Annotated in this window: 49 protein-coding genes (1 of these 49 only partly in view); 20 read left to right on the top strand and 29 right to left on the bottom strand. The window is 74.1% G+C overall.

What is annotated here, in order from left to right; genetic code table 11:
• The first annotated feature begins 285 nt into the window (after positions 1-285).
• Positions 286-1,080: a glutamate racemase gene (locus ACFYZS_RS34430; protein ID WP_389021522.1), complete on the top strand. Its 795-nt coding sequence runs from the start codon at positions 286-288 to the stop codon at positions 1,078-1,080.
• Between the two features lie 82 nt (positions 1,081-1,162).
• A complete protein-coding gene (locus ACFYZS_RS34435) occupies positions 1,163-1,360 on the top strand; it encodes a hypothetical protein (RefSeq protein WP_389021524.1) in 198 nt (65 codons plus the stop codon).
• Here ACFYZS_RS34435 and ACFYZS_RS34440 read toward each other — a convergent pair.
• The gene (locus ACFYZS_RS34440) at positions 1,357-2,274 is read right to left on the bottom strand and encodes an ADP-ribosylglycohydrolase family protein (RefSeq protein ID WP_389021848.1); all 918 of its coding nucleotides are present in this window, start codon (positions 2,272-2,274) and stop codon (positions 1,357-1,359) included. The two genes, ACFYZS_RS34435 and ACFYZS_RS34440, sit on opposite strands and share 4 nt — an antisense overlap.
• A gap of 104 nt (positions 2,275-2,378) precedes the next feature.
• On the bottom strand, positions 2,379-2,846 hold the full coding sequence (locus ACFYZS_RS34445) for a VOC family protein (protein ID WP_389021526.1): 468 nt from the start codon (positions 2,844-2,846) through the stop codon (positions 2,379-2,381).
• 123 nt (positions 2,847-2,969) lie between these two features.
• Here ACFYZS_RS34445 and ACFYZS_RS34450 point away from each other — a divergent pair, with 123 nt between their 5' ends.
• From ACFYZS_RS34450 to ACFYZS_RS34460, 3 genes are read left to right on the top strand one after another with little or no spacing between them, the layout of a single operon-like run.
• Positions 2,970-3,485: a hypothetical protein gene (locus ACFYZS_RS34450; protein WP_389021529.1), complete on the top strand. Its 516-nt coding sequence runs from the start codon at positions 2,970-2,972 to the stop codon at positions 3,483-3,485.
• Between the two features lie 42 nt (positions 3,486-3,527).
• A complete protein-coding gene (gene lnt / locus ACFYZS_RS34455; protein ID WP_389021531.1) occupies positions 3,528-5,123 on the top strand; it encodes an apolipoprotein N-acyltransferase in 1,596 nt (531 codons plus the stop codon).
• Positions 5,124-5,182: 59 nt separating this feature from the next.
• Positions 5,183-5,734, top strand: a complete 552-nt coding sequence (locus tag ACFYZS_RS34460; protein WP_389021534.1) for an NUDIX domain-containing protein — start codon at positions 5,183-5,185, stop codon at positions 5,732-5,734.
• On the opposite strand, the gene ACFYZS_RS34465 is transcribed toward ACFYZS_RS34460, so the two are convergent.
• Positions 5,704-6,468 (bottom strand): trypsin-like serine peptidase, encoded by a 765-nt coding sequence (locus ACFYZS_RS34465; RefSeq protein WP_389021537.1) that lies wholly within the window; start codon positions 6,466-6,468, stop codon positions 5,704-5,706. The two genes, ACFYZS_RS34460 and ACFYZS_RS34465, sit on opposite strands and share 31 nt — an antisense overlap.
• A 152-nt stretch (positions 6,469-6,620) precedes the next feature.
• Here ACFYZS_RS34465 and ACFYZS_RS34470 point away from each other — a divergent pair, with 152 nt between their 5' ends.
• Positions 6,621-7,439: an alpha/beta hydrolase gene (locus ACFYZS_RS34470; protein ID WP_389021540.1), complete on the top strand. Its 819-nt coding sequence runs from the start codon at positions 6,621-6,623 to the stop codon at positions 7,437-7,439.
• A gap of 34 nt (positions 7,440-7,473) precedes the next feature.
• Here ACFYZS_RS34470 and ACFYZS_RS34475 read toward each other — a convergent pair whose 3' ends face one another.
• Entirely contained in the window at positions 7,474-8,931 is a 1,458-nt protein-coding gene (locus ACFYZS_RS34475) for a hypothetical protein (RefSeq protein ID WP_389021543.1), read from the bottom strand.
• Between the two features lie 160 nt (positions 8,932-9,091).
• On the opposite strand from ACFYZS_RS34475, the gene ACFYZS_RS34480 reads away from it, so the two are divergent.
• Positions 9,092-10,381: an ATP-binding protein gene (locus tag ACFYZS_RS34480; protein ID WP_389021546.1), complete on the top strand. Its 1,290-nt coding sequence runs from the start codon at positions 9,092-9,094 to the stop codon at positions 10,379-10,381.
• A 312-nt stretch (positions 10,382-10,693) separates the two neighbouring features.
• Here ACFYZS_RS34480 and ACFYZS_RS34485 read toward each other — a convergent pair whose 3' ends face one another.
• The 5 genes from ACFYZS_RS34485 to ACFYZS_RS34505 form a co-directional block, all read right to left on the bottom strand.
• Positions 10,694-11,311: a hypothetical protein gene (locus ACFYZS_RS34485; RefSeq protein ID WP_389021549.1), complete on the bottom strand. Its 618-nt coding sequence runs from the start codon at positions 11,309-11,311 to the stop codon at positions 10,694-10,696.
• A complete protein-coding gene (locus ACFYZS_RS34490; RefSeq protein ID WP_389021552.1) occupies positions 11,308-12,924 on the bottom strand; it encodes a serine/threonine-protein kinase in 1,617 nt (538 codons plus the stop codon). Before ACFYZS_RS34490 ends, ACFYZS_RS34485 begins: the two co-directional genes overlap by 4 nt.
• 191 nt (positions 12,925-13,115) lie before the next feature.
• On the bottom strand, positions 13,116-14,372 hold the full coding sequence (locus tag ACFYZS_RS34495) for a Tm-1-like ATP-binding domain-containing protein (RefSeq protein ID WP_389021555.1): 1,257 nt from the start codon (positions 14,370-14,372) through the stop codon (positions 13,116-13,118).
• A 48-nt stretch (positions 14,373-14,420) separates the two neighbouring features.
• On the bottom strand, positions 14,421-14,909 hold the full coding sequence (locus tag ACFYZS_RS34500; protein WP_389021558.1) for an NUDIX domain-containing protein: 489 nt from the start codon (positions 14,907-14,909) through the stop codon (positions 14,421-14,423).
• 30 nt (positions 14,910-14,939) lie between these two features.
• Positions 14,940-15,983, bottom strand: a complete 1,044-nt coding sequence (locus ACFYZS_RS34505; protein ID WP_389021561.1) for a cation diffusion facilitator family transporter — start codon at positions 15,981-15,983, stop codon at positions 14,940-14,942.
• Positions 15,984-16,144: 161 nt separating this feature from the next.
• Between ACFYZS_RS34505 and ACFYZS_RS34510 the strand changes: the two genes are divergently transcribed.
• From ACFYZS_RS34510 to ACFYZS_RS34520, 3 genes are read left to right on the top strand one after another with little or no spacing between them, the layout of a single operon-like run.
• A complete protein-coding gene (locus ACFYZS_RS34510) occupies positions 16,145-18,529 on the top strand; it encodes an FHA domain-containing protein (protein WP_389021564.1) in 2,385 nt (794 codons plus the stop codon).
• Positions 18,530-18,535: 6 nt separating this feature from the next.
• The gene (locus ACFYZS_RS34515) at positions 18,536-19,225 is read left to right on the top strand and encodes a hypothetical protein (RefSeq protein ID WP_389021566.1); all 690 of its coding nucleotides are present in this window, start codon (positions 18,536-18,538) and stop codon (positions 19,223-19,225) included.
• Entirely contained in the window at positions 19,225-20,166 is a 942-nt protein-coding gene (locus ACFYZS_RS34520) for a serine/threonine-protein kinase (RefSeq protein WP_389021569.1), read from the top strand. Before ACFYZS_RS34515 ends, ACFYZS_RS34520 begins: the two co-directional genes overlap by 1 nt.
• Positions 20,167-20,250: 84 nt before the next feature.
• On the opposite strand, the gene ACFYZS_RS34525 is transcribed toward ACFYZS_RS34520, so the two are convergent.
• Positions 20,251-21,561 (bottom strand): streptophobe family protein, encoded by a 1,311-nt coding sequence (locus tag ACFYZS_RS34525; protein WP_389021571.1) that lies wholly within the window; start codon positions 21,559-21,561, stop codon positions 20,251-20,253.
• A gap of 98 nt (positions 21,562-21,659) precedes the next feature.
• On the opposite strand from ACFYZS_RS34525, the gene ACFYZS_RS34530 reads away from it, so the two are divergent.
• Both ACFYZS_RS34530 and ACFYZS_RS34535 read left to right on the top strand, forming a co-directional pair.
• Positions 21,660-22,904: a DUF6777 domain-containing protein gene (locus ACFYZS_RS34530; protein ID WP_389021574.1), complete on the top strand. Its 1,245-nt coding sequence runs from the start codon at positions 21,660-21,662 to the stop codon at positions 22,902-22,904.
• Between the two features lie 53 nt (positions 22,905-22,957).
• Complete coding sequence (locus ACFYZS_RS34535; RefSeq protein ID WP_389021577.1) at positions 22,958-25,027, top strand: SpoIIE family protein phosphatase; 2,070 nt, start codon at positions 22,958-22,960, stop codon at positions 25,025-25,027.
• Positions 25,028-25,054: 27 nt separating this feature from the next.
• Here ACFYZS_RS34535 and ACFYZS_RS34540 read toward each other — a convergent pair whose 3' ends face one another.
• A complete protein-coding gene (locus ACFYZS_RS34540) occupies positions 25,055-25,993 on the bottom strand; it encodes a DUF4328 domain-containing protein (RefSeq protein WP_389021580.1) in 939 nt (312 codons plus the stop codon).
• Positions 25,994-26,192: 199 nt separating this feature from the next.
• Between ACFYZS_RS34540 and ACFYZS_RS34545 the strand changes: the two genes are divergently transcribed.
• Positions 26,193-28,907: a phosphodiester glycosidase family protein gene (locus ACFYZS_RS34545; RefSeq protein ID WP_389021583.1), complete on the top strand. Its 2,715-nt coding sequence runs from the start codon at positions 26,193-26,195 to the stop codon at positions 28,905-28,907.
• 77 nt (positions 28,908-28,984) lie between these two features.
• On the opposite strand, the gene ACFYZS_RS34550 is transcribed toward ACFYZS_RS34545, so the two are convergent.
• The 3 genes from ACFYZS_RS34550 to ACFYZS_RS34560 form a co-directional block, all read right to left on the bottom strand.
• Positions 28,985-30,940, bottom strand: coding sequence for an ABC transporter permease (locus tag ACFYZS_RS34550; RefSeq protein ID WP_389021585.1), 1,956 nt, complete (start codon positions 30,938-30,940; stop codon positions 28,985-28,987).
• A gap of 148 nt (positions 30,941-31,088) precedes the next feature.
• Positions 31,089-31,910 (bottom strand): molybdate ABC transporter substrate-binding protein, encoded by an 822-nt coding sequence (gene modA, locus ACFYZS_RS34555; protein ID WP_389021588.1) that lies wholly within the window; start codon positions 31,908-31,910, stop codon positions 31,089-31,091.
• A 112-nt stretch (positions 31,911-32,022) separates the two neighbouring features.
• Positions 32,023-32,418 carry a molybdopterin-binding protein gene (locus ACFYZS_RS34560; protein WP_030157692.1) on the bottom strand — a complete coding sequence of 132 codons (396 nt, stop codon included), beginning with the start codon at positions 32,416-32,418 and terminating at the stop codon, positions 32,023-32,025.
• A 134-nt stretch (positions 32,419-32,552) separates the two neighbouring features.
• On the opposite strand from ACFYZS_RS34560, the gene ACFYZS_RS34565 reads away from it, so the two are divergent.
• Positions 32,553-32,981, top strand: coding sequence for an RNA-binding S4 domain-containing protein (locus ACFYZS_RS34565; protein WP_389021592.1), 429 nt, complete (start codon positions 32,553-32,555; stop codon positions 32,979-32,981).
• A gap of 96 nt (positions 32,982-33,077) precedes the next feature.
• Here the strand turns inward: ACFYZS_RS34565 and ACFYZS_RS34570 are convergent, their stop codons facing one another.
• The 6 genes from ACFYZS_RS34570 to ACFYZS_RS34595 form a co-directional block, all read right to left on the bottom strand.
• Positions 33,078-33,482, bottom strand: a complete 405-nt coding sequence (locus ACFYZS_RS34570; RefSeq protein ID WP_389021594.1) for a PTS fructose transporter subunit IIA — start codon at positions 33,480-33,482, stop codon at positions 33,078-33,080.
• Positions 33,479-34,120, bottom strand: coding sequence for a dihydroxyacetone kinase subunit DhaL (gene dhaL / locus ACFYZS_RS34575; protein ID WP_389021596.1), 642 nt, complete (start codon positions 34,118-34,120; stop codon positions 33,479-33,481). The genes ACFYZS_RS34570 and dhaL overlap by 4 nt, the downstream gene beginning before the upstream one ends.
• Before the next feature lie 31 nt (positions 34,121-34,151).
• Positions 34,152-35,156 (bottom strand): dihydroxyacetone kinase subunit DhaK, encoded by a 1,005-nt coding sequence (gene dhaK, locus ACFYZS_RS34580; protein WP_389021599.1) that lies wholly within the window; start codon positions 35,154-35,156, stop codon positions 34,152-34,154.
• Positions 35,157-35,270: 114 nt separating this feature from the next.
• Positions 35,271-37,088, bottom strand: a complete 1,818-nt coding sequence (locus tag ACFYZS_RS34585) for a glycoside hydrolase family 15 protein (protein WP_389021602.1) — start codon at positions 37,086-37,088, stop codon at positions 35,271-35,273.
• Between the two features lie 47 nt (positions 37,089-37,135).
• A complete protein-coding gene (locus ACFYZS_RS34590; RefSeq protein ID WP_389021605.1) occupies positions 37,136-38,713 on the bottom strand; it encodes a GMC oxidoreductase in 1,578 nt (525 codons plus the stop codon).
• 128 nt (positions 38,714-38,841) lie between these two features.
• Entirely contained in the window at positions 38,842-39,774 is a 933-nt protein-coding gene (locus tag ACFYZS_RS34595) for a cyclase family protein (RefSeq protein ID WP_389021608.1), read from the bottom strand.
• Between the two features lie 155 nt (positions 39,775-39,929).
• Between ACFYZS_RS34595 and ACFYZS_RS34600 the strand changes: the two genes are divergently transcribed.
• Both ACFYZS_RS34600 and ACFYZS_RS34605 read left to right on the top strand, forming a co-directional pair.
• Positions 39,930-40,883: a DUF389 domain-containing protein gene (locus tag ACFYZS_RS34600; protein WP_389021610.1), complete on the top strand. Its 954-nt coding sequence runs from the start codon at positions 39,930-39,932 to the stop codon at positions 40,881-40,883.
• A 14-nt stretch (positions 40,884-40,897) separates the two neighbouring features.
• Entirely contained in the window at positions 40,898-42,643 is a 1,746-nt protein-coding gene (locus ACFYZS_RS34605) for a cation:proton antiporter (RefSeq protein WP_389021851.1), read from the top strand.
• 4 nt (positions 42,644-42,647) lie between these two features.
• Here the strand turns inward: ACFYZS_RS34605 and ACFYZS_RS34610 are convergent, their stop codons facing one another.
• From ACFYZS_RS34610 to ACFYZS_RS34625, 4 genes are read right to left on the bottom strand one after another with little or no spacing between them, the layout of a single operon-like run.
• Positions 42,648-43,187, bottom strand: coding sequence for a gluconokinase (locus ACFYZS_RS34610; RefSeq protein ID WP_389021613.1), 540 nt, complete (start codon positions 43,185-43,187; stop codon positions 42,648-42,650).
• 55 nt (positions 43,188-43,242) lie between these two features.
• Positions 43,243-44,301 carry a cytochrome d ubiquinol oxidase subunit II gene (locus tag ACFYZS_RS34615; protein WP_389021616.1) on the bottom strand — a complete coding sequence of 353 codons (1,059 nt, stop codon included), beginning with the start codon at positions 44,299-44,301 and terminating at the stop codon, positions 43,243-43,245.
• Positions 44,298-45,770 (bottom strand): cytochrome ubiquinol oxidase subunit I, encoded by a 1,473-nt coding sequence (locus ACFYZS_RS34620; protein WP_389021619.1) that lies wholly within the window; start codon positions 45,768-45,770, stop codon positions 44,298-44,300. The genes ACFYZS_RS34615 and ACFYZS_RS34620 overlap by 4 nt, the downstream gene beginning before the upstream one ends.
• Positions 45,771-45,815: 45 nt before the next feature.
• Positions 45,816-46,655 (bottom strand): SDR family oxidoreductase, encoded by an 840-nt coding sequence (locus tag ACFYZS_RS34625; RefSeq protein ID WP_389021621.1) that lies wholly within the window; start codon positions 46,653-46,655, stop codon positions 45,816-45,818.
• A gap of 277 nt (positions 46,656-46,932) precedes the next feature.
• Between ACFYZS_RS34625 and ACFYZS_RS34630 the strand changes: the two genes are divergently transcribed.
• The gene (locus ACFYZS_RS34630; RefSeq protein ID WP_389021624.1) at positions 46,933-47,847 is read left to right on the top strand and encodes an aldose 1-epimerase family protein; all 915 of its coding nucleotides are present in this window, start codon (positions 46,933-46,935) and stop codon (positions 47,845-47,847) included.
• Positions 47,848-48,066: 219 nt separating this feature from the next.
• On the opposite strand, the gene ACFYZS_RS34635 is transcribed toward ACFYZS_RS34630, so the two are convergent.
• Positions 48,067-48,585, bottom strand: a complete 519-nt coding sequence (locus ACFYZS_RS34635; RefSeq protein WP_389021627.1) for a universal stress protein — start codon at positions 48,583-48,585, stop codon at positions 48,067-48,069.
• A 189-nt stretch (positions 48,586-48,774) separates the two neighbouring features.
• A complete protein-coding gene (locus ACFYZS_RS34640; protein WP_389021630.1) occupies positions 48,775-50,742 on the bottom strand; it encodes an amino acid transporter in 1,968 nt (655 codons plus the stop codon).
• Between the two features lie 359 nt (positions 50,743-51,101).
• On the opposite strand from ACFYZS_RS34640, the gene ACFYZS_RS34645 reads away from it, so the two are divergent.
• Positions 51,102-51,737, top strand: coding sequence for an alpha-ketoglutarate-dependent dioxygenase AlkB (locus ACFYZS_RS34645; RefSeq protein WP_389021633.1), 636 nt, complete (start codon positions 51,102-51,104; stop codon positions 51,735-51,737).
• 29 nt (positions 51,738-51,766) lie between these two features.
• Here ACFYZS_RS34645 and ACFYZS_RS34650 read toward each other — a convergent pair whose 3' ends face one another.
• The 3 genes from ACFYZS_RS34650 to ACFYZS_RS34660 all read right to left on the bottom strand — a co-directional run bounded on the left by ACFYZS_RS34650 (position 51,767) and on the right by ACFYZS_RS34660 (position 53,961).
• Entirely contained in the window at positions 51,767-53,050 is a 1,284-nt protein-coding gene (locus ACFYZS_RS34650) for an SUKH-4 family immunity protein (protein ID WP_389021636.1), read from the bottom strand.
• A gap of 69 nt (positions 53,051-53,119) precedes the next feature.
• Positions 53,120-53,443, bottom strand: coding sequence for a YkvA family protein (locus tag ACFYZS_RS34655; RefSeq protein ID WP_389021638.1), 324 nt, complete (start codon positions 53,441-53,443; stop codon positions 53,120-53,122).
• 53 nt (positions 53,444-53,496) lie between these two features.
• A complete protein-coding gene (locus ACFYZS_RS34660; RefSeq protein WP_389021641.1) occupies positions 53,497-53,961 on the bottom strand; it encodes a MarR family winged helix-turn-helix transcriptional regulator in 465 nt (154 codons plus the stop codon).
• Positions 53,962-54,093: 132 nt separating this feature from the next.
• Here ACFYZS_RS34660 and ACFYZS_RS34665 point away from each other — a divergent pair, with 132 nt between their 5' ends.
• Together ACFYZS_RS34665 and ACFYZS_RS34670 are read left to right on the top strand one after the other, a co-directional pair.
• Positions 54,094-54,651 (top strand): DoxX family membrane protein, encoded by a 558-nt coding sequence (locus ACFYZS_RS34665; protein WP_389021644.1) that lies wholly within the window; start codon positions 54,094-54,096, stop codon positions 54,649-54,651.
• An 81-nt stretch (positions 54,652-54,732) separates the two neighbouring features.
• On the top strand, positions 54,733-56,493 hold the 5' portion of the coding sequence (locus tag ACFYZS_RS34670; protein WP_389021647.1) for a glycoside hydrolase family 15 protein. Its footprint extends 42 nt past the window's final position; only the first 1,761 of its 1,803 coding nucleotides appear in the window; its start codon is at positions 54,733-54,735; its stop codon lies beyond the right edge, outside the window.

The following is a 56,493-nucleotide window of genomic DNA, read 5'->3' on the forward strand; positions in this document are numbered from 1 at the left end:
AGCGCCCTTGACGGACCGACCCGACACGGAAGGACAGTGGACTGACGGGACGCCCCCGGACACCCTCCCGACCCCGAGTCGACAGACCCCGCCCCTCCCCCCGAAGCCCCCACCCAGCCCCCCGGCCCCCTCCGCCCCGCCCCCGCCGCCCCCGGCCCGCTCCTGGATCCGCCCCCGCCCCGCTACCGGATCCGCCCCCCGACCCGCCCCCCGACCCGCCCCCCCGACCCGCCCCCGCACCCCTCCCGAGGCTCCCCGAGGCGTCGCTTCCATTAAGGTGACCAGGTGAAGATCGCCCTCATGGACTCCGGGATCGGCCTCCTCGCAGCGGCTGCCGCGATGCGGCGGCTGCGGCCCGACGTCGATCTGGTCCTCTCCTCCGACCCCGTCGGCATGCCCTGGGGGCCCCGTACGCCCGCCGATCTGACCGGGCGCGCCCTCGGTGTGGCCCGGGCCGCCGCCGGGCACCGGCCGGACGCGTTGATCGTGGCCTGCAACACCGCCACCGTGCACGCCCTGCCCGCCCTCCGGGCCGAGCTCGAGCCCGGTATCCCGGTGATCGGGACCGTGCCGGCGATCAAGCCCGCCGCCGCCCCCGGCGGGCGCGTGGCCATCTGGGCCACTCCCGCCACCACCGGCAGTCCCTACCAGCGCGGGCTGATCCGAGACTTTGCCGCCGGGGCCCGCGTCACCGAGGTGCCCTGCCCGGGACTGGCCGACGCCGTCGAGACGGGGGACGACGCCGCCGTCGCGGCGGCCGTCGCCGCGGCCGCCGCGCTGACCCCGGCCGACGTCACCGACGTCGTCCTCGGCTGCACGCACTACGAGCTCGTCGAGGCGCCCATCCGGGCCGCGCTGGCCGAGCGCACCGGCGGCGCCGAGCTGCGCTACCACGGCTCCGCCGAGGCCGTCGCCGTACAGGCGCTGCGTCGCCTCGGCGCCCACCCCGAGCCCGGCCTGCCCCGTAGCGGAACCCTGACCGTCCTGCTCAGCGGGCATGAGGGCGCGCTCCCCGCCGCCGCGCTCGGGTACGCCGAGGGGCGGCTGCTCGCGGGCGAGGGCGCGGCCGTCGGGCGATGATCCCGCCGGCCTCCGGGACCTGGCCCTCGTCGCGGCCGGCACCGATCCGGCGCGGACCCGCTGCCACTGCGGGGACCACACCGTGGCGGCGGCCCGGGCCCGGGACGGCCGGACCGCACAAGGCCTGAACGTGTACCGCTTCACCGGGGTCCCCGCGTTCACCGGGGTCCCCGCGTTCGCCGGTGCCCCCGAGCCGAGGCTCGTCGTCCTCGGTGCGGCCGTCGCCCAGGGCGTCGGCGAGCTCGCCGCGCCCGTCGCGGATCTGCCTCCCGAGCGCTAAGTCCGCTCCGCCAGCGACTGGGCGAGCTCGCGCAGGCCGTCCGCGTCCAGCACCCGGTCCCCGAAGCCGGGCAGCGGCACGTGCAGCGGAGCCGTCCACTCCGGCGGGATCGCCGCCTGGCCGTAGTGGGCACCCGCCAGGGTGCCGGTGACCGCCGCCACCGTGTCGGTGTCCCCGCCCAGGTCCACGGCGGCCCGTACGGCCCCGGCGAACCCGGTGGTCGTCCGCAGCGCCCACACCGCCGAGCCCAGGCAGGGCCACACCGCCCCGTTGAACTCGGTGGCCAGCCCCGGATGCCAGTCGGGGGCGAGGACGACCCCGTACCGCTCGCGGTGGGCGGGGTGCACCTCGGCGAGCACCGCGGGGAGCGCGGCCAGGGGATCGCCCCCGTCGAGCATCACCCGTACGAGCTCGTGCAGTACGGCCGTACCCTCCCAGGCCGCCCGGTCGCCGTGCGTCAGGGCCGCGATCCGGCGGGCGGCGTCCATCGTCGCCTCCCGTCCGTCCGCGGCGAAGTAGACCGCCGAGGTGGAGGCGCGCATCAGGGAACCGTTGCCCGCGGCCCGGGCGTTGATCTGGAAGTGCAGGGCGGCGGCGAGGTCCCAGGCCTCACCGCTGGTCAGCACGTCCTCCGTCTGGAGCCCGATGTCCTTGGGCTCGGCTGCGGCCCAGCGCTGGAACCGTCCGAAGACGTCGGGGAGTTCGAGTCCGCCGTGCTCCAGGAGGGACTCGCCGAGCAGGACGGCCATCTGCGTGTCGTCGGTCGCCTCGCCCGGATCCCAGCCACCGCCCCCGCGCATCTCCTGACCGCGCGCGGTCAGTTCCCCTGCGGGCCCGAACTCGTAGGGCGCGCCGAGGGCGTCGCCGACGGCCGAGCCGAGGACGGCGCCCACGGCGCGGTCGAGTCGAGTGATCACGGTTCCTCCTGGGGCGGTTCGGGGCGTGCGCTGCCCAGTACACCGCGCCGCCGTCGTGTCCGTGCCTTCCGCGTCCGCGTCCGTGCCTTCCGCCTCCGCGCCTATGCCTCCCGCAGGCGGGTCCGAAGCGCCTCCGGCGGGACGTCCTCGATGTGGGTCAGGAAGATCCACAGGTGGCCGAACGGGTCGCGCAGGACGGCGGTGCGGTCGCCGTGGAACCGGTCCGCCGGGGGCTGGAGCAGTTCCGCGCCCTCCGCCACCGCCGTGCGGACGAGCGCGTCCACGTCCGGTACGTACACGTGCAGGGCCGTCGAGGTGCCGCCCGCCGCCGACGGGGGGACGAAGGGGCCTTCGGAGACGTCGCCGAGCATCAGCACCGCCCCCGCGACGCGGATCTCGGCGTGCAGCACGCCGCCGTCGGGGTGGGCGAGCCGGAACTCCTCGACGGCGCCGAACGCCCGGCCGTAGAAGGAGAGGGCCGCGGGCGCGTCGGAGACCATGACGTGCGGTACCACCGCCGTGCGGTAGCGCTCCGGGACGGTCTCGTGAGTGGTGCTTCGCGTGGTCATGCGGGCGACCGTAGGACCTCAAGTTTGCTTGAGGTCAAGCACGGGCAGACGACCTGCGACGCGCCGGCAGCCGGCGGGCAAGAGGCGGTGCCGCACATGCGGAACGTGAGTACGCTGCTACACATGACGGTTCACCCCCCGGGTCCGCTGTGGACGGGACGGGCCTCCAACCGCGCGCAATGGCTGCTCGCCGCGGCCGGTGCGGCCTGTCTCGCGCTCGGCGTCGAGCTCGCCGTCGACTCGAACTGGACCTCCGGAATCGTCCCACTGCTGATGTCCGTGATCGGCTGCCTCGCCGTCGGACTGCTGATCCTCTACGGCACGCTCGCCTTCGTGCACGTCGCCGTCACCGTCGACGCCGAGGCGATGGAGGTCCGCTGCGGCCACATCGGGCTGCCCCGCCGCAAGATCCGGCTCGCGGAGGTGGCCTCCGCGGAGTTCGTCCCCCGGATCACCCCCCAGCAGTGGGGCGGCTGGGGCTACCGCTGGCGGCCCGAAAGGGGAACCGCCGTCATCGTCCGCCGCGGCGAGGGCGTGGAGCTGCGGCTCGGCGACGGCAAGGTGTTCACCGTCACCGTGGACGACGCCGAGAACGCGGTCCGGGTCATCCGCACCCACCTGCGCGCCCTTGCCCGCTGAGGGTCCTCCCGCCGCCCCGGGCGGGCACGTACACTCCGGCAGATGAGCAGCAGCATCACCGCAGAGCACGGATCCGGCACCGCCGGCGAAGTGGAACCCGCCACCCGGGCCGTACCCGCCTGGAAGGGGTGGCCGCTGCGCGCCGCCCTCGCCGTCGGCTCCGGCGTGCTGCTCTACCTGAGCTTCCCGCCCCGCCCCCTGTGGTGGCTGGCCCCGTTCGCCCTCGCCCTGCTCGGCGCCTGCCTCCGCGGCCGCCGCGCCCGCGCCGGCTTCGGCCTCGGCTTCCTGCACGGCCTGGGCTTCCTGCTGCCGCTGCTCATCTGGACCAGCGAGGGCGTCGGCCCGGTCCCGTGGCTGGCCCTCGCCACCGTCGAAGCCCTCCTGATCGGTCTCACCGGCCTCGGGATCGCCCTCGTCAGCAGGCTCCCCGCCTGGCCCCTGTGGGGCGCGGCCGTGTGGATCGCCGGCGAGGCGCTGCGCGCCCGGGCCCCGTTCGGCGGTTTCCCCTGGGGCAAGCTCGCCTTCGGTCAGGCCGACGGCGTCTTCCTCCCGCTCGCCGCCCTCGGCGGCACCCCGCTGCTCTCCTTCGCCGTGGCCCTGTGCGGATTCGGGCTGTACGAGGCCCTGCGCGTCGGCGCCGACACGCGCCGGGCCACCGCCGCGCTGCTCGCGGCGACCGCCGTGGCCGCCCCGCTCGCCGGAGCCCTCGCCTCCCGTCCGCTGGTCTCGGACGCCGCCGAGGAGGGCACCGCGGTGGCGGCCGTCGTCCAGGGCAACGTCCCGCGCGCCGGGTTCGACTTCAACGCCCAGCGCCGCGCTGTCCTGGACAACCACGCCAACCGCACGCTCCAGCTCGCCGCGGACGTCAAGTCCGGCCGCGTCCCGAAGCCCGACTTCGTCGTCTGGCCGGAGAACTCCTCCGACATCGACCCGTACACCCAGCCCGACGCGTACGAGGTCATCGACAACGCGGTCAAGGCGATCGGCGTCCCGGTCGCCATCGGCTCGGTACTGGCCCCGGAGACCGGCCCGCTGCGCAACACGATGATCTTGTGGGATCCGGTCAAGGGGCCCGTCGACACGTACGACAAGCGCAAGATCCAGCCCTTCGGCGAGCGCATCCCGATGCGGTCGTTCGTCCGGCTCTTCAGCTCGGACGTGGACCGGGTGCAGCGCGACTTCGGACCCGGCAAGGAGCCGGGCGTCTTCGCCATGGAGGGCAGCCGGGTCGGCATGGTGACCTGCTTCGAGGCGGCCTTCGACGACGCCGTGCGCTCCACCGTCCAGGACGGCGCGCAGGTGATCGCCGTACCGAGCAACAACGCCACGTTCGGCCGCTCGCAGATGACGTACCAGCAGCTCGCGATGGACCGGGTCCGGGCGGTCGAGCACAGCCGGACCGTGCTCGTGCCCGTCACCAGCGGTGTCAGCGCCGTGATCCGCCCCGACGGGGAGATCGTCCGGGAGACGAAGATGTTCACGGCCGACGCGCTGGTCGCGAAGATCCCGCTGCGCTCCACCCAGACGCCGGCCACCCGCTTCGGTCCGCTGCCGGAGTACGCGCTGCTCCTGGTCGCCGCGGGCGGCCTCGGCTGGACCCTCGCCCGCCGGATCCGGTCCCGCCGGACGGCCGCCTGACCGGGGTTCCGGCGGGCCGCCTCGCCGCGGTCGCCGCCGGGGCCTCGTAGGCTCGGGGGATGACCACACCCGAGTTCATCCGCCAGATCCGTGCCTCCGCAGGGAACCAGCTGCTCCTGCTGCCCGGGGTGACCGCCATCGTCTTCGACGACGAGGGGCGGGTGCTGCTCGGCCGCCGCTCCGACACCGGCCGCTGGGCCGTGGTCGGCGGGATCGCGGAGCCGGGGGAGCAGCCCGCCGAGACGGCGGTGCGCGAGGTGTACGAGGAGACGGCGGTGCACTGCGTCCCGGAGCGGGTGGTGCTGGTCGAGATGCTCGAACCGATGACGTACCCGAACGGCGACGCCTGCCAGTTCCAGGACGTCACCTTCCGCTGCCGCGCCACCGGCGGCGAGGCCCGTGTCAACGACAGCGAGTCGCTGGAGGTGGCCTGGTTCGAGGTGGACGCCCTGCCCGAGCTGGAGCCCTTCGCGGTGGACCGCATCCGGCGCGCACAGCACGACGCCCCCACCTGGTTCGCGCCCGTGCCCGCCGGGCTCCGGGTGGAGCAGCGCCGGGCGCCCGAAGGCCACGCGGAGGGTCAGCCTGCGGACACGGCCGCCTCGCGGTAGAGCTCCAGGGCCTGGTCGTCCATGACCGCGCTGTACGAGACCTCCGGGACGGCGCCCCCGCCCTCGTAGCCGCCGAGGACGCCGGCCAGGGCGCCGTCCGCCAGCCAGGGGCTGCCGCTCGTGCCGCCGCTGAGGTCGGGGCAGTCGATCCGGCGCTGGGTCTCGGAGAACAGGCTCGTGGTGTTCGCGCAGCGCAGCGGGGCCTCTTCGCCGCTGGGATAGCCGAGGATGGTCACCGTCACGTCCTCCGGCTGCTCGGTGGCCACCGGGAAGGCGCCCACCGCGTCCTCGATGCGCGCCGTGCCGCCGTCCGCCGGGGCGACCGTCGCGAAGGCGACGTCCTCGTCCGGGTCCTTGCCGTCCGTCCAGCCGGGGGCGACGGACACGCCCGTCAGCTTCCACGTCCCGTACGGGGCCTTGCCGTCGCGGTAGCCCGGCGCGAACACGGTGGTGTCCGGGTTGTCCAGGCAGTGCGCGGCGGTCGCGATGACGTTGCGGTCGTCGCTGTGCACCACGGCCGCCGTGCAGAAGTGCCCGCCGTCGAGGGAGCCCGCGAACAGCGCACCGACCCGGTTCGACGTCGGGTCGGACCCGGCCTCGGCGGTGACCCCCAGCGGCGGCACGGCGGCCGCGTCGGGCAGGTCCACGCTGAGCAGCGCGGCCATCGCGGCCAGCGCCAGCAGGATCCGGGACGCCCGCCGGGTGCGGGCGCCGTGGGCCTGTCGAGGAAGCATGCGCGGGATCATGCCCTGAGCCTCCCCGCCGAAGCTATGCCCGGAGCCCGGTATTCCATATGAATGTCCTGTGAATCCGGCTCCGCAGGCGGCCGTCCGCCGCGCGGGCGAGACTGGCAGAGGCGGCAGGGGGGTCCAGGAGGTGTCCCGCCATGACCGCACAGCACCGCACGCCCGTGGTGTTCATCCACGGCCTCTGGCTGCATTCCACCAGCTGGGAGGGATGGGCCGACGCCTTCCGGGAAGCCGGGTACGAGCCCGTCCTGCCGGAGTGGCCCGGAGTCCCCGACACCGTCGCCGAGGCCCGCCGCCGCCCCGACGACCAGGCCGGGGTGGGACTCGTCGAGATCTCCGACGCACACGCCAAGGTGATCCGGGACCTGCCCGTGCGGCCCGTCCTCGTCGGGCACTCGGTCGGCGGGTTCATCGCCCAGCACCTCCTCGGCCAGGGCCTCGCCGAGGCCGCCGTCGCCATCTGCCCCGGACAGATCAAGGGCGTCAAGGCGATCGCCCCGGCCCAGGCCAGGTCGACGTTCGCCGTCCTGCACAACCCGGGCAACACCCGCCGGTCCGTCTCGCTCAACCGCGAGCAGTTCCGCTACGGCTTCGCCAACGCCGTCTCCGAGGAGGAGTCCGAGGAGCTCTACGACGAGTGGACCATCCCGAGCACCGCCCGGCCGCTGTTCCAGCTTGCCCTCGGCAACTTCACCCCGCACTCCCCGGCCGAGGTGGACACCGGGAACGAGACCCGCGGCCCGCTGCTCCTGCTGTCCGGCCGGCTCGACCACACCGTCCCGGACCTGCTGACCCGCTCGACCTACAAGCAGTACCGCCACTCGCACGCGACCACCGAATACCAGTGCTTCGAGGACCGCGGCCACTCCCTGATCGTCGACCACGGCTGGCCGGACCTGGCCCGCGCCTCGCTGTCCTGGTTGGACTCCCACACCGGGGCGGCCGCGGCCGCGTGACACCGCGGGCCGGGCCCGATCCGCAGGACACGCCCTAACGGCGCTCGTACACCGTCACCCGGCGGCCCCGGACCTGCCGGTCCTCCACCACCGTGAACCGCTCCTTCAGCACTGCCGCCTTCGCCGCGTCCCGGGCGGCCCCCGAGGGCTTCGCCACCTTGGCCGCGTCCGTCACCAGCAGCACCCGCGAGCGCCCGAGCAGCGCCTCCCGGATCCGCGCCGGGTCCGCCTCCTCGCCCTTGAGGGTGGCCGAAGCCACGGGGCTGCGCTCCAGGGCCACGTCCGCCAGCCCCGCGAACGCCTGCGGGGAGACCAGCGCGGTGTCCCGCCGGGCGGCCGGTACGAACAGCACCGCGTCCCCGGGCCGCCCCAGCCGGGCCACCTCCCCGGCCACCGCCAGTACGTCGTCGACCCGGCTGGCCGGAGCCCGTTTGCCCAGCTCCACGGGGAGCAGCGCCAGCACCGAGACCCCGATCGCGCCCGGCACGAGCAGGCCGGCTCGCCTCGGGGACAGGGGCCGGGCGGCCCGTACGGCCGCCCCCAGCCCCGCCCCGATCAGCAGGGCCAGACCGAGCATGCTGAACAGCACGTACCGGTCCAGGAACAGCGGCTGGACCAGGGAGATCCCGATCAGGCCGAGCTGCGGGACCGCCAGCAGCGGAAGCCCCACGGCCGTCGCCGACAGCCGGCCCGCGCGCGGCCGGTCCGCGAGGGCGCAGATGCCGCCGAGCGCCAGCAGGATCGCCGGGCCGATCATCATGTGCCAGGTCAGCGGCGGTATCCAGGACACCTGGTCGGACTGGCTCCGGCTGAACAGCACCAGCGGCAGCGCCCCCGCGACTGCGCAGGCCCCGTACGCAGCCCAGCGCAGCCACACCCGCCGCCCGGCCCGCGCCCACCACAGCGTCACCGCGTGGGCGGGCAGGACCAGCAGCGACAGCCAGTTCAGCAGCGCGCAGACCAGCACCGCGGCCGTGTACGCCGTCCAGCGCGGCCAGACCCGCCGCCTCGGCCCGGGCGCCTCGGACAGCAGCGAGACCAGCACCAGCGTGGAGAGTCCGGCACCGGCCGCGACCAGCGCGTACGGGCGGCCCTCCTGGAGGTGGAACTGCACGGCCGGCAGCAGCCCGAGCGCCAGTCCGCCGCCCAGCCCCGCCCAGAACCCGGCCAGCCGCCGCCCGATCACGGCCACGCAGGCCGCGGCGGCGGCCACCGCCAGGACCGACGGCAGTCGCAGGGTCGTCGTACTCGCCCCGAAGAGCTCGAAGAGCCCGTGCATCAGCAGGTAGTACAGCCCGTGCACGGCGTCGACATGGCCGAGCATGTCCAGGATCTCGCCGGCCGAGCGCCCGGCCACCTGCCAGGTCGCCGCCTCGTCCCGCCACACGCTGTCCTGCCGGGAGAGCCCCCACAGACCCAGTGCCAGGGTCCACAGGGAGGGGATGAGCCAGACGAGGGGCCCGCGACGGGCCGCGGGTATGTGGCAAAGCATGAAGGCGCTGGAATCCTCGGTCTGGCGTTCGGGTGGAAGACACCAGTCTATGGACGACACGGACGGTTTCCGGACCGGCTGTTGTGCACCGCGGAACGTGATCGCCGGGCCCGCCCGCCCCTAGCCTCACCGCAGGAGCACGAACGAGGGGCGGTACCCGGTGAACTGGCTCATCCACGACTACCGCGAGAGCGATCTCGCCGCGGTGGTCCACCTGATCGACACCACGGCCGAACTCGGCCAGGAGTCCGTCTTCTCGCTCGCCGAGTGCATCAGCGCCCTCACCGACCGGCAGCCCTGCGTGGTCGCCGTCCACCAAGGCGTCCCGATCGGCGCGGCCCTCGCCTGCGTCACCGGCGAGCGCGCCTGGGTGATGCGGATCGCGATCGCGGCGGGCTGGCGCGGCCGCGGCCTGGCCAGCGCCCTGCTCGTCGAACTGGAGCGGCGGCTGATCGCCGCCCGCGTGGGACGCATCGCGTACGTCCTGCCCGAGGAGGACCTGCTCGGCGAGGGCCTGCTCAACGCCGGGTACACGCGCCAGCCCGCCGTCGCCTACTTCGAGAAGACCGAACCGCTGCACGGACCGGCGGCCGGCCTCCTCGACGACCTCGGCGGCCGCTTCCTCCCGAACGACCTGTGGGCCAAGGTCGCCGGCATGGAGCACGAGAAGGACCTCATCGAGCGGCGCGTCGTGCTCCCGCTCGCCGAGCCCGAGCGGGCCGCCGCACACGGGGTGCGGCCGCCGCGCGCCATCACCCTCTTCGGCCCGCCCGGCACCGGCAAGACCACCTTCGCCCGGGCCATCGCCTCCCGGCTCGGCTGGCCCTTCGTGGAACTGCTGCCCTCCCGCCTCGCCGACGAGGGGAACCTGGCCGCCGCGCTGCGCGACGCGTTCGCCCGGATCGCCGAGCTGGAGCGGGTCCTCGTCTTCATCGACGAGGTCGAGGAGATCGCGCCCGTACGCACCGAGCCCGCGCAGCCCGGCGGGATCCACGGGGTGACCAACGAGCTGCTGAAGCTGATCCCCGGATTCCGGGAGGGCGACGAGCGGCTGCTGGTGTGCGCCACGAACTCCATCCGCTCGCTGGACCCGGCCTTCCTGCGGCCCGGGCGCTTCGACTACCTGATCCCGATCGGCACCCCGGACGCCGGGGCGCGCGCCGCGATCTGGTCCCGCTACACGGCGGGCCGCACCGATGTGGACGTGGCGGCGCTGGTGGAGGCGAGCGAGCTGTTCACCCCGGCCGACATCGAGCACGCGGCGCGGATCGCGGCGCAGGTGTCCTTCGAGCGGGACCTGGAGGCGGTGGGGGCGCGCGGAGCGGCGGCGGCCCAGCTCGGCGCCTCCACACGGGACTACCTGGCGGCGGTCGCGCAGTGCCGGCCGACGGTGACCCCCGCGATGACGGGTGAGTTCGAGGCGGACATCACCGCCCACGCCAGGTTCTGACCCCGAGGGGGAAGGAACGGCCTGCCACGGACAGGTCGGCAGGATGGCCCGCAGCCACTCCCCAAAGCGGCTGCGGGCCTCCCGCGCGGACTGGCATCCGTGCGGGACGGCCACGCTCCGGTTGGGGTGTTCGCCGGCTGGAACGTGACGCGCAGGGGTGCCGGAGGGCGTCCCTGAGCCCTCGTCAACGCCTACGAGTCAACCAGCGGGCGGGGCGCGGGCGCTTCGGCCGGACGGCCACCGCCGCGGCGGCCGCCTCGGCCGGAAGGACGACGCCGAGGGCCGCGCCGCGCCGGGCCCTCGGCCCCGCCGTCAGCCCGCGCAGCGGTAGGTGAACCGCGTCGCCGCGGTGCGCTGCCCGGGCGAGACCAGCTCGAGCCTCGCCTCGGCCCCGTAGGTGCCCCGGCCCTGGAAGGTCCACAGCAGGTGCAGCCGGGCCTCCGTGCGTCCGCGCGGCACGCGTTCGGTGAGCTGTTCCGACCGCGTGCCGTCGGAGCGGATCCACCGGTAGGTGAGGGTCCCCGGCCGCCCGTTGGTCCGTACGACGGCCACCACGTCGGCGGTCGAGTCGCAGCCGGGGCCCTGGGGGTCGGCGGTCGCGACCGCCACGTCCCGTACCTCGATGGCGGGTCCGTACCGCTGCCAGGCCAGGTACGCGAGCACCGCGAGCAGGACCACGGCGGCCAGGCTGTAGCGCCGCCACTCCCCGAGCCGACGGCGCGGCACCGGCTCCGCGACCACGACGGGGAACGGCGCCGGCATGGCGGCCGTCACCCCGGGCCCGAAGCGCAGCACCGAGCCCTCGACCCGGTCGGGCACGGCCTCCTGCGGCTGGACCCGGGTCTGCTGCGACGTCTGCTGCGGCCCGCTGAACCAGTGGCTGCCGAGAACGGTGGCGCTGTAGTCGTCGTCGCTGTCGCTGTCGCTCATGAGGTCGTGCACCGCCTGATGAAGACCTGGCTGGTCGAGGAACCGTTGCCGGCGGCGGGCTTCGTGGTGGCGCGCACGCCCCAGTAGCAGCCCGCGCCCGAGAAGGTGTGGGTCTTGACGAGCGGTGCGGCGGCGCCCGGCTGGTACGTGAGGGTGTCCGGGGCGCCGTCCGCCTTGCCCAACCGCCCCTCCACGTCACCCGTGAACCATTCGAGCACCACCGTCACCGGCGCGGTGCCCTTCGCCTCGACGCTCACGGTCGCCTGGCCGAGGGAGGTTCCCGTCTGGCGGATGGTGACGGACACCGCGCCGACGACCACCGTCGGCTTCGGCGAAGGCGGCGTGGTGGTGGGCGCAGCGGTGGTCGGCGCCGTGACCGTGGGCGTCACCACCGGCGAGTGGCTCGGGCTCGCACCGGTCGAAGGCGACGCGGACGCGGACGCGGAAGGGGAGAGGGAGGGGGAGGGGGAAGCGGACGGGGAGGGGCTCGCCGAGGCGCTCGGGCCCGGCGCGGGCGAGGGGCCCGTGGCGCCGGGGCTCGCACTCGACGTCGCGAACGCGTTCAGCGCGGCGGCCCCGCCGGCCTCCCCGCCGGCCGCGCTGTAGGTGAGCGCCGTCAGCACGCCGAGGACCAGCGCCGCGCCGCCCGCGATCAGCCCGCGCCGGCCCGGGGCCCAGCGCGAGGGCTGCGCGATCGTGGTCGTCGCCACCGCCGTGGTGCCCGCGGCCGGGGCGCCCGCGGAGGGGAACAGCAGCGGCAGCAGCGCGGCCAGCGCCGCCAGCTTGCGCTGCCCGCGCTCCTCCCAGTCGGGCCCGTACGCGGCGAGCGCCACGCCCTCCAGCTCGGAGACGAACTCCTCGGCGTTCTCCGGCCGCTCCTCCGGGGCCTTGGCCAGACCCCGGCGGATCAGCGGGCGGACCGGCTCGGGGGCCTCGGTCTCCGGGACGGGCGCCTCGATGTGCTGGACGGCGAGTTCCGCGAAGTTCTCCCCGGCGAACGGCTTGCGTCCGGTCAGGCACTCGAAGAAGGTCGCCGTCGCCGCGTACACGTCGGCGGCGGGCGAGGCGGGACGGCCCTGCCACTGCTCGGGGGCCATGTACGCGGGGGTGCCGGCCACCCCGGGGGTCGTACCGCGGCGGGCCGCGATGCCGAAGTCCACCAGCTTCGAGGAGCCGTCCGCGGAGACCAGCACGTTCTCGGGCTTGTAGTCGCGGTGGACCACGCCCGCCCGGTGCGCCGCGGCCAGGCCCAGCAGAGAGCCCTTCAGCACCACGAGCGCGGCCTCGGGATCGGCCTGCCCGGCCTGCTTGAGCAGGGCGCGCAGGGAGATCCCGTCGACCAGTTCCATCACGATGGCGGCGCCGGAGGGCGCTTCCACGTACTCGTACAACCGGACCACGTACGGGGTGTCCAGGCCGCCGAGCAGCCGGGCCTCGGCCCGGAACTCCCCGACGAACGCGGGGTCCTCGCGCAGCCGGTCGCTGAGGTACTTCACCGCGACCGCAGTGCCCGTGGCCTCGTGGACGGCGAGGACCACGCGGCCGCTGCCGCCCGAGCCGAGCTCCCGGACCTGCGCATAGCCGGGCACTGTCCACGCGTTCTTCATCGTCATGCCCCCGTCCCCGTCCCGTACCCGTGTCCTTGTCGGCCGCGTCACGGGCCCAGGGCCCCGGGCGGCCCGCTCGTGCCGAGCGGCCACACCCAGGGACACGGTTTCCGCCACGGCCGGTTCCCAACCGCGCGGAGCATTTCACACGGTGGTCAGGGCGGTTTTACGGGGGCTGTACACGGGTCTTCAGGGGGTCACGCCGCGGCCGCCGCCGCGCCGATCATGGTGTGCAGCCGGTCGGCCGCCGCCCTCCCGAATTCCGGGTCGTTGATGTGGGTGTCGTAGTCGTAGAGCCGGGCGGAACTGCCCCGCAGCCCCTCGCGCAGTGACGAGAACAGGGCCCGGTCCGCGTCCGGGTCGTGGTAGGTGCCGCCCGGGGCGCCGAGCGTGGACAGTCCGCGCAGCGGGACGCAGACGGCGGTGGGGCCGGTCGCGGCGCGGAGTTTGGCGGCGACCCGGCGGCCGAGCTCCGCGCATTCGGCGGGGGTCGTGCGGACCACCGTGATGGACGGGTTGTGTACGTGGACCCGGCGGTACCGGGCCCGTTCGGGCAGGGTCTCCAGCGGGCCGAACTTCACCATGTCCAGTGCTCCCAGGCTCACCACCTGCGGAATCCCGGCCCGCCCGGCGGCGCTGAGCCGGTCGGGGCCGGCGGTGAGGATGCCGCCGCACAGGTCGTCGGCGAGCTCGCTGAGCGTGAGGTCGAGGACGCCCGCGAAGATGCCCTGGCCGGCCAGGGTCTCCAGGGTGCGGCCGCCGGTGCCGCTGACGTGGAAGACCAGGACCTCGTAGCCGAGTCCGGTCAGCCGCTCGCGGGCGGCGTCCACGCCGATCGTGGTGACGCCCGCCATGCTCGCCGCGATCAGCGGGCGGGAGCCGGCGCCGAGGCGGGCCGGGCGGTGCAGCTCCAGGGAGGCCCGTTCGAAGGCCTTGGCCATCCCCGCGGCCGCCTCGACGGCGTTCGCCATGACCGGCGCGGAGATGCTGTTGATCCCCGCGATGTCCACCACGCTGTACATCATCGTGATGTCCGAGGATCCGACGTACGGGGCCACGTCCCCGGACGCCATGGAGGAGACCATCAGCTTCGGCACGCCGAGCGGCAGCGCGCGCATGGCCCGGGTGGCGATGGAGGTGCCGCCGCTGCCGCCTATGGCGAGCACCGCGTGCAGCCGGCCCTCGGCGTGCAGGCGTAACAGCGTCGCCTCGGCGCCTTTGGCCATCGCCGTCACGGCCGCGCCCCGGTCGGCGGCCGCGCGTAGTTCCGACAGTTCCGTTCCCGCCGCCCGGGCCACCGCTTCGCGCGGTACGTCCGCGGGCACCCGGGGATCGCCCATGATTCCTGTGTCGACCATGATCACTTCGACGCCGGTGCGCAGCAGCCTCTCGCGCAACCAGCCGTACTCGACACCCTTGGTGTCCAGGGTTCCCACCAGCACGACGTTCGTCATATGTGCAATGTCCATGCAGGTGGGGTTTGTTGGCAAGTCAAGGTCGGGTCAACCTCTCGGCAGCACCAACAGCCTCTCCAGGAAGGGGATTTGAGAGGGAATCAGTTTGGTTTTGGCCACCGGGGGAGTGAACCAGGCCACCCGGTCCAGTTCGGGGAACTCCTGTGTCCGGCCCGAGTGCGGAGGCCACTCCATCGTGAAGGTCCCGGGCACCATCAGCGCCGGATCCAGGTCCGCCCGTACCGCCCAGATCGTCACCAGCTTGCCGCCGGGGATCCGCAGCTCGCCCAGGGGGAGGTACGGGCCCTCCGGCGGCGGCAGGCCGATCTCCTCGGTGAACTCCCGGCGGGCCGCGTCGACCGGGGCCTCGTCCTCCTCGTACTCGCCCTTGGGGATGGCCCAGGACCCGTCGTCCTTGTGCTCCCAGAACGGCCCGCCCATGTGGCCGAGGAGGACCTCGATGCCCTCGTCCGGGGACCCGGCGGACCCGGCGGCCGTGCGGAACAGGAGCAGTCCTGCGCTGCGCTTCTGCGTCATGCGTCCATGTATGCCCCGCGCGCGGGCTCCTCAGTGGTCGTGCGGGCCCTGCCGGTGCACGGGGCCGTGCGCGTCCGCACAGTGCGGGTCGGCGGGGTCCTCGCCCGGGCGCCCGACCGTGAGCAGGGCCTCCTGCACGTGGTCCACCTGGAGGGTGGTGTGGGTGATCCCGTACTCCTTCTCCAGCAGCCGCTCCAGGTCGCGGCGTACGGCGTGGCAGTCGCCGGCCGGTTCGACCAGGACGTGTGCGGACAGCGCCGCCTGCCCGGAGGTGATGGTCCAGATGTGCAGGTCGTGCACCTCGGTGACGGGCGGGTGCCCGACGAGCCGGTCGCCGACCGCGTCCGGGTCCACGTGCGCCGGCGCTGCCTCCAGGAAGATCCGGCCGGACTCGCGGACGAGCCCGTAGCCCGCCCTGACCATCAGCACCACGACCACGAGCGTGGCGATCGCGTCGGCCTGGACGAATCCCGTGGTGAGCACGATCAGACCCGCGACGGCGGTGCCGATGAAGGCGAACAGGTCGTTCAGGATGTGCTGGTAGGCGCCTTCGACGGCGAGCGAGGAGCGGTTCGCCTTGGAGATGCACCACGCGGCGGCCACGTTCACGACGATGCCCGCGAGGGCCGTCACGAGCACCAGCCCGCCCGCCACGGGCGGCGGGTCGAGCAGCCGCCGGACCGCCTCGTACGCGAGCCAGACCGCGAGCAGCAGCAGCGTGAGCCCGTTGGCCTGCGCGGAGAGTATCTCCGCGCGCTTGAGGCCGTAGGTGAATCCGCCGCGCGCCGGCCGGGCCGCGAGCCGCATCGCGATCAGTGCGAGGACGATCGAGACGGCGTCGGTGAGCATGTGGGCGGCGTCGGAGATCAGGGCCAGCGACTGGGCCACGATGCCGACGACGACCTCGATGGCCATGAAGGTGCCGATGAGGCCGAGCGCGATGGCCAGCCAGCGGCGGTCGGCGTCCGCGGAGACGCCGTGGCTGTGCCCGCCGTGCCCGCCGTGATCGTGGCCGGCGTGGCCGGCGTGGCCGTGCGGCGCGTGATCGTCGTGCGCGTGGTCGTGCCCACTCATGGCGTCCCCCGTGTGTTCGGTTCCGACGCGTGAAGTGAAGCGCACCGTGACGCAATGGGCAAAGGCTGCAACGGGGACCGTTGTCATTACCCATAAGAGGCCGCTGACCTGCGACGATGTAGATCCCTGCCGAGCCGGGCGGATCGTGGGAAAATCTGCACATGGCCCAGCGCCCCGGCGTGCCGACCGCGCCCGAGCTCGTCCTGGAAACCGACGCCGGCACCACCGCGATGGTCCCGGGCCGGACGTACCACGTCGGCCGCGACCCCCTCTGCGAGATCTGCCTCGACGACGCCCGCGTCTCCTGGCACCACGCGATCCTGCGCCCCGACGGCGACCACTGGACCGTGGAGGACGAGGACAGCACCAACGGCACCTGGGCCGACGGCCACCGCATCCACGCGTGGAGCGTCGGCGCCGGCAGCGAACTCCGCTTCGGCGCCGCCACCGACGGCCCGCGCGCCCTGCTGCTCGGCCCGGCCCCACCGGCCCCGGCCCCCGCCGCCCCGGCCGCCGGGAGCCTCGGCGCCCAGCCGTCATCGGTGTCGCAGCCGGCCCTGACCGGCACCTTCCGCCGGCCCACCACCGTGCGCCCGCTGCCCGCCCGTACCGCCGTGACCATCGGCCGCGCCCCCGCCAACGACCTCGTCATCGACGACCTCGTCGTCTCCCGCCGCCACGCCGAACTGCGCGCCCTCGCCGACGGCACGTACGAGATCGCCGACCTCGGCAGCCACAACGGCACCTTCCTCAACGGCACCCGCACCGACCGCGCCCCCGTCACCGAGGGCGACATCATCGGCATCGGCCACACCGCCCTGTGCCTCGTCGGCGACCAGCTCCAGGAGTACGTCGACACCGGCGAGGTCTCCCTCGACGTCCAGGACCTCGCCGTCGCCGTCGACCACGGCCGCAAGACCCTGCTCGACGGCGTCTCCTTCCCCGTCGGCGCCAAATGCCTGCTCGCCGTCGTCGGCCCCAGCGGAGCCGGCAAGTCCACGCTCCTCGGCGCCCTCACCGGGCTGCGCCCCGCCGACCACGGCACCGTCCTCTACGACGGCCGCGACCTGTACCGCGACTACGCCGAACTGCGCAGCCGCATCGGCCTCGTCCCCCAGGACGACATCCTGCACGCCCAGCTCACCGTCCGCCGCGCCCTCGCCTACGCCGCCGAACTGCGCTTCCCGCAGGACACCGCCCGCGCCGAACGCCAGGCCCGCGTCGACGAGGTGATCGGCGAACTCGGCCTCGGGCAGCGCGCCGACCAGCCCATCCACAGCCTCTCCGGCGGCCAGCGCAAACGCGTCTCCGTCGCCCTCGAACTGCTGACCAAGCCCTCCCTGCTCTTCCTGGACGAACCCACCTCCGGGCTCGACCCCGGCATGGACCGCTCGGTCATGCACATGCTGCGAGGCCTCGCCGACGACGGCCGCACCGTCATCGTCGTCACCCACAGCGTGCTCAGCCTCGACGTCTGCGACCGGCTGCTGGTCCTCGCCCCGGGCGGGCGCATCGCCTACTTCGGGCCGCCCGAGGAGACCCTCGGCTTCTTCGGCTACGAGCAGTGGCCCGAGGCCTTCGAAGCCTTCGAGAACGAGCGGGACCGGGACTGGGCGGGGGAGTACCGCGCCTCCCCGCAGTACGGCAGGTACGTACGGAACGCCGCGCGGCAGCCGCTGCCCGCGGAGGACCGGTCCGCGGCGGCCGCCTTCGCCGCCCCGCCGCCCAAGGCCCAGAGCTGGGGCTCCCAGCTGTCCACCCTGATGCGCCGCTACGCCGCCGCGCTCAGTGCGGACCGCACGTTCCTCGCCATCATGATCGCGCTGCCGTTCGTCATGGGCGCCATGGCCCGGGCCCTCGCCGGCAGCACCCTCACGGCGGAGACCGCGATCAACGCACTGCTCATCCTGTGCGTCGGCGGCGTGCTGACCGGCGCCGCCAACGCCGTGCGCGAGCTGGTCAAGGAACGCGTCATCTACCAGCGCGAACGCGCCGTCGGCCTGTCGAGATCCGCCTACCTGATGTCCAAGGTGCTGGTGCTGGGCGCCATCACCGTCGCCCAGGCCGTGGTGCTGACCCTGGTCGGCCTGTACGGGGTGGACACCAACGCCCCCGGCGGCCAGGGCGTCCTCATGCCGCCCCTGGTCGAGATCACCCTCGCCGTCGCCCTGCTGTCCTTCACCGCGATGATGCTCGGGCTGCTGGTCTCCGCCCTGGTCCGCAAGGAGGAGGTCACCATGCCGCTGCTGGTCCTCCTCGCCATCGTCCAGGTCGTCTTCTGCGGGGCGCTGCTCCAGCTGGACGGCGTACCCGTGATCGGACAGCTGGCCTGGCTGGTGCCGTCCCGCTGGGCGCTCGGCGCCATGGCCGCGACCATCGACCTCGGCGCGATCGTGCCCGGGAAGATCACGGACGACCCGCTCTTCGCGCACAGCGCCGGGGTGTGGCTGCTGGACATGGGGATGCTCGTCGCCCTGTCCGTCCTGTTCGGGGTGCTGGTCCTGCGGCTGCTGCGCCGCCACGAGCCCGCGATCATGCGGAAGTAGCCGCCGATGACCAGTACGGCCGGACCCGCCGACTTCCACCCCACCCACGTGGTCCCCCGGGAGGGGCTGCCCGCCTGGGAGGGGCCCGACCTCTCCCGGCCCACCGCGGCCCTGGACCCCTTCCTGCCCGTGCAGCTGCTGTCCCGGCGCGCGGAGTGGGGGGAGATCCTGTGCGCCAACGGCTGGTCGGCCTGGGTGGACGGGCGGCTCCTGGTCCCCGTACCCGAGCCGCCCCCGCCGGCGGGCGGCCGGCCGCCCGAGCGCGCCGAGGACCCGCTGCCGCTGCTCGCGCACGCGGCCGAGGCCCTGGAGCGCTACCGGCGGGCGGCCGCGGACCTGGCCGCGGGGCGGACCGGCACCGAGGCCTTCCGGGAGGCGACCCGGGGGCTGCGGGCGGGCATCGTGATCGACGGGGAGTCCGTCTGGCTGTACGAGGAGGCCGGCGGGCGCTGGCTGTACGGCGACGGCACCGGCCTCGTGACGTACGCGGTCGGCGAGGGCCCCGGCGACCCGGCGGAGCCGCAGCAGCCGCCGGAGCCGGAGCCGGAGCCGGAGTCGCCGGAGCCGCCCGGGCCGGAGGACCGCGGGGCCGCGGCCGGCGTACGGGCGGACCCGGCGCGCGGCGCGGCGGCCGGGCGGGACGCCGGACACGAGCCCACGCGGATCGTGACCCCGCCCGAGGGCGGAGGGCGGTGATGGCCGCCGAACCCCTGGGCGGGCGCCCCTCCGACCTGCGCGGGAAGCGGATCGCCGGATACCTGGTGGAGAGCGAGATCGGCCGCGGCGGCATGGCGGTCGTCTACCTGGCCCGGGACCTGCGGCTGGACCGGCCGGTCGCCCTGAAGCTGCTGGCCCCCGAACTCGCCCGCAACGACGTCTTCCGGCAGCGCTTCGCCCACGAGTCGAAGGTCGCCGCGGCCATCGACCATCCGCACATCGTCCCGGTCTTCGAGGCGGGCGAGACCGACGGGCTGCTGTACATCGCGATGCGGTACGTCCCCGGGCAGGACCTGCGCGCCCTGCTGGACCGCACCGGGCCGCTGCCGGTGGAGACCGCCGCCCGGATCGCGGGCCAGGTGGCCTCGGCGCTGGACGCGGCGCACGCCCACGACCTGGTGCACCGGGACGTGAAACCGGGGAACATCCTGGTCGCGGAGGGGACGGACAGCGAGCACCCCGAGCACGTGTACCTGACGGACTTCGGGCTGACGAAGAAGTCGCTGTCGCTGACCGGGTTCACGAGCGTCGGGCAGTTCGTCGGCACCCTGGACTACGTGGCGCCCGAACAGATCTCAGGCAAGCCGGTCGACGCCCGCTGCGACGTCTACAGCCTGGGCTGCGTCGTGTACGAGACGCTGACCGGGAGCCCGCCCTTCCGGCGGGACGACGACATGGCGCTGCTGTGGGCCCACCAGTTCGACCCGCCGCCCGCGGTGAGTTCGCGGCGCCCCGGTCTGCCCGCGGCGGTCGACGAGGTGCTGGCGAAGGCCCTGGCCAAATCACCGGACGACCGGTGGAGCAGCTGTCTGGAGTTCACCGGGGCGCTGCGCAGGGCCGGAGCGGAGGCGGCCCCGCCGCCCGGCGCCGTACCCCCGCCGCCGCGCTGGGCACTGCCGGTGTTCCGGGGCGCGGGGTAGGGGGTGTCCGCAAAGTAGCGCCGTGCGCCGCGGGGCAGGCGGGACTTTGCGGACACCCCCGGGGACCCCGGCTGAAACGTACGGTCATCCTCCGGCGGCCGCGGGCGGCTTTCCGACGAGACCGCGGCGGTGCACGGGCCGGGCCAGCAGCGCGCCGAGGAAGCCCGCGAGGGCGCCCCAGAGCAGGGCGAGGCCCACGTTCCGCCACAGCACCGGCCGCAGCTCCACCTTCCCGCCGAGCCCGCCGACGTCCCCGATGCCCAGCAGCGACAGCCCGAACCGGGCCTCGACACCGGCCAGCAGGCACACCGTCAGGGCGGCGAGCGCGAGGGCCACGCCCAGGTGCAGCGCGTGCTGCCAGGCGCGGACCCCGGCCGGGGAGCGTACGGCGGCCAGGAAGCCCGTGGCGAGCAGCGAGACGGCGGCGACGGCCACCAGCCACCAGGCCCGGGAATCCCGCTCGGCGAGCGAGGCCACGTCGACCCGGGACAGCTCGGGCCCGCGCAGCACCTCGTCCAGCAGCTGCGGCATCGGGAGCCCGAACGGCCCCTCGGCCTTGCCCTCCCAGGCTCCGCCGAGGCCCAGGGTGAGCGCGAGCCAGGCCAGGTTCGGCAGGCCGAGCAGGATCACGGCGAAGGTCCGGTCCGGGTGCCCCTGGGTGGCGGCCACCACGAGACCGACGCCGACGCCGAGGGCCACGTACGCGAGGAGCAGCGCCACGGTGGCGAAGGCGGCGGGCCGCACCGCCGTGTGGAAGCGGACCAGCCGGGCCGGGAGCGGCGCACGGCGCGAGACCAGCAGGGCGATCAGCAGCAGGCCCAGGATCCACAGCAGTCCGAAGCCGAGGGTGGCGGGCAGGGCGGCCCGGAAGCCGACCTTCGGGGAGGCGTCGAGGAGCTCGCCGAGGTCGGCCACCGGGGAGTCGCCGGTGGCGATCCCGAAGGAGTGGCGGGCGAGGAGCGCGGCGCCGGTGAGGGCGAGCAGCCACAGCACGACCAGCGGGCCGGCCCGGGCCAGGAGTTCCACCGGCCGGGCCACCGCCCGGTTGTGCAGGGGACGCAGGAAGAGGGGGCCGGCCGTCAGCGCCCCGGCCAGGCTCACCGAGAGCGGGATCACGGACAGGCTCGCGTCGGCCTCGGCCAGGAAGCCCGCCCCGCCCGTCACCTCCACCGACCCGCCGGCGGCCATCACGACGACCGCCGCGACCACCCGGGGGAACGCCCCGCCCGGCAGCCCGGTCGCCCCCGCGCAGGCCAGACCGGCCGCGGCGACGGCGGCCATCACCACGAAGCCCGCGACGACGGCGACGAGGGCGTCCCGCCAGGCCCGCGCCGAGATCCCGGATGCCGGACGCGGTGATGCCGGACGCGGTGACGACGGACTGCTCACGCTCACGCTGCAACCGTAGGCACGCTCGGCTTGCGGCCACCACCGGGACGACGCACACAATGGTCCGCAGGGACCGGAACTCCGCCGCCTGGGAAGAAGAGCCCGTGACCACGCAACCTTCCGGCCCAGGCCAGGAGCCGCAGCGGCCCACGCAGTCCTCGCGGCCGCCCGGCCCGCGCCCCAGCGGTCCCCCGTCCGGCCCCCTCTCGGGCGGGCGGCAGGACCCGCCGCCGACTCCGCCACCCGCTCCACCGGCCGGGGGCCCGCCACCCGGGTCACCGGGCAAGGGGCCCTGGTGGCGGTCCGTACCCCGGCTGGTCACCGCCGTCGTCGCGGTGGCGGCCGCCGTGGTCCTGGCCGTGGTGCTGACCCGGCCCGGCGGCTCCCCCTCCGCCCGCGGGGAGGTCTTCCTCCAGCCGGCCTCCGCCACCGGCCCGGACCCCTTCACCGAGTCCACCGCCGTACAGGAGGCCGTACCGCCGCCGCGGAGTCCGGCGCCCTCGGCGCGCAGCGCCACGCCCGGGACCACCGCCACGCGCACCATCAGCGGTTCGGCGCCGGGCCTGTACGGCGGCACCCTGTCGGTGGCGAGCTGCGATGTCGAGCAGCAGGTCCGGGTGCTGACCGCCCAGCCCGCCAAGAACGGAGCCTTCGCCTCCGCGCTCGGCATCCGGCCGGAGTCCGTCCCCGGCTACCTGCGCGCGCTCACCCCGGTGCAGCTGCGCACGGACACCCGGGTCACCAACCACGGCTACCGCGACGGGCGGGCCACCGCCTTCCAGGCGGTGCTGCAGGCCGGTACGGCGGTACTGGTCGACGAGCGGGGGGTGCCGCGGGTGCGGTGCGCGTGCGGCAACCCGCTCGGGGCCCCGGTGGCGCTGGCGGCCGACCCGCAGCGGCGCGGGCAGCCGTGGAGCTCGTACGAGCCGTCGAAGGTGGTGGTCATCGCGCCCTCGGCGACGGTCGTCCACGAGTTCGTGATCTACGACCACCAGGACCGGCGCTGGTTCGAGCGGGGCCGGGGCGACCACCAGGGCAAGCACGACAAGCCCGTGCCGCCGCCGGTGCTCCCGCCCGCGGAGCCCACGCCTTCGCACCCCGCCCCCGCGACCTCCGCGGAGCCCCCGAGCCCGCCGCCCGCCTCGCACACCCCGGACGGGCCGCCGTCGCCGTCGCTGTCCTCGGCCCCGCCGCCTTCCCCGCCGTCCTCTCCGCCCCCCTCCCCGCCTCCGCCCTCGTCCGCGCCCGCATCCGAGCCGGCCTCGACGCCGGCCTCGAAGCCGGCGTCGAAGCCCGCGGTCGTGTACCCGCCGGACTCCGCCGCCCCGTCCGCCCGGGGCCCCGGCTGAGCGGCGGGCGGCTTGTGCGGGCACGCCTGCGGGAACGGTGAGACCCTGGCTGCATGGCCGAAAGGGGAGCGAGCCCCGAGGTCGACTGGCCCGCGCAGCCGGACATGAGCCTCGCGCTCAACCGCATGGGCACCTTCGACTGGGACCTCGACAGTGGGCAGATGCATCTGGATCCCACCGCCCTCGAGGTCCTCGACCTGCGCCCGGAGGAGTTCACGGGCACCCCCGAGGGGCTGCGGGTACGGGTGCCGCCCGGCGAGGCGGCCCGGCTCGACGCCCGGGTCGCACAGGCGCTCAAGGACGGCCGCAGCCACTACGGGGCGTACGTACGGACCCGGCTGCGCGACGGAACCCTGGTCTGGACCCACATCCAGGGCCACATCCTGCGCGAGGCCAACGGCCGCCCGTACCGCGTCATCGGGATCCTGCGCGACGCCGTCCACGATCCGGGCGAGCCAGGCGCGGGCGGGGAGCAGGCCGAGGGGCGCCGCCGGATGACCGGCGTCGTCGAGCGGACCAGCGCGATCCTCGCCCACGCCCGCACCGTCAACGACGTGACCGACGTCCTCAAGGACCCCGAGGCCCTCGGCCACCTCGGCGCGGTCAGCGTGATGCTCGGCATCGTCGACGGCGGACGCATCCACCTCGTCGCGGAGGGGCAGCTCGGCAGTTACGTCCCGGAGATCGAGTACACCCGCATCGACGCGCGGCTGCCGATGAGCGAGGCCGTACGCAACCTCCAGCCGGTGTTCATCGCCTCGCGCGAGGAGTTCCAGGAGGGCTACCCGGCGCTCTGGCCGTACATCGAGCCGCTGTCCGTGCGCAGCGGCGTCTACCTGCCGCTGATCGCACAGGGCCGGGCCGTCGGCGCGCTCGGGCTGCTGTACCAGCGGGACGGGGACTTCACCGCCGAGGAGCGGAACCTCCTCGTCGCACTCGGCAGCGGCATCGCGCAGAGCCTCCAGCGGGCCATCCTGTTCGAGCAGGAGCACGACCTCGCGGAGGGCCTGCAGCGGGCGATGCTGCCGCGCCGGATCCCGGAGGTGCCGGGCGCGCGGATCGCCGTACGGTACCGGGCCGCCCGGATGGGGCGGGACATCGGCGGGGACTGGTACGACGTGGTCCCGCTCGGCGAGGGCCGCGTCGGGGTGATGATCGGCGACGTGGAGGGGCACGACACGGACGCGGCGGCCGTCATGGGCCAGTTGCGGATCGTCCTGCGGGCGTACGTGGCCGAGGGGCACACCCCCGGCACGGCCATGGCGCGGGCCTCGACCTTCCTGCGGGAGCTGGAGACGGAGCGGTTCGCCACCTGTACGTACGCCGAGGTGGACCTGAACACCGGCATGCTCCAGCTGGTCCGCGCCGGCCACCTCGATCCGGTGGTGCGGCGCGGCGACGGCAGCTGCCACCGCGTCCCGGTGGCGGGCGGACTCCCGCTCGGACTGCCGCCGCGCGACGGGTCGGGCGTCGGCTCCGGCTACCCCGTCACCAGCCTCGAACTGCACCCCGGCGACACCCTGGTGCTGTGCACGGACGGCCTGCTCGAACGGCCGGACGACGCCCCCGAGGCAGGGATGCGGGAGCTCATGGAGGCCGTGAGCCACGGGCCGGTGGACGTCGAGGAGCTGGCCGACGTCCTGTGCGACCTCGTCGGCGACGCGGGCGTCGGCGACGACATGGCCCTGCTCCTGCTGCGCCGCCGCGGCACCCCCGCCGCGCGCGGCGGGGGCCCGCTGCGCCTGCCGCTCCACCCCGGCGACCCCGAGGGCCCGGCTACGGCCCGCCACCTGATCCGCGCGGCGGTGTCCGCGTGGGGAGCCCGGGAGCGGGCCGACGAGATCGAACTGGCGGCGGACGAGCTGATGACCAACGCCCTCGTGCACACCGACGGCGGCGGCCACGTCAACGTACGGCTGACCCCGGAGGGCCGGATCCGGATCGAGGTCGAGGACACCAGCAGCGCCCTGCCGCACCGGCGCGAGGCGGGCGACTGGGCGGTGTCGGGGCGCGGCCTGCTGCTCGTGGACCGGCTGGCGGAGGAATGGGGCGTGGAGCCCCGGGGCGGCGGGAAGAGCGTGTGGTGCGAGTTCGCCGTCCCGGGGCATGCGGTGGCGCCGTGAGTCGAGGGGGCGCTGCCGGGCGGCGGATCAGACCGCCGCGTACGGTCCCTGCTGGGCCTTCGTGGTCTGCATGGCCGTCAGCTTGCGGACGAAGACGATGGCGAGGACGGCCGCGGCGACCGTGACCAGGTCGGTGACCATCCCCACGGCGGACGCATCGCGCAGGGCCTCGGGGGTCTCGGCCCGCCCGTACATGGTGCTGAACACCCGGTCGGACAAGGCCGAGACGACCCACACGGCCCACCAGGCGTTGACGGGTGCGGCGGAGACCGCGCGGAAGGAGCCGTCCGGTGCCAGCTGGGTGCTGGCGGTCCAGATCTCCTTGGCCGTCCGGTACGGCAGGAACAGGTTGCCCAGCGGGATGAACCAGCCGCCGATGGCCCAGCCGCGCGTCTGGGAGAAGGCGTCGGGGCGCATGATCTCGCCGTTCACGCGGACCCGGTGGAACCAGATGATGAAGACGACCGCCGTCGCCAGCAGGATCAGGAACTGGAGGGAGCCGGCGACCGCGGTCAGGACGTCCGACCGGTCGAGCGTGTCGTCGCCGACATCCGCCGGGTCGGCCGCCAGGCGCTTCATGAGCGAGAAGACGTACCCGCTGACGGCCGCCGAGAACAGGTTGACCGCGGCGGCGACCCCGAGCAGCGCGGTGACGGCGACCGCCAGGCCGCGCGGGGAGCGCAGCACGTCGGCGGGGGGCCACGGGGCGGCGTACGGCATGCCGGGGTACGGGGTGCCGGGGTACCCGGGCTGGGTCTGTCCGGCGTACGGCTGTCCGGCGTACGGCTGGGCGGGGTAGGGCTGAGCCGGATACGCCTGCGCCGGGTGGGGCTGCGGTTGCGCGGCGGGCGGCTGTTCCGGTGCCGGTGCCGGGGGCTGCGACGCCGCCGGGGCTTCGGCCGGGGCCGCGGCGGGCGGTTCGGCCGGAGGCGGAGTCGGCGGGCCCTGCGGCTCGTTCAAGGACATGCGGTACGTACCCCCCACGGGAACATGCTTCGGAGATGCGGATGCCCGCTGACCTGCGGCGGGCACGCTCGAACCTTGCCAGCCGGGCATCCGGCCGCCAAATCCTTATCCGGGGCCGGACGACGGGCGAATGGCTGAATCCGCGGGGCACGGGCGGCAGTGCCCGTCCGGGGCGGGCCGAGTGGCCGATCCTGCCTGGGTGCTGAGCCTGCGTCCGCTGCTGCCCGTCCTGCTCGCCGCCGTCCTCGTCGCCCCCGCCGCCACCCCCGCGGAGGCCACCGCCGCGGGGTCCGACGGGATCGAGACCGCCCGTACGGGCCGTCAGCTCGCCCCCGGGATCCGGCTGGAATCGTACGACCGGCTGGAGGCCGACCGCTGGCTGCGGATCGACGAGCTCCTCGTCGACCTCGGCGGGAGCGGCGGGGTGCGCGCCGAGTACCTGGGCGGCCGCGGCCCGGCCACCGTCGCCGAGTCCGCCGCCCGCCATCCCGCGGGGCCCGGCCGGCGCGTGGTCGCCGCCGTGAACGGCGACTTCTTCGACATCCGGGGTACGGGCGCGCCGCTCGGCCCCGGTCTGGGCGGCGGCCGGCTGCTGCACTCCGCGGTGCCGGGACCCGGCGCGGCGCCGGCCGTCGGGTTCGGCGCCGACGGCAGGGGCCGGGTGCTGCGCCTCGGCCTCGCCGGGGGCGTCGCCCTGCCCGGCGGCGCGGTGCGCCCGCTGGCCGGCTACAACGCGGCGCGGCCGGCCGCCGGGGGCCTGTCCGCCTACACCGCCGACTGGCCGGGGACGGAGCTGCCCGCGCTGGGGACGGCGGTGGCGGTCCGGGACGGCCGGGTCACGGCCGCCGCCTCCGCCGCTTCCGAGGCCGCCCCGGCCGGACGTGCGCCGGGCCGCCGGCAGCGCCCCGCACCCGGCACCACCCTGCTGGCGGCGGCCGCCGGGGACAGTGCGGTCGCGGCCGAACTCGCCGCCCTGCGGCCCGGGGACGCCGTGGCCGTCTCCGCCCGGGCCGTCCCGGACGCCGGTCCCGTCCCCGTGGCGGCCGTCGGCGGGCGCGAGCCCCTCGTGGTGGCGGGCGTCCCGCAGGACCACGAGGGCGAGCCGAACAACACCGCCGCCCCGCGCACGGCCGTCGGGTTCTCGCGGGACGGGCGGCTGCTGCGGATCCTCACCGTGGACGGCCGCCAGCGGGACAGCGGCGGCCTCACCCTGACCGCCCTGGGCCGGCTGATGCACCGGCTCGGCGCGTACGAGGCCCTGAACCTGGACGGCGGCGGCTCCACGACCCTGCTCGCCGGGCAGAGCGGCGCGAGCGCACTGGTCCTGGAGAACTCCCCGTCCGACGGACGGCTCCGGCCCGTGCCCAACGGGCTGGTCCTCACGGTCCCGAAGGGCTCCGGCCGGACCGCCGGGTACCGGGTCGAACCCGTCGGCGGCGCCACCGAGGACTTCACCCGGGTCTTCCCCGGACTCACCCGGACCCTCTCGGCCACCGGGTACGACGCGCTGCTGGGGCCGGCCGAGGGCGCGCCGGTGTGGTCCGGGGAGGGAGCCGGCAGGGTCGATCCCACCGGGGTGTTCCACGCCGTGCGCCCCGGCCGTGCGACGGCGCACGCCCGGCGCGCGACGGCGCACGGTGCGCTCCCGCTTGAGGTGCTGGGCCCGCTGACCCGGATCCGGCCCACGCAGGCCCGGATCGGTCTCGCGGAGCAGGGGGAGACGGCGGGATTCCGGCTGACCGGCCACGACGCCCAGGGCGCGGCCGCCGCCGTGGAACCCCGGGACGTGTCCCTGGAGTTCGACCGGTCGCAGTGGAGCGTCGCCGAAGACGGCCGAGGGGGCTTCACCGTCACCGCCCTCGTCCGGCAGGCCACGGGGCGGCTGCGGGCCACGGTCCGGCCTGCGGGTGCGGCCGCCGCCTCCGGTGTGTCCGCCGCCTCCGGGGCAACCGCGGACATCGCCCTCGGCGTCGGGCTGGTGACCCTGCCGCTCACCGATCTGGCGGATGCCGGGGCCTGGAGCGGACCGGGTGCTTCCGTTGCGGAGGGGCATCCGGGCGCGGGGCTCGCCCTGGAGCTGCCCGGGGCGGGGGTGCGGGGGAGCGCGGTCCCGCCGCGGCCACTGCCCGTGCCGGAGCCGGCCCGGGCGCTCACGCTCTGGGTCGGCGGCGACGGCTCCGGGGCCCGGCCCGCGGTGGAACTGGCCGACGCCGACGGGGCCGCCGTCACCTTGCCCGGGCCCGTCGTGGACTGGACCGGCTGGCGGGAGGTGACCCTTCCGCTCCCGGCCACCGCGCAGCCCCCGCTCACCGTGACCCGGCTCTCGGCGGTGGCGGGGACCCGCCCCGGACGGCTCGGGCTCGACACCCTCGGCGCCAGGACCCCGCCGACCGGGCCCGCCGCCGTGCCCGTGGTCCGGGATCCGATCGTGGCCACCGAGGCCGGGGTCCGGGCGCGGCCCTGGCGCTTCGCCGTCGGGGGCGGCGACCCCGGTGCCGACTTCGTGCTGACCGGCACCGACCAGCCGGCGTTCGTGCACCGCGGCGTGCGGTTCCTGTCCCTCGACACCGCCGAGCCCACCGTGGGGGGAGGCGGTCTGTCGCGGATGCGGGCGCTGCGCGATGCCCTGGCGGCCGCCGCCCGGGAGCCGGGCACGGGCGCGCTGGCCGTCGTACGGGCGTACGCGCCGGCCGCCGTGGACCGCAAGGAAGCGGCCCTGACGGGGCGTCTGCTCGCCGAGTTCCGGCGCACCACCGGCAAACGGACCGCCGTCCTCACCCTCGGCGCACCGGAGTTCACCGCCGACCGCTCCGAGGGCGTCCTGTCGGTCACCGCCCCCCGCACCGGCCGCACCCTGATCGGCGTCGAGCCCTTCGCCCGGGGGGACTGGCTCGCCGTCCGCCACGCGCGGTAGAGCGCCGCACTCGCAGAGCTGTAGAGCTGTAGAGCTCCACGGCTCCACGGCTCCACGGCTCCACGGGTCCGACGGCCCTACAGCTCGACGAGCGTGACCTCCGTCGCCTTCACGCTCGTCCATACCTTCGTGCCGTCGACCAGGCCCAGTTCGGCCGCCGCCTCCGGGGTGATCTCCGCGACCAGGTCGGGGGCCTCGGCCGAGCCGACCAGTACGCGCAGCCGGCTGCCGACCGCGGTGATCTCCCGTACGGAGCCCTGCCAGACGTTGCGCGGGCTGCCGGTCGGGCGCTCGCGGTGCACCGACACCGCCTCGGGGCCGATGATCGCCAGCGCACGGGACCCCTCGGGCAGCGCCTCCGCCACCACCAGCCGGCCCCCGGTGGCGAGTACGAGACCGTCCGCCGACACGGTGCCGGACCAGGCGTTGCGGCCGAGCATCCGGGCCACCCAGGGGGAGCGGGGATGACGGGTGACCTCGGCGGGCGGGGCGTCCTGGAGGGTGCGCCCGTCGGCGAGGACGAGGACCCGGTCGGCGAGCGATACGGCCTCGACGGGGTCGTGCGTGACGATCAGGCAGACTCCGCCGAAGCCGGCCAGGTGGGTGCGCAGGGTGTGCCGGACGCGGGCCCGGGTGGTCTGGTCGAGGGCGGCCAGCGGTTCGTCGAGCAGCAGCAGGCGGGGCCGGGCGGCCAGCGCGCGGGCCAGGGCCACGCGCTGGGCCTGCCCGCCGGACAGCTGCGCGGGCTTGCGGGCGGCGAGGTGGCCGACGCCGAGCCGGTCCAGCCACGACTGCGCCTCGCGGCGGGCCTCGGCGCGCGGCACCCCGCGGGCGCGCAGCCCGTACGCGGTGTTGGCCAGCGCGCTCAGGTGCGGGAACAGGGCCCCGTCCTGCGGGACCCAGGCGACCTGCCGCTGGTGCGGGGGCAGTGCGGTGACGTCGGTGTCCCCGAGCCGGAGCTCGGCGTGGGCGCGCGGGGTGAGGCCGAGGAGGGCGCGCAGCAGGGTGGTCTTGCCGGCGCCGTTCTCGCCGACGACGGCGATGGTGGTGCCGGGATCGGCGTCCAGGGTGAGCTCGTTGAAGCCGGTGACGGTGGCGTGCAGCGGCCAGTGGCCGCCGTCGGCGGGACCGGTGGACACGTCCGCCGCCACCGGCGCGTCCGGCATCCGCTCGGCCTCGGGAGCCGCGGCCGCCGTCTCGTCCGCCGGCCCCGGCGCCTCGGCGGGCCTGGCGGCGACGGGGGTCCCGGTCCAGCGGCCGCGCAGGGCGATCAGTACGGCCATGGCGATCACGAGCAGCAGCAGCGAGACGGAGGTGGCGGCCTCCGGCTCGTCCTGGAGCAGCAGGTACACCTGGAGCGGCAGGGTCTGGGTGGTGCCCGGCAGGTTGCCCGCGAAGGTGATGGTCGCGCCGAACTCGCCGAGCGCGCGCGCCCAGGTGAGCGCGGCGCCCGCGATCAGGCCGGGCGCCACCATCGGCAGGGTCACGGTGAAGAACACCCGGACCGGCGGGGCGCCGAGGGAGGCGGCGGTCTCCTCGTAGCTCTGCTTGAGGCCGCCGAGCGCGCCCTCCAGGCTGATGACGAGGAAGGGCATGGCGACGAAGGTGGCCGCCACGACGGCCCCCGACGTGTGGAACGGCAGCGTGACCCCGAACGTGCCCTCCAGCCAGGGCCCGAGCAGTCCGCGCCGGCCGAATCCCAGCAGCAGCGCCACACCGCCGACGGTCGGCGGCAGCACCATCGGGAGCAGCACCAGTGAGCGGACGAAGGCCTTCCCCTTGAACGGCACCCGGGCCAGCATCCAGGCCAGCGGCACACCGAGGAGCAGCGAGAGCCCGAGCGCCCACAGGGAGACGAAGAGCGACAGGCGCAGCGCCTCGACCACGCCCGGGCTGGTGAGGTGGGTACCGAGCTCGCTCCACTGGGTGCGGCTGAGGATGCCGACGAGGGGCAGCAGCAGGAACGCGACGGCGAGCAGCGCGGGCAGCGCGAGGGTCACGGGGGGCCGGGTGCGGGTGCGGTCTCTGCTCATCTGGATTCCTGGCTGCAGCGTACGGGGGGCCGGGGAGTACGGGGAGTACGGGACTGCGAGGAGCGCGGCGCGTCGGCGGGGACACGCCGAGAGGGACTGCCCGTCCCCCCGGACCAGGCAGTCCCTCCCTTGCCGGCCGCGGTGCCGGTTACGCCTTCTGGAAGCCCGCGTCCTGGAGGATCTTGTGCGCCTCGGGGCTGCTCAGCCAGGCCACGAACGCGGAGGCGGCCTCGGCGTTCTTGGACGACTTGAGGCTGGCGGCCGGGTAGGAGGCCACGGCGTTCTCGGCGTCCGGGATGTCCACGACGGAGACCTTGTCACCGGACTTGAGGGTGTCGGTCTTGTAGACGAGGCCGGCGTCGGCCTCGCCGAGCTCGACCTTGCTCAGCACGGCGCGCACGTTGGGCTCCTGGGAGACCGGCTTCACCTCGATCTTCTGGGCGTCGAGGATCTGCTTGCTGTAGCGGCCGACGGGGACCTCGGGCGCGGCGAGCACGACCTTGATCTTGGTGTCGGCCAGGTCCTTCAGCTCGTCGACCTTGAACGGGTTGCCCTTGCCGGCCGCGATGACCAGGCGGTTCTTGGCGATGATCGCGGGATCGTTGGTCTCGGCCTTCAGACCGTCCATGGTCTTGGTGTCGGCGGTGACCAGCGCGTCGGCCGGGGCGCCCTGCTTCACCTGGGCGGCGAGCTCCTGGGAGCCGGCGAAGGAGAAGGTGACCTTCGTGCCGGGGTGCGCCTTCTCGTAGGAGGCGCCCGCGGTCTTGAAGACATCGGTGAGGGAGGACGCGGCGAGGACGGTGAGGTTCGCGGCCTTCGGCTCGGCGGAGGCGGGGGCGGCGGCCGAGGGGGAGGCCGCGGCGCCGGTGTCCTTCTTGTCGCTGCTGCCGCAGGCGGCCAGCGCGGGCACGAGGAGGGCGGCGGTCAGCGCGGCTGCGAAGGTGCTGCGGCGGTTCAGGATCGGGGACATGAGCTGGTGCTCCTCGGTCGGGTCGGCGGCCGGCCGGTGCCGGTTCCGCGCGGTGGTGACCCGCGCCGGTGACGGGCGGAGCGGGTGGGAACGTGCGCTGGTGCTCTGGAGGTCAGGTGCGGTCGATGTGCACGCTGGTGGACTTCACGCGGGCGGTGGCCTGCATGCCGACTTCCAGTCCGAGCTCCTCGACGGCCTCACGGGTGAGCAGGGAGACCAGGCGGTGGGGACCTGCCTGGATCTCGACCTGGGCGGCCACGTCTCCGAGCTTGACGGCGGTGACGATGCCGGGGAACGCGTTGCGGGCCGAGGTGTACGGCTCCTCGTCCTCGGTGTGGGCACCCTGTCCCACGGCCACGGAGAACGCGGCCAGGTCGCGGCCGTCGATCAGTCGCCGGCCGGCGTCGTCGCGGTGGGTCGCGACACGGCCGGCGTCGGCCCAGCGGCGGGCGGTGTCCGGGCTGACGCCCAGCAGGCGCGCCGCCTGTCCGATGGTGTAGGACTGCATGTGCGACAAGGTAGGGGCACGTGTCCCGCATTTGCAATTCCCTTGGGTTGATACACATGGCAGATGCCATGCCTCTTGGCGATTCCGCCAATACGTATTCCGCTTGAGGCGGGCCCGCTGGCTAAAGTTCCGGCATGGCTGATGAAGCAACGGGAACGGGAACGGGAACCACGGGCGCCACGGGCGCCGCGGGAAGCGCCCGGGTGGACGCCTGGATCTGGTCGGTCCGTCTGACGAAGACCCGCTCGGTCGCGGCGACCGCCTGCCGGGCGGGCCATGTGAAGGTCAACGGAGAGCGGGCGAAGCCTGCGCAGGTGGTGCGGGCGGGGGACGAGGTACGCCTGTTCCACGCGGGGCGCGAGCGCATCGTGGTGGTGAAGCGGCCCGTGACGAAGCGGGTGGGCGCGCCGGTGGCCGCGGAATGCTTCGTCGACAACAGCCCGCCGGCGCCGACGCGCATCGAGGCCGAGGTGGTGGGCGTCCGCGACCGCGGTACGGGCCGCCCGACGAAGCGGGACCGCCGCGAAATCGAATCCCTCCGCGGCGGCGGCCGGGGCCGCTGACCCGGCCCGGAGGACCCACGGGCCCGGACCAGGGGGACCACGGGCCCGGGCGGCGGGCGGTCCTGCCCGGACCCGGCCCGGACCCGGCCCCGTGGGTCAGACCTTGCGGTACGTGTACGCCTCCTCGGCCGCCGCCGCCACCGCGTCCAAGGGGGCACCCGCCGAGGCGGCCACCACCGCTGCCACCGCCCCCTCCAGGAACGGGGCGTCCAGCAGCCGGGAGCCCGCCGGCAGTTCGTCCTCCACCAGCAGCGCCTTGACCGTCAGGACCGAGCTGCCCAGGTCCGCCAGGAGCGCCACCCCCGCGCCCCCGTCCACCTCGCGCGCGGCCGCCGCGACGCGGTCCGCGTCCGTGCCCAGGCCGCCGTCCGCGGTGCCGCCGGCCGCGGCCACCGGGACGACCGGGCCGCCCGCCGCCAGGCCCCGCGCCAGCGCCGCCACGGATTGCGCGACGGCCGCACTGTGCGACACCAGCACGATGCCGACCACCGGCCCGCTCACGAGGCGTCCGCCGTGTCCGTGTCGGTATCCGTGTCGGTATCCGCATCCGCCACGTCCGCGAGAGCGCCCAGCAGCAGGGCCGCCGAGGTCGCCCCCGGGTCCTGGTGCCCGATGCTCCGCTCGCCGAGGTAGCTCGCCCGGCCCTTGCGGGCCTGCATCGGCACCGTCGCCCGCGCCCCGTGCTCCGCCGCGTCCGCCGCCGCCCGGTACGAGCCGCTGAGCGCCGCCACCCCCGGCACCAGCGCGTCCAGCATCGTCTTGTCGCCCGGCGCCGCCCCGCCGAGCTGCGCCACCGCGCCCACCCCCGCGTACAGGGCCTTGCGCAGGTCCTCGTCGGAGACCTCGGCGGCCTCCCCGAGCTCCTTGCCCGTCCGCCGCAGCAGCGTCCCGTACAGCGGGCCCGACGCCCCGCCGACCGTCGAGATCAGGGTCCGCCCCGCGAGCACCAGCACCGCCCCCGGGCTCGCGGCGGGATCCGCCGCCAGGGCCGCCCGCACCGCCGTGAAGCCGCGCAGCAGGTTGCTCCCGTGGTCGGCGTCCCCGATGGGGGAGTCGAGCTCGGTCAGCCGGTCCGCCTCACGCTCCACCGCGTCCCCGGCGACCGTCATCCAGCGCAGGAAGAATTCCGCGTCACGCAATTGAGTCTCCTCACCGTGTCCGCCCACCTTCTCAGCAGCCCCACCGCAGCGCAGCCGTCCGGACGGGCGCGTCCCACAGCCTCAGCAACTCCTCGTCCGCGCGGCAGAGCGTCACCGAGCACCCCGCCATGTCCAGGGACGTGACGTAGTTCCCGACCAGTGTCCGGGCCACCGGCACACCGCGCTCCGCCAGCACCCGCGCCACCTCCGCGTGGAACCCGTACAGCTCCAGCAGCGGCGTCGCCCCCATCCCGTTGACCAGTGCCAGCACCGGCCCGTCCGCCGGAGCCACCTCCCCGAGCTCCTCCAGTACGGCCCCCACCGCGACCTCCGCGATCTCCCGGGCCGGCATCATCGCCCGCCGCTCGCGGCCCGGTTCGCCGTGGATGCCGATCCCCAGCTCCAGCTCCCCGTCGGGCAGGTCGAACGTCGGACTGCCCTTCGCCGGTGTCGTGCACGCGCTCAGCGCCACCCCGAAGCTCCGCGAGGCCGCGTTGACCCGCCGGGCGAGCTCCGCGACCCGGTCCAGCGGGGCGCCCTCCTCGGCCGCCGCACCGGCGATCTTCTCGACGAACAGCGTGGCCCCGGTGCCGCGCCGCCCCGCCGTGTACAGGCTGTCCGTGACCGCCACGTCGTCGTTGACCAGTACGCGCTCCACCCGCAGGCCGTCCTCCTCGGCGAGTTCGGCGGCCATCTCGAAGTTCAGCACGTCCCCCGTGTAGTTCTTGACGACGAACAGCACTCCCTGCCCCGAGTCCACGGCCGCCGCCGCCCGCAGCACCTGGTCGGGCACCGGCGAGGTGAACACCTCCCCGGGGCACGCGGCCGACAGCATCCCGTGCCCCACGAACCCGGCGTGCAGCGGCTCGTGCCCGGACCCGCCCCCGGACACCAGCCCGACCCGTCCCCCCGTCCGCGCGTCGCGCCGTACGACGACCCGCCGCTCGACGTCGACGTCCAGGTCGGGATGGGCGGCCGCCATGCCCCGCAGCGCATCGGCGACGACGGTCTCGGGACTGTTGATCAGCATCCGCACGGGTGCCTCCTGATCGGGTCGGCCGGTGGGCGTCGGGGCGGTGGGCCCGATGCGACGGTAGAGCAGCCGGATGCCCGGGACCAGGCCGCCATGCCGCGGGGGAGGGCCGCGGGTTCAGCGCCGGACGGCGTCGAGCGCGTCGTTCAGGGTGGTCGCGGCCATGATGAGCGACAGGTGGGTGAAGGCCTGCGGGAAGTTGCCCAGTTGCTCGCCGCTGGGGCCGATCTCCTCGGCGAACAGGCCGACGTGGTTGGCGTACGTGTGCATCTTCTCGAAGGTGTAGCGGGCCTGCGGCAGCCGTCCCGCGCGGGCGAGGGCGTCCACGTAGAGGAACGTGCAGAGGCTGAACGTCCCCTCCGAGCCGCGGAGCCCGTCGGGGGAGGCCGCGGGGTCGTAGCGGTAGACGAGGCTGTCGGACACCAGGACCCGGTCCATGGCGTCGAGGGTGGACAGCCAGCTCGGGCTCCTCGGTGCGAGGAATCCGACCCGGGGGACCAGTAGCAGCGAGGCGTCGAGGACGTGGCTGCCGTAGTGCTGGACCAGGGAACGCTCCTTGTCGCTCCAGCCGCGCTCCATGACCTGTTCGAGGACGTCGTCGCGCGCCTTGGTCCACAGGGCGGTGTCGGCCGGGCGGCTGAACTCGGTGGCGAGCTTGAGCCCGCGGTCGAAGGCGGCCCAGCACATCACGCGGCTGTAGGTGAAGTCCTGGCGGCCTCCCCGGGTCTCCCAGATGCCCTCGTCGGGCCGGTCCCAGGAGTCGGCGAGCCAGTCCAGGGCCCGCGACAGGGCCTTCCATCCCTGGTAGTCGGCCTGTACGACGACCTCCCGGGCCTCGGACAGGGCGTACAGCGCCTCGCCGTAGATGTCGAGCTGCAACTGGTCCATCGCCGCGTTCCCGGCCCGTACGGGGTACGAGCCCCGGTAGCCCTCGAAGTGCTCGAGGACCTCCTCGGTCAGGTTGGGGTCACCGTCGACCCGGTACATGATCTGGAGGGGCTCGCCGTCCCGACCCTCGTGGGCGCGCAGGCGGTCGCCCAGCCAGTGGGTGAAGGCGGTCGCCTCCTCCACGAAGCCGAGGTCGAGCAGGGCCCGTACCGACAGGGAGCCGTCCCGTACCCAGGTGTAGCGGTAGTCCCAGTTGCGCTCGCCGCCGACCTGCTCGGGAAGGCCCATGGTGGCGGCGGCGACCGGCGCGCCGGTGGGCGCGTACGTGAGCAGCTTGAGCGTGATGGCCGAGCGGTAGACCATCTCCGCCCAGCGGCCGTGGTAGCGCGAGGTGCGCACCCACTTCTGCCAGTAGTCGACCTGTTCCCAGAGCTCGTCGGTGATCTTCTCGCGCTCCGGCGGCGCCGGCGCGGTGCCGCCCTCCCCGCCGGTGGTGAACACCGCGGCCTCCGCTTCACCCGCCTGGAGCGTGATGGAGGCCCGGACGTCCTGACCGTCGCGTTCGAGCGGGAACGTGGCCTGCAGGAACGCCGTCGCCCCCGGGGCCCGGAAGGTCGCCGTGCGGTCTTCCAGGTCGAGCCGGTGGGTCGCCCGCGCGTAGTCGAAACGCGGCCGGCATTCGAGGGAGAAGCGCACCGTGCCGCGCACCGCCCGGATCACGCGCACCAGGGTGTGCCGGTCGGTCGCGGTGCGGCCCTGGAGGACGGGCATGTAGTCGACGGTCTCGCCGACCCCGTCGGGGGACATGAACCGGGTCACCACGATCGCGGTGTCCGGGTAGTAGAGCTGTCTCCACGTCCCTTCCTCGTTCTCCGGCGCGAGCAGGAAGTGCCCGCCCCCGTCATGGTCGAGCAGCGAGGCGAAGATGCTGGGGGAGTCGAACCGTGGCGCTGCGAACCAGTCGACCACGCCCCTGGACGACACCAGAGCTGCGGTCTGCAGGTCCCCCACGAGTCCGTGATCGGCGATGGGCGGGTAGCGGTCCATGTTTCTCCTCCTCGGGACGCCTCAGCGGCGTTGCGCCCGGGTCCCGGTCAACGCAGTCGCTCGGCGAGGTGGTCCCCGACGCGCAGGGCGTTGGCGATGGCCGTCAGCGAGGGATTGACCGCGCCGATGCTCGGGAAGAAGCTCGTGTCGACGACGTAGAGGTTGTCGAGGTCGTGGGCCTTGCAGTGCACGTCGAGCGCGGAAGCCTGCGGGTCGCGGCCGAAGCGGACGGTGCCGGCCTGGTGCGCCGTGGCGCCGATGGGCATGCCCTTGTGCAGGTAGATGCTGTGCGACAGCAGATGGTGTTCGTGCATGCCCAAGTGGCCGAGCATGCCCTGCAGTTTGTGCCGCAGCCGCTTCAGTCCGGCGGTGTTGTTCTTCTCGTCGAGGGCGAGGTGGATCCCGCCGTCCGCGTCGAGGGTGACGCGGTTGCCCGGGTCGGGCAGGTCCTCGCCGCACAGCCAGAAGTCGACCGCGTGGTGGGCGAGCACCTCGAAGGGCATGTCGGGGGTGACGGCGCCGGCCCAGCGGGGTGCCTCGCCGTGGATCTGTTCGGCGTCGGACTTGCCGAGCATCTGGATGCCGCCGAGGGGGTAGTCCCAGTCGTCGCTGCCCAGGTACCAGTCGTGCAGCGCCAGCGTCTTCTGGAACCTGGTGTCGTTGGGCTCCTTGGACACCGCCATCAGGGCCAGGTTGTTGTGCCGCATGTAGTGCCGGCCGACCACGTCCGAACTGTTGGCCAGGCCGCGGGGGTGCCGGTCGTCGGCCGAACGCAGCAACAGGACGGCGGAGTTGACGGCCCCGCAGGCCACCACCACGATGCCGGCGGAGAACCGGACCGTGCCGTCCTCCAGTTCCGCCACGACCGAGGTGACGCTCCGCCCGGTGGCGTCCGTCTCGAGGCGGCGCACGTCGGCATGCGTGATCAGCTCGACGTTGGCGTGTTCCAGCGCCGGGTCCACGCAGATGACCTGGGCGTCCGACTTCGCGCCGAGCAGGCAGGGGAAGCCGTCGACGCGGTCGCAGCGGATGCACGCGCTTCCGTGCGCCGCCCGCCCCTGGTCGTCCTGGACGAGGTTGACCCCGATCGGGAGGTGGAAGGGGTGCAGGCCCTGCTTCTCGAGATCGTCGCTCAACTGCTGGATGCGCGGCTCGTGTTCCACGGGCGGATGCGCGTACGGGGCGCCGGCCGGCCCCTCGGTGGGATCCTCGCCGTGCCGTCCGTGGACGAGGTAGAGGTGCTCGGCCTGCGTGTAGTACGGCTCCAGATCGCCGTAGTCCAGTGGCCAGGCGGGAGAGACGCCGTCGTGGTGGCGGAGTTCGCCGAAGTCCTCGGGGCGCATGCGGAAGAGTGCGGCGCCGTAGAACTTGGTGTTCCCGCCGACGTAGTAGTTCACCTCGGGCGGGAACCGGTCCCCGTGCTTGTCGTACCAGAACTCCGGTGCGCGGTATTTCCCTTTGACGAAGACCTGGGTCGAGTCCCAGTTGTCCCGTTCGCGCGGCAGGTAGCCGCCGCGCTCGAGGAGGAGGATCCGCTTGCCGGTGGGCGCCAGGCGGTGGGCGAGCGTTCCGCCGCCGGCACCCGTGCCGATGATGATGACGTCGTACTCCCGAGCCTCGGTCATGCGGCCACCTCCCCGGAGCACGATCTGCTCCTGTCGGGTGAGTTGGGGTCCGTATCGCATCTACAACGTAGCTCCGGAGGGGAGGCCCAGCGACTCGGGCCGGCCGGGGCGCGAGGACGCCCGGTCGGTCACAGGATCGCGAGGGGATTGACGGGAGAACCGGTCGCCGAGGACAGCCGTAGCGGTGCGATCACGCAGAGGAACGACCAGCGGCCCTCCCGTTCGCAGAGCGGGGCCAGCTCCTCGAACTGCAGGTAGTCGAGCAGGTGCAGCCCCATCGCGTGGACGGCGAGTACGTGCACCGGGAACGCGACGCTCGGCACGGCACTGGGAGCCGTGTCGTTGTTGCCGTCACTGCCGAGGGCGGCCACCTCTCGCTCGGCCAGGAAGCGCAGGGCCGTCGGGTGGAGCCCGGCCCGCGCGCCGGCCGTGTCCCAGGCGCCGAGCTGCGCACGCCGCCGCTGGTGCCCGACGCGTACGAGCAGGATGTCGCCCCTGTCGACCCGCACCCCCTGCTGCTCCTCGGCGGCGGCGAGGTCCTCGGCGCTCACGTGCGACCCCGGTTCGAGCCAGGGGACGCCGAGCAGGCGCGGGACGTCCAGGAGCACTCCCCGGCCCACGATGCCGTCGCGGGCCAGATCGATGGACAGGGCCGCGGACCCGTTCGGGGAGAGCACGTCCGCGGCGGGAACGCCGCCGTGCAGGGTCCCCCCGTAGATGACGTGGCAGAGGGCGTCGATGTGGCTGTCGACGTCGCCGTGGATGTTCATGGCGATGCGGTCCCGGGCGAACTGCAGGCCGCCCGGGTCCGGGACGCCGCCGGCGGGCGCGGTGAGCCGGTGCTCCGCCGGGTCGGCGTTGTCCGGTCCCTCGCGGGTGTTCACGGGCGCGGCGAGCGAGACCGAGCGGCCGGAGCGCACTTCACGGACGGCCGCCAGCGTCCGCGCGGGGGTGAGGATGCCCAGGGCTCCCAGCGGTGCGACACCACCGGGTGCCGTATTGCGCAGTTCACGATAGAGCGACCCGAAGTCGGCCCCGCTCATCCCGTCGGGCGTACCCATGTCCTCACCATCCGGCACACCCGCCGCCGGCGCGCGCCGAGCGGCGGCCCGGCCGCATCCGATTTGCCGAGCCCCAGGGCCGCCGCGTTAATGGACGAGCGGCCTGTCCGGGCCCGGCGCACCCGTGCGCACCCCTCTCACACGCGGAGATCCGCTTGGACATGCTGCACGTCCGCGCCGTGAGCCCGCCGGACCTGACGGGTCGTGTCATGACCCTGCTGAGCGCCCAGCCGTGCGTCCTCAACCTCTCCCTGCGGCCCGACAGCGTACGCAACCCCGACGGCGACGCCATCGTGTGCGACGTCCTCACCGGAGTCGCCAACGAGGTACTGCGCGGGCTGCGGGACATCGGACTCGAACGCCGGGGGTCCATCGTCCTCGACCCGGTCGACACGGCCTTCTCCGACCACGCGGCCAGGGCGGGAGCCGCGGTGCTCGGGTCCCGGCTGCGCGTGCCGGTGTGGGAGCAGGTGGAGGCCCGGATCCGGGCCGCGGGGCGGTACCCCCCGAGCTTCTACCTCTTCATGGTCATCGCCGGTGTCATCGGCGCGGTCGGCATCATCACCAACTCGCAGATCCTCATCGTCGCGGCCATGGTGGTCGGTCCGGAGTACGCGGCCGTCACCAGCGTCGCCCTGGGCATCGACCACGGTTCCCGGCCGCCCGTCCGCCAGGGCCTCGCGGCGCTGGTCGCGGGCTTCGCGCTGGCCGTGGCCGCCACCTTCCTGTTCGCGCTGCTCGTCCGCGGCTTCGACCTCCAGCCGAAGGCCTTCGAGCTCGGGATCAGGCCGGTGTCGAACCTGATCAACACCCCCAATTTCTTCTCGGTCGTGGTGGCCGTGCTCGCCGGGATCGTGGGCATCGTCTCGCTGACCGAGTCCCGCACCAGCGCACTGCTCGGCGTCTTCATCTCGGTGACCACCATTCCGGCGGCGGCCGACATCGGGGTCTCGTGCGCGTACGCCAGCTGGGACGAGGCCCTGGGATCCCTGCTCCAGCTGCTGCTCAACATCGTCGTACTGATCCTGGTCGGAACCGGGACGCTCAAGGTCCAGCGGGCGATGTGGCGGCGTGTCAGCGCGCACCGGAAACGGCGGACCGCGGCGTGAACGCGGCCGCCGCCCTGTCGCAGGACCAGGTGTTCACGGGCCTCGGACTGATCGTCGTCCTGGCCGTGGGCTCCCAGCTGCTGGCGAGCCGGCTGCGCGTCCCCGCGCTGATCGTCCTGCTGCCGGCCGGATTCGCCGCCGGCGCGCTGACCGATGACGTGAACCCCGAGAAACTGCTCGGAGCCGCCTTCTCCCCGCTGGTCTCGCTGGCCGTCGCGGTGATCCTCTACGACGCCGGGCTCGGCCTGGACCTGAAGCGGTTCAGGGCGCACACCCGCCGGGTCGTGGTGCGGCTGATCTGGCTCGGCGCCCTGCTCACCGCGGGGTCCACGGCGCTGCTCGCCGGGGTGCTGCTGGGGATGTCGGGCAGTGCGGCCGTGATGCTCGGGGCCATCCTGATCGTGTCCGGCCCCACCGTCGTCGGACCGCTGCTGGGCTTCGTGCGTCCCACGGAACGGCTGCAGCACGTCCTCGTCTGGGAGGGCACGCTCATCGATCCGGTGGGAGCCATCCTGGCGGCGCTCGTCTTCCACGGCGTGGTGGCCGGGAACGGCAGCGGCTTCGCCGGCAAGGTGCTGGAGTTCACCACCAGCGCGGCGGTGGGCCTGGCCGGAGGCATCGCGGGGACCGTGGCGCTCATGCTGCTGCGCAGGCTCCGGCCGGGGGCGGTGCTGGGCACCACGGTCCAGCTGGCCGCGGTGATCGGGGTGGCGGCCGCCTGCAACGTGATCCGGGACGACACGGGCCTGATCGCCGCCGTTCTGATGGGGCTGGCGGTGGCGAACCTGCCCGGCTCCGACACGGGCGCCCGCAATCCGTTCTTCGAGACCCTGGTGCACCTGGTCATCGGCCTCCTGTTCATCTCCATCTCGGCCACCGTCAGCCCCCGTTCGCTGCACCACGTGGTGCTGCCCGCGCTCGGCCTCGTCGCGGTACTCGTCCTGGTGACCCGGCCGCTCGTGGCGGCCGTCGCGTCGCTCGGCACGGATCTGACGCGCGGGGAGCGGGGCTTCCTGGGATGGATGGCGCCGCGCGGCATCGTGGCCGCGGCCACCGCCTCGACGTTCTCGGCCACGCTGGCCGACGAGGGCGTGGGCGGCGCCTCGAAGATCCTTCCCGCCACGTTCGTGGTGATCGTGGTGACCGTCACGCTCTACGGGCTCACCGCCGCGCCGGTCGCCAGACGACTGGGTGTCGTACGCCCCTCCCGCTCCCGGCCGCTGCTCGTGGGCGGTGATCCCTGGGTGGTCGATCTGGGACTGGCCCTGCGGTCGGCCGGGCTGGAGGTCGTCATGTGGGCGGGGCACGACGCGGAGCGGGACCGGATCCGGGCCGCCGGGCTCGAACTCGCCCCCGGGGAGCTCTTCGCCGCGGCCACCGGCTCGGGTGCCGAGCTGGAGGGCCTCACCGGCGTCCTGCTCCTGACCGACGAGGGCGACTTCAACGCCCTGGCCTCCATGAACCTCCAGGGCAGCGTGGAGGGCCCGGTGTACCGCCTGGGGCCGGCGACCGACACCGCGGGCGTCGTCGCCCCGTACACCGGCGGCCAGGTGCTCTTCGATCCCGCGCTCACCGGTCCGGAGCTGTCCCGCCGCTACGACCGGGGCGCCCGCCTCGTCACGCGCCGCCTCGACGGGCCCGTCCCGGCCGGGCACCATCTGCTGTTCCTGGTCCGTCCGGACGGCACCCTGCTCCCCGTCACCCGGACGGGCGGTCCGGTGCCGCGGGCGGGGGACGTCGCCGTACTCCTCGGCGGCTGACCCCTCAGCGGGCCGGCCCCCGACCGAAGCCCGCGACGGCGCGGCGGGCCCGATCCACGGTGACCTCGGGGTCGTCTGCGGCGTCGACGGTCACGCCGGGCTCGTCCGGTTCCAGCGGTTCCAGGATCTCGAACTGCGAGTCGACCAGGCGCAGGGGCATGAAGTGGCCCGCCCGCGCGGAGACCCGGGCCCGGGCGGTGGCGCGGTCCACCGCCAGGTACACGCACCGGACGCCGGGGGCGGCCCCGCGGAGCTCGTCGCGGTACGCGCGCTTGAGGGCCGAGCAGCTGACCACCAGCCCCCGGCCCGACCGGGCGGACTGCCGGATCCGGTCGGCGAGCGTACGCAGCCACGGGGCGCGGTCCGCGTCGTCCAGGGGGTGGCCGGCGGCCATCTTGGCGACGTTCGCGGCGGGGTGGACGTCGTCGCCCTCCAGGAACGGCACTCCGAGCCCCTCGGCCAAGGCCCGCCCGACGGTGCTCTTCCCGGCGCCCGACACGCCCAGCACCACCACGACGACCGGTCCCGGCCCGGGCCCCGTCATGGACCTCCCCCTCTCCGCGTCGGCACCGGCGGGCGCATCCGTCCGCCGGGAACGTTCAGGACGGCGGGGCGCCGCCCGGGTCCCGGTTCACCGCCGTCCGCCGCAGGTCGTTCTCCGCGAGGGGCTGCAGGGCGCCGCCGGTGTCCAGTCGGTAGAGCAGCACCAGCGGCGGTCCGACGAGCACCATCGCGATGACCGTGACCAGGAGCAGCCAGCGCAGCGTCGTCGATGCCCCGGCCGCCTGGTCCACGGTCAGCGAGGTGGGGATGAGGTACGGCCGCTGGGCCACCCCCCAGGCGAACACGACGAGGGCGACGCCGGAGACCGCGGTGAGCCTCGCCCAGCCCGTCGCCGTGCGGTACAGCAGCGCGGCCGTGGCCAGGGCGCAGGCGACGGCCACCAGGACGAGGACCAGGCCGACGCCGCTGGTGAGGCCGTCGTAGACGTAGCGCGCGTCGTGGTGGGTGACGGCGAGGCCGATGACGGCCAGGACGGCGACGGCCCCGAGGCTGCACCAGGCCCGCAGCCGGAAGTAGCGGACGAGGTCGGGGGCGTCGAAGCGGCGCGCGTCGGCGGTGAGGAACACCGCGCCCAGGTAGGCGGTCGCGGCGACGGTGAGCAGTCCGGCGAGCACGGAGGTCCCGTTGGACCAGGCGTCGGCGGACGCCGTCGTCCCGGGAGCGACCCGGCCCGTGGCCAGGCCGCCGACCACCGCCCCGAGGAAGAAGGGCGTCAGGAGGGAGGACACGGCGAAGGCGGCGCCGTAGATCCTGCGGCGCGAGAGGCGGGTCATGGGCTTGCGGAGCGCGAAGCCCGCACCGCGCAGCACGAGCCCGACGGCCGCGAGGGCCAGGGGCAGCCACATGGCCGTGAAGACCGTCTGGAACAGGACCGGAAAGCCCGTCCACATGATCACCAGGACGAAGATGAGCCAGACGTTGTTCGTCTCCCAGACGGGCTCCATGGCGTGGTCGATCAGCCACCGGGGCCGCTTGCCCCGTACGGAGCCGCCCGCGAACAGGTCCCAGAACCCGGCCCCGTAGTCGGTCCCGCCGGCGCACGCGTAGGCGGCCACCGCGGCCAGCAGCACCCAGGCCACGACGTCCTGGATCATCGTCCTCCTCCGTCACCGGGTGCCGTGCCGCCGTCCGGTGCGGCCGCCGCGGCCGTCCGGCGGGGCCCGTAGGGGGTGTCGCCTTCCGGAGTGCCGGCAGCCTGGGCGCCGCCCTGCCGCTCATCGGCGGCCCGCCAACGGGTGCGCATCTTGAGCAGGACGGTCAGGAAGGTGCCGAGGATGAGCGTGTAGACCACGATGACGATGCCGAGCATCGCCCACAGCGACGAGGCCCGGGTGTCCGTGACGGCTTCGGACACCCGCATGTTCTCGTAGACGATCCAGGGCTGGCGGCCCACTTCGGTGGTGATCCAGCCGCATTCCACCGTCACCAGGCAGGCCGCCCCGGCCACGGCGGCGCACCGGAAGAACCACGGTGAGCGAGGCAGGTCGCGGCGGCGCAGCCAGCACCAGCCGTACCAGAGCGCGAGCAGGACGAGCAGGCTTCCGATCGTCACCATGATGTCGAACGCCCAGTGGGCGATGGTGGCCTGGGTCGCCGTGGGGCGGTCGCTCGCGGGCACCGAGGACAAGCCCGTCACCACGGTGTCCGGACGGAAGCCGGCGAGGATCGAGTCCAGCAGCGGGATCTTGATCCCGCCGGAGATCGATCCGTCGGGATGCATGCGCCCGAACAGGTACTCCGGCACGTGGTCGCCGGTCTTCCACACGAGCTCGGTGGCGGCGAACTTGATCGGCTGCTTGTGGAAGACCGACCGGGCGATGGAGTCCCCGAGCACGAACTGCACGGGGGTGAGGACCGCGGCGACGGTGAACGGAACGGTGAAGCCGAGCCGGTGGTAGTGGTCGCGCCGGCCGCGCAGCCAGCCGACCGCGTACACCCCGGCCACGACGTAGCCGGCCGTGAGGACGACGCCCGCCACGAAGTGCCAGTACTCGGGGCCGAACATCGGCGTGAAGATGGCCTTGCGGACGTCGACGTCGACGGGGTTGCCGTCCGCGTCGAGCGAGAAGCCGCGCGGTGTGTTCATCCAGGAGTTCGCGGCGATGATCCCGAACGCCCCCAGCAGCGCCGTCAGCGGCAGGGGCAGACCCAGCCAGAAGTGGGTCCACGGCTTCAGCCTGCGCCAGCCGTAGAGGTAGATGGCGATGAGGATCGCCTCGAGGAAGAACGCCCAGGCCTCGACCCCGAATCCGAGGCCGAAGACATCGCCCCAGCGGCCCATCAGGCCCGGCCACAGCAGGCCGAACTCGAAGGAGAGCACGGTGCCGGTGACGATGCCGATGGCGAACTGCACGGCCATCACCGCCGACCAGCGCCGCGCGAGCAGCAGGGCGACCGGGTCGCCCTTGCGCAGCCCCCGGTAGTGCATCAGGAGGGTGATGGCGGGCAGGGCCACGCCGAAGGGCACGAGCAGGATGTGGGAGGCCAGGGTGAAGGCCATGAGCTCGCGGGCAGGGAGCAGCTGCGGAGGGGTGTCCGCCATGATCGCGATCGCGGTGTTCATGTGAGCCTTAGCAGTTCGTGCCGGACGGCTGAAGGACTGCGGGCCTCAGCCACCGGTCGCGAACCCGGGAAACAGGGTCATGCCTCCGTCCACGTAGATAGTCGTCCCCACGACGTAGTCGAGCAGGTCGGAGGCGAGGACGGTCACGGCGTTCGCGATGTCCTCGGGGTCGCCGACGCGGCGGTACGGGATGAGCTTCAGCAGGTCGGCCTCGGCATCCGGGGTGTCCCAGGCGCTGCGGTTGATCGGCGTGCGGATCGCACCCGGAGCCACGGCGTTCACCCGGATCCGGTGCGGGGCGAGCTCCTGCGCGAGCGTGGCCATGAGCATCTGCACGCCGCCCTTGGAGGAGGCGTAGTTCACGTGCCCGGCCCAGGGGATGATCTGGTGCACCGAGCTCATGCAGATGATCTTCCCCGCGGAACGGGACACCTCCGGCACCACGCCGCGGCGCAGGAATTCCTTGGTCGCCTCACGGGCGCAGAGGAACTGACCGGTGAGGTTGACGTCCAGTACCTTGCTCCACTGGGCCATGGTCATGTCGGTGACCGCGGCGTCCCGCTGCAGACCGGCGTTGGCGACCATGATGTCGATGGTCCCGAACTCCTCGACCATCCGGGCCACCATGTCGACGACCTGGTCCTCCTGCGACACGTCGCCCTCGTGCGCGTAGGCGCGGACTCCGAACCCCTCGATCTCCCGCACCACCTCCTGCGCGGCTTCCTGCCCGGCGACGTAGTTCACGACCACGTCGGCGCCCGCCCGTCCGAGGCCGATCGCGGTGGCCTTGCCGATGCCGGAGTTCGCCCCCGTCACCAAGGCCTTCTGACCCTTGAGGACCTGCGGAACGAGCAGCGTTCCACGGTCACTGCCGCTGGCTTCCACTGAAACCCTCCCTGGGTGCTGACGGGGCACGACGTACGCGCCACCACGAGAGCACCGCGGTACGGCCACGGCCCGGTGGCACGACCGCCGCTGCCCCGATGGAGTGCCCCCGCCGAGCCGAACGGCTCAACGCCGGCCGGGGAGGCCGCCCCGGTGCGGGCGCGTCCACGCAGGGGGACGCCCGGCCGAGGTGCGACGGGATCCGCGCGGTGATGGAATGGAGGCACCCGGTGTGCGGGATCCCGAACCCCGACCGCCGCCGGCGAGGATGGCGAACATGCATCGGACGGGTACCCAGTTCCGGCTGACCAGCGGTTCGCAGACCGCCGTCGTCGTGGAGTTGGGCGCGGCCCTGCGCCAGTACACCGTCGCCGAGCGGCAGGTCGTCGACGGATTCGGCGCCGACGACGCGATAGAGGGCGGGCGCGGACAGCTCCTGATGCCGTGGCCCAACCGGATCGGAGACGGCCGGTACTCGTGGCACGGCCGGGAACTGCAGCTGCCCCTCAACGAGACCGAACACGCCAATGCCATCCACGGCCTGCTGCGCTGGACCTCATGGCAGGCGGTGGAGCAGGCGGAGAGCCGCGTGGTGTTGGCGGCCACGCTCTGGCCGCAGCCCGGGTACCCCTTCCACCTGGTGGCGCGGGCGGAGTACGCACTCGACCGCCACGGCATGTCGGTCACGCTCACCGCGCGCAACGTCGGCGACAGCCCCGCTCCGTACGGAGTCGGTCAGCACCCGTACCTGGCCGTGGGGCCCGGCACGGTCGACGGCATGCTGCTGACCGTGCCCGCCCGGACCCGGCTGCGCACCGACGACCGCGGCCTGCCCGTCGCGTCCGAGCCGGTCGCGGGGACGCCCGAGGACTTCGGCGCGCCGCGGCCCATCGGCCCGCAGCGGCTGGACACGGCCTTCACGGACCTGCTGCGGGAGGCGGACGGGCGGGCCGTCGTACGCCTCGCCGAGCCGTCCGGCGCGTACGGTACCGACCTGTGGCTCGGCGAGGGGGCGGACTTCGTGCAGGTGTACACCGGGGACACCCTGCCCGAGCCGCACCGGCGCCGCGGCGTCGCCGTGGAGCCGATGAGCTGCGGCCCCGACGCCTTCCGCCGCGACACCGCGCGCGTGCGTCTCGAACCGGGGGACCGGCACACGCTGCGGTGGGGGCTCGCACCCTGGCTCGGCTAGGGGGTGTCGTCAAAGTCCCGCCTGCCCCGCGGCGCCCGGCACGCGCTCTCGGCGCACCGGGCGAAATCCCGAGTACGTCCAGTACACGGGCTTCCGCCCGGCACACCGAGAGCACGCACCGGACGCCGCGGGAGCGCCCTGCGGGCGCACGGCGCTACTTTGCGGACACCCCCTAGGCCGCTCCGGTCGGGGCCATGGCCGGGCGCGGCGCCGGACCGCTCATTCGGCGAGCTCGCGCGCGTCCAGCGGGAGCCGCCAGACGTTCCGGCGGTGGACGGCGTCCAGTTCGGCCTGGAGCGGGGACGGCGGCACGGTCAGGACCGGACAGGGCGCGTGCGCCAGGCAGTGCCGGGCCACCGAGGGCCGCAGCAGGCGGCGTACGGCCCCGCGCGCGCCCGTCCCCACGACGAGCAGGTCCTCCGGCCCGCTCACCGCGTCGAGGAGGGCCGCACCGGCCGTGGCCCGTACGGCATGACCGGCGAGGGCCACGCCCGGGCCGGCCGGACCGAAGGCGCTGTCGAGGGCGAGCCGCAGCCGCTCGACGGCCGCGGCCTTCACGGCGGCCAGCATCGGGACCGAGCCCGGACCGCGGCTGCCGATGTCCCCGCCCGGCGCCTGCCAGGCCAGGACCGCCCACAGCTCCGCGCCGCGCACCCGGGCCTCGGCGGCGGCCCGGTGCAGGGCCGTCAGGCTGCCGGCGCTCCCGCTCACACCGACCACGACTCTGTGCCGCACCACGTCCACCGTCCACCCCTCATCCGGTCTGCTGCCGGCTCCCATGCAAGCGCCGGGCGGGCGGGAAGGGGCGGTCCGTTGACGGCTTCCTGACGGGGAGGCCGCGAACCGTGACGGGTCGTTGACGCGGACCTGGTGGCGGTGGCGCCGCAAATGCAGGTGCAGGTGCAGGTGCAGGTGCAGGTGCCGCCGTCAGCCGGCGTGGACGTGCGGACGGCGGCTCCGGTCGGGTTCCGCCTCGCGGATGACCTCGCGGGTGACGGGGGCGACCTCGCCCTGGCCGAAGAGGAAGAAGCGCAGGAAGTTGGCCATCGGGTTGCCCTCGGTCCACTCGAAGTAGATGTGCGGCCGCTGCCCGGTCTCGTCGCGGACGTGCAGCAGCAGCGCCGCGAGGGCGTTGGGGATGCTGGAGCTCTCCAGGGTCAGCACGCGGTAGCGGTCGTGGAGGACCTCGCCGCGCACGCGCATGCCCGATTCGAATTCGGACGCGTCCAGGACGGTGACCTCGACGAACATGACGTCGTCGCCGGCCGGGATGTCGTTGTCGGCACGGATCTGCTGGACCTTGTCGCGGTACTCGGCCTTGTCGCGGCTGTCCGGCTCGTTGGCGATGAACCGGATCGTCCGGTTGGCGGTGTCGCGGACGAACCGCTGCGCCATGTCGTCGAACTCCACGTGCGTGACGCGCAGCTCGAAGACGCGGGCGAGGCGGGAGAGCAGCGAGAGGGCCATGATGCCGGCGATGAAGCAGGCGCCGATCTTCACGCCGTCGGGGCGCTCGGCCACGTTGACGGCGGTGGTGTAGACGAACACCGCGGAGATGACACCGAATCCGATCGTCCAGCCGCGCTCCCCGGCCCGGCGGGCCGCGATGGTCACGGCGACGGCCGCCGAGGTGATCAGGACGAGGACGCCGGTGGCGTACGCGCCGCCCTGGGCGTCGACGTCGGCGTCGAAGATCCAGGTGACCAGGAAGGCGATCAGGGTGAACACGATGACCATCGGGCGCAGGGCGCGGGCCCAGTGCGGGGCCATGCCGTAGCGGGGCAGGTAGCGCGGCATCAGGTTGAGGAGGCCGGCCATGGCGGAAGAGCCCGCGAACCACAGGATGAGGATGGTCGAGATGTCGTAGACGGTGCCGAAGGCGGAGCCCAGGTACTCGTGGGCCAGGTACGCGAGGGCGCGGCCGTTGGCTTCGCCGCCCGGCTGGAAGGCGTCGGCGGGGATGAGGAGGGTGGTGACGAAGCTGCTGGTGATCAGGAAGACGCTCATGATCACGGCGGCGGTGGTCAGCAGCTTCTTCGTGCCCCGGATCCGGCCCGCGGGCTTGTCCTCGGTGTCGTCGGGGGAGCCCTGGACGTGCGGCATGACCGCGACACCGGTCTCGAACCCGGACAGGCCCAGTGCCAGCTTGGGGAAGACGACGAGGGCGATGGCGATCATCATGAACACGTTGCCGTGTTCGGTGATCAGCGCCTGCTTCCAGTCGGTGATGACGTGCGGCTCGCTGACGACCTGCCACAGGCCGACCGCGATGACGACGACGTTGAGCGCGAGGTAGGAGAAGACGAGGACCACGGCCACCCCGATGGCCTCGCTGAACCCCTTGAGGAACACGCCGCCCAGCAGGGCGATCAGGATCAGGGTGATCAGCACCTGGTGGCCGTTGAGCGTGCTGGTCAGATGCGGGTTCTCCACCAGGTGCGCGGTCGCGTCGGCCGCCGACAGGGTGATCGTGATGAGGAAGTCGGTCGCCGCGAAGCCCAGCAGGGTCAGGACGAACAGCTTGCCCTTCCAGAACGACAACAGCCGTTCCAGCATCGCGATGGACCCCTCGCCGTGCGGGCTCTCCTCCGCGACGCGGCGGTAGACCGGCAGCGCGCCGAGCAGGGTCAGCACCACCAGCACGATCGTCGCCAGCGGCGACAGCAGGCCGGCCGCGAGCGCCGCGATGCCCGGCTGGTAGCCGAGGGTGGAGAAGTAGTCGAGGCCGGTCAGACACATCACGCGCCACCACGGCCGCCCGTGGTCGGCGGCCGCGGCCGTTCCGCTCCCGTCGGGCGTCTCCTGCGACCCATGGCCCGACCGGTGTCTCGTCTGGTCGGTCAGGCCTTCCAGGAGCCATGCCCTCAGGCGGCTCGGCTGGGCGGGGGTGGCCATCGCGGGTGCTCCTTCGTACGGCTTGGATCCGGCCATCGGTGCGACGGCTGGGCAAGCGTACGGAACTCGATCATTCGTGCACGCGCGCGTTCCCATGCTGACGGGCCCCCGACGCTGCCGCGCGGGGGACTGCTCCGGTTGGCCGGAGCCGTGTACTCCGCCCGGAACCCGCCTCCCACCTGCGCAGACGTGCGGCGCCACGGCCGTGGACCGATGGCCGTCCCGGTCCAGGACCCCGGCGGCTCTTGACGGCTCCTTAACGCCTCCCTAGCGCTACCTTGACGCCCCCTTTCCGGGGACGAGGGGGCGTGCGGACCATGAATCGATCGAATGTTCGAGTGGCGCGATATGATGGACCCGTGCGAACGATCCCCGGCCTCCAGGGCTCCCTCTTCGACCAGGGTGACGAGCTCCGCCTCGGCCCCCTCCCGGAGCTGCGCCGCACCGCGCTCGGTGCCGGTGCCTGGGTCGACCACCTGCCCGGCTGGCTCTCGGGCGCCGACACGCTGTTCGAGAGGCTGGCCGAGGACGTGCCGTGGCGGGCGGAGCGCCGCCGGATGTACGAGCGCGAGGTGGACGTCCCCCGCCTGCTCGCCTTCTACGACGAGGGCGAGCCGCTGCCGCACCCGGTGCTCACCGAGGCCCGCTCCGCGCTGACCCGGCACTACGCCGCCGAGCTGGGGGAGCCCTTCACCACCGCCGGCCTCTGCCTCTACCGGGACGGCCGCGACAGCGTCGCCTGGCACGGGGACCGCATCGGCCGGTCCGCCACCGAGGACACGATGGTCGCGATCCTTTCGGTCGGCGACCCCCGCGACCTCGTCCTGCGCCCCCGCGACGGCGGCCCCACCCTGCTGCGCCTGCCCCTGGGGCACGGCGACCTCGTCGTGATGGGCGGCTCCTGCCAGCGGACCATGGAGCACGCCATCCCCAAATCCACCCGCGCGGTCGGCCCCCGCATCAGCATCCAGTACCGCCCCCGCGGCGTCCGCTGAGTCGCGGTCACCCGCCGCCGGGGCCCGGCTCAGTACCCGTGGACGCCCAGCTCCGTGATGGACGCGAAGACGTGCTCCCACACCGCGGCGCCGGGCTCTTCGGGATCATCGGACTCCAGGACGTCCGGCTCCAGCTCCCCCACCTCGAAGAGGAAGGAGCCGTGGCCGTCCTCCTGCGGATACGGGTCCCAGCAGGCCCCCATGAACCGGCGCACGGCCTCCAGGAGGCGTACGAACGTCTCCGTGTCCCGGGCGAAGGGGAACGGCCCCTCGCCCTCGCGGACCATCGACACCGCGCCCGTCCCCGGATGGAGGAGCACGTGGCCCTCGTCGGCGTGGCCCAGCTCGAACGTCCCCAGGTGCAGCAGTCCGCCGAAGTCGGTGTCCGGCTCCGGCCTCCCGGGGCCGTCCTCGGTCCAGGCCAGCTCGAACGAGGTCACGCCCGCCGCCCAGTGGCTCGGCAGGCCCACCGTGCCGATCAGCTCCCGGGTCGGGAGGTGGGTCAGTTCCGCGGGAAGCCGTGCGTCCGGTACGCGGACCGTGCGGTCGGCGCCGAACACCGCCTCCACGCGGGCCGCGTCCAGCGGGCTCTCGCCCGGCTCCGGGCCGGCGAACCACGGACTGCTCGCGCCCTCGTCCCAGGAGGAGGTGTCGGCGCCGCCGCCGGGCCAGCCCGCGGCGGCCACCGCCCCGTTGCGCTCCACGACCACGATCCCGCGGGCCTCGGTGAGCAGGAAGCGGCCCCCGCCGAGGGGTACGGGCTCCTCCCAGGTGCCGGGGCAGTGCAGGGCCCAGGCCTCCTCGTCCGGGTCGAAGAGGTACGGCTCCTCGTCCTCGGGCTCCGCCGCGCGGCGGGTGAACTCCCCGGCGGCGGGGGCCGGGCACCGCTCGCCGGTGGCCAGGTCGAACCAGCGCTCCTCGGTCCACAGGGACCAGACCTTCAGCAGGCTCCGGCCGTCCGGCCCGTCCAGGACGTCGGCCGAGGCGTCCCCGCTGAGGTTCGGCTCGGCGCGGAAGGCCCCGACCGGCCGCCACCAGGCCCATACGGTCCGCCAGGGCATGCCGGGCTCGGCCGCGGCGACCTGCTCCGCGTACGCGTCGTGCCCCAGCACCTTCGCGGCGAAGTGCAGCCACGAGCCGAACTCCGCACGCGAGACCTCCGCATACCCGAACACGGCCTCGGCCTGGGTGAAGACCTCGCGGCCGACCGCGCCTTCGGCCCCCGGGGCGGGCCACTCCCGTATGCGGTCGGCTCCGGCGTCCAACAGGGCGGCGGGGGAGGAGAACGGGGCGTCAAGATCTTCGCGAGGCATGTCGGCCATGGTGCCGCAGGCCAGTGACAGCCCCCGGTCCGGGGGAGGTCGGGAGGGTGCCGGCCGCCGCTACGCGGGATCCGGCTCCTTCGCCCCGGCGGGCTTCGGGACCGCCGTCCCGCCCGGCCGCACCGCCGCGGCCGCCGCGTGCAGGGAGCGCAGCGCCAGCAGCAGCACACCGATGTCGTCGAGGTAGACCGGGTCCGGGATCAGGTCCACCGGCGAGACGGTGTAGATCACCGCGACCCAGAACAGCGCCTTGTCGCGCAGCGGGATCCCCGCGTCGAGCAGCAGTCGGCGGGCCGCGAAGACCCGTACGAGGAGCACACCGGCCGCGATCGCCAGCCCGAGGGCCACGACCGCGGCGATCGTCAGCCAGACCGTCCAGTCCATGCCACCCCTATACCCCGTTCGGGCCCGTTACCCGCCACCCGCTGCGTACCAGGCTATCCGCCGTGCTCGCGCAGCCGGCGGCTGACCTCGCCCAGCCCGTCCGCCAGCGCCTCGAGCTGCGCGGGCGTGAGCACGTCGATGAGCGCCTCCCTGACCGTCGCCACGTGCCCGGGCGCGGCCTCCTCCAGGCGGGCCCGGCCGGCGTCCGTGAGGACGGCGAAGACCCCGCGCACGTCGGAGGGGCAGCTGCGGCGGCGGACCAGGCCCGCCTTCTCCAGCTGGGTGACCTGGTAGGTCAGTCCGCTCTTCGAATTGATCAGGCCATTGGCCAGTTCCGTCATCCGCAGCTCGCCGTCAGGGGCCGCGGAGAGCCGCACGAGGATCTCGTACTGCGGGTGCGAGAGGCCGGAGTCGTCCTTGAGCTGCTGGTCGAGGCGGCGGTTCACCAGGGCGGACGCGGCCAGGAAGCCGCTCCAGGCGCGCATCTCGCGCTCGTCCAGCCATCTCGTTTCAGCCATGGGCCCAGCCTACACGGGTTGTTCCAATTTGAATCACTAGTTATGGTCGGGGCTGGCGGTTCGAATTTGAACAAACCTGCTCCACCGCAACTCCGTCCCCGCCCGGACCGCCCGACCGGAAGGATCCCCCCCATGACCAGCCCCTCCGTCACCGCGACGAAGCCGCAGGCCGCAGCCGTACCGGCCGTCCCGCTCGCCCTCTCCACCCCCGCCCACGACGCCGGCCTGCTCCTCCTGCGCGTCGTCCTCGGACTCACCATGGCCGGCCACGGCGCCCAGAAGCTCTTCGGCTGGTTCGGCGGCGGCGGCATCAGCGGCACCGGCCAGTTCTTCACCGCCAGCGGCTACCCCGCGGGTGACGCCATGGCCGTCGTCGCCGGCCTGACCGAGACCCTCGGCGGCCTCGGCCTCGCCCTCGGGCTGCTCACCCCGCTCGCCGGAGCCGCCGTCGTCGGCACCATGATCAACGCGATCGCCGTCCACGGCGCCGGCGCGTTCTTCGCCCCGAAGGGCATCGAGTACGAGCTCCTCCTGACCGCGGCCGCCGCCGCGGTGGCCCTCACCGGTCCCGGCAGGTACGCCGCCGACCGCTTCCTGCCCGTCCTGCGCAGCCACCGCCTGGCCCACGGCCTCCTCGCCGTCGCCCTCGCCGTGGTCATCGCGGGCGTGCTGCTCCTCGTACGCAACTGACCGCCGGGCGGCAGTAGCGCGCCCGAGGGTGCCCGGGTCCCGGATTGATTGGGCCCGGGCATTCGGGGGAACAGCGCACAAATGACACAACCCATCGAAGACTACGCACTCATCGGCGACCTCATGACCAGCGGGCTCGTCGGCCGCGACGGGTCCCTCGACTGGCTGTGCCTGCCGCGCTTCGACTCGCCCGCCTGCTTCGCGGGGCTCCTCGGCGACAAGGAGAACGGCCACTGGCGCATTTCGCCCGCCGGGGCCGCCGATGACGAGCAGTGCACCCGTCGCGCCTACGTCGACGGCTCGCTGGTCCTGGAGTCGTACTGGGACACCCCGGACGGCGGATCCTTCAAGGTCGTCGACTTCATGCCGGAGCGCGACAACGCCCCCGACGTGATGCGCATCGTCGAGGGCCTGACCGGCGAGGTCACCGTACGCAGCGTCCTGCGCCTGCGCTTCGACTACGGGCACGTCGTCCCCTGGGTCCGGCGCGCCGACGGGGACCGGGTCGCCGTCGCCGGACCCGACTCCGCGTGGTTCCGCAGCGAGCCGGCCGTGCCCACGTGGGGCGAGGCCAACAGCACCTGCTCCGAGTTCACCCTCGCCGCCGGCGAGAAGGTCGCCTTCGTCCTCACCTGGCACCCCTCGCACGAGCCGCGCCCCGAGCCCTGCGACCCGTTCGAGACGCTGGCGCAGAGCCTCGTCGACTGGCGGGACTGGTCCGCCCAGTGCACCTACGAGGGCCCCTACAAGGAGGCGGTGACCCGCTCCCTGATCACCCTCAAGGCCCTCACGTACGCCCCGACCGGCGGCATCGCGGCCGCCGCCACGACCTCCCTGCCCGAGGAGATCGGCGGCGTCCGCAACTGGGACTACCGCTACTGCTGGCTGCGCGACTCCACCCTGACGCTCGGCTCCCTCCTGGAGACCGGCTTCCTGGACGAGGCCCGCGCCTGGCGCGAATGGCTGCTGCGCGCGATCGCCGGAGACCCCGCCGACCTCCAGATCATGTACGGCATCGGCGGCGAGCGCCGGATCCCCGAATCCGACCTGCCCTGGCTGAGCGGCTACGCCTCCTCCGCCCCCGTCCGGGTCGGCAACGCGGCCGTGGACCAGCTCCAGCTCGACGTGTACGGGGAGGTCCTCGACTCGCTCTACCTGGCCCGGGCCAACGGGCTGCCCGCCGAGCGGCACGCCTGGCGCATCCAGCTCGCGCTCCTCGACTTCCTGGAGCGCAACTGGCGGCGGCCGGACGAGGGCCTGTGGGAGGTGCGCGGCCCCCGCCGGCACTTCGTGCACTCCAAGGTGATGGCCTGGGTCGCCGCGGACCGGGCCGTGCGCACCATGGAGAGCGATCCCTCGCTGCTCGGCGACGTGGAGCGGTGGCGGACCATGCGGGACGAGGTCCACCGGGACGTGATCGACAACGGCTTCGACCCGGTGCGCGGCACCTTCACGCAGTACTACGGCTCCCGCGAACTGGACGCGGCCACCCTGCTCATCCCGCGGGTCGGGTTCCTGCCGCCCGACGACCCGCGCGTGATCGGCACGGTCGACGCGGTGCGGGTGGAGCTCGGCAGCAGCGGCCTGGTCCGCCGCTACAGCACCGAGGGCCCCTCGGTCGACGGGCTGCCCGGCGACGAAGGGGCCTTCCTGGCCTGCTCGTTCTGGCTGGCCGACGCGCTGCACATGACCGGGCGGGAGAAGGAGGCGCGGGAGCTCTTCGAGCGGCTGCTGGCCGTACGCAACGACGTGGGGCTGCTCGCGGAGGAGTACGACCCGGTCACCGGCCGCCAACTCGGAAACTTCCCGCAGGCGTTCAGCCACGTAGGCCTGGTGAACACG

The sequence above is a fragment of the Streptomyces sp. NPDC001903 genome, from assembly GCF_042891345.1.
Lineage (GTDB): Bacteria > Actinomycetota > Actinomycetes > Streptomycetales > Streptomycetaceae > Streptomyces.

Coding starts and splice junctions, on each gene's coding strand:
- ACFYZS_RS34445 (WP_389021526.1), bottom strand. CDS start 2,846: ATGACCACGCGAAGCACCACTCACGAGACCGTCCCGGAGCGCTACCGC.
- ACFYZS_RS34450 (WP_389021529.1), top strand. CDS start 2,970: ATGACGGTTCACCCCCCGGGTCCGCTGTGGACGGGACGGGCCTCCAAC.
- lnt (WP_389021531.1), top strand. CDS start 3,528: ATGAGCAGCAGCATCACCGCAGAGCACGGATCCGGCACCGCCGGCGAA.
- ACFYZS_RS34460 (WP_389021534.1), top strand. CDS start 5,183: ATGACCACACCCGAGTTCATCCGCCAGATCCGTGCCTCCGCAGGGAAC.
- ACFYZS_RS34465 (WP_389021537.1), bottom strand. CDS start 6,468: ATGCTTCCTCGACAGGCCCACGGCGCCCGCACCCGGCGGGCGTCCCGG.
- ACFYZS_RS34470 (WP_389021540.1), top strand. CDS start 6,621: ATGACCGCACAGCACCGCACGCCCGTGGTGTTCATCCACGGCCTCTGG.
- ACFYZS_RS34475 (WP_389021543.1), bottom strand. CDS start 8,931: ATGCTTTGCCACATACCCGCGGCCCGTCGCGGGCCCCTCGTCTGGCTC.
- ACFYZS_RS34485 (WP_389021549.1), bottom strand. CDS start 11,311: ATGAGCGACAGCGACAGCGACGACGACTACAGCGCCACCGTTCTCGGC.
- ACFYZS_RS34490 (WP_389021552.1), bottom strand. CDS start 12,924: ATGACGATGAAGAACGCGTGGACAGTGCCCGGCTATGCGCAGGTCCGG.
- ACFYZS_RS34495 (WP_389021555.1), bottom strand. CDS start 14,372: ATGACGAACGTCGTGCTGGTGGGAACCCTGGACACCAAGGGTGTCGAG.
- ACFYZS_RS34500 (WP_389021558.1), bottom strand. CDS start 14,909: ATGACGCAGAAGCGCAGCGCAGGACTGCTCCTGTTCCGCACGGCCGCC.
- ACFYZS_RS34505 (WP_389021561.1), bottom strand. CDS start 15,983: ATGAGTGGGCACGACCACGCGCACGACGATCACGCGCCGCACGGCCAC.
- ACFYZS_RS34510 (WP_389021564.1), top strand. CDS start 16,145: ATGGCCCAGCGCCCCGGCGTGCCGACCGCGCCCGAGCTCGTCCTGGAA.
- ACFYZS_RS34515 (WP_389021566.1), top strand. CDS start 18,536: ATGACCAGTACGGCCGGACCCGCCGACTTCCACCCCACCCACGTGGTC.
- ACFYZS_RS34520 (WP_389021569.1), top strand. CDS start 19,225: ATGGCCGCCGAACCCCTGGGCGGGCGCCCCTCCGACCTGCGCGGGAAG.
- ACFYZS_RS34535 (WP_389021577.1), top strand. CDS start 22,958: ATGGCCGAAAGGGGAGCGAGCCCCGAGGTCGACTGGCCCGCGCAGCCG.
- ACFYZS_RS34540 (WP_389021580.1), bottom strand. CDS start 25,993: ATGTCCTTGAACGAGCCGCAGGGCCCGCCGACTCCGCCTCCGGCCGAA.
- ACFYZS_RS34550 (WP_389021585.1), bottom strand. CDS start 30,940: ATGAGCAGAGACCGCACCCGCACCCGGCCCCCCGTGACCCTCGCGCTG.
- modA (WP_389021588.1), bottom strand. CDS start 31,910: ATGTCCCCGATCCTGAACCGCCGCAGCACCTTCGCAGCCGCGCTGACC.
- ACFYZS_RS34560 (WP_030157692.1), bottom strand. CDS start 32,418: ATGCAGTCCTACACCATCGGACAGGCGGCGCGCCTGCTGGGCGTCAGC.
- ACFYZS_RS34565 (WP_389021592.1), top strand. CDS start 32,553: ATGGCTGATGAAGCAACGGGAACGGGAACGGGAACCACGGGCGCCACG.
- ACFYZS_RS34585 (WP_389021602.1), bottom strand. CDS start 37,088: ATGGACCGCTACCCGCCCATCGCCGATCACGGACTCGTGGGGGACCTG.
- ACFYZS_RS34590 (WP_389021605.1), bottom strand. CDS start 38,713: ATGACCGAGGCTCGGGAGTACGACGTCATCATCATCGGCACGGGTGCC.
- ACFYZS_RS34595 (WP_389021608.1), bottom strand. CDS start 39,774: ATGGGTACGCCCGACGGGATGAGCGGGGCCGACTTCGGGTCGCTCTAT.
- ACFYZS_RS34610 (WP_389021613.1), bottom strand. CDS start 43,187: ATGACGGGGCCCGGGCCGGGACCGGTCGTCGTGGTGGTGCTGGGCGTG.
- ACFYZS_RS34615 (WP_389021616.1), bottom strand. CDS start 44,301: ATGATCCAGGACGTCGTGGCCTGGGTGCTGCTGGCCGCGGTGGCCGCC.
- ACFYZS_RS34620 (WP_389021619.1), bottom strand. CDS start 45,770: ATGAACACCGCGATCGCGATCATGGCGGACACCCCTCCGCAGCTGCTC.
- ACFYZS_RS34630 (WP_389021624.1), top strand. CDS start 46,933: ATGCATCGGACGGGTACCCAGTTCCGGCTGACCAGCGGTTCGCAGACC.
- ACFYZS_RS34640 (WP_389021630.1), bottom strand. CDS start 50,742: ATGGCCACCCCCGCCCAGCCGAGCCGCCTGAGGGCATGGCTCCTGGAA.
- ACFYZS_RS34650 (WP_389021636.1), bottom strand. CDS start 53,050: ATGCCTCGCGAAGATCTTGACGCCCCGTTCTCCTCCCCCGCCGCCCTG.
- ACFYZS_RS34655 (WP_389021638.1), bottom strand. CDS start 53,443: ATGGACTGGACGGTCTGGCTGACGATCGCCGCGGTCGTGGCCCTCGGG.
- ACFYZS_RS34660 (WP_389021641.1), bottom strand. CDS start 53,961: ATGGCTGAAACGAGATGGCTGGACGAGCGCGAGATGCGCGCCTGGAGC.
- ACFYZS_RS34665 (WP_389021644.1), top strand. CDS start 54,094: ATGACCAGCCCCTCCGTCACCGCGACGAAGCCGCAGGCCGCAGCCGTA.